This is a genomic window from Nocardia cerradoensis NBRC 101014, assembly GCF_000308535.1.
Classification (GTDB): domain Bacteria; phylum Actinomycetota; class Actinomycetes; order Mycobacteriales; family Mycobacteriaceae; genus Nocardia; species Nocardia cerradoensis.
Window position 1 is genome coordinate 57,296 of record NZ_BAFW01000005.1, and the last position, 48,381, is coordinate 105,676.

The 48,381-nt window shown below is 68.2% G+C and carries 46 protein-coding genes and 1 tRNA gene (1 of these 47 running past the window's edge); 22 read left to right on the plus strand and 25 right to left on the minus strand.

All coding sequences use genetic code 11. The features are described from left to right. Positions 1 to 660 carry the 3' portion of a class I SAM-dependent methyltransferase gene (locus ON23_RS01455; RefSeq protein WP_039775521.1) on the plus strand. Its footprint begins 27 nt before the window's first position, so the window shows 660 of its 687 coding nt (coding positions 28-687); its start codon lies beyond the left edge, outside the window; its stop codon occupies positions 658 to 660. Between the two features lie 56 nt (positions 661 to 716). On the opposite strand, the gene ON23_RS01460 is transcribed toward ON23_RS01455, so the two are convergent. The 7 genes from ON23_RS01460 to ON23_RS01490 form a co-directional block, all read right to left on the minus strand. After that, a complete protein-coding gene (locus ON23_RS01460; protein ID WP_039775523.1) occupies positions 717 to 1,790 on the minus strand; it encodes an alpha-L-rhamnosidase-related protein in 1,074 nt (357 codons plus the stop codon). Beyond that, on the minus strand, positions 1,777 to 2,508 hold the full coding sequence (locus ON23_RS01465; RefSeq protein WP_036497318.1) for a class I SAM-dependent methyltransferase: 732 nt from the start codon (positions 2,506 to 2,508) through the stop codon (positions 1,777 to 1,779). The genes ON23_RS01460 and ON23_RS01465 overlap by 14 nt, the downstream gene beginning before the upstream one ends. Beyond that, complete coding sequence (locus ON23_RS01470) at positions 2,502 to 3,761, minus strand: glycosyltransferase family 4 protein (RefSeq protein ID WP_039775525.1); 1,260 nt, start codon at positions 3,759 to 3,761, stop codon at positions 2,502 to 2,504. The genes ON23_RS01465 and ON23_RS01470 overlap by 7 nt, the downstream gene beginning before the upstream one ends. Before the next feature lie 93 nt (positions 3,762 to 3,854). Then, on the minus strand, positions 3,855 to 4,715 hold the full coding sequence (locus ON23_RS01475; RefSeq protein ID WP_039775607.1) for an LLM class F420-dependent oxidoreductase: 861 nt from the start codon (positions 4,713 to 4,715) through the stop codon (positions 3,855 to 3,857). Positions 4,716 to 4,741: 26 nt separating this feature from the next. Beyond that, a complete protein-coding gene (locus ON23_RS01480; protein ID WP_039775610.1) occupies positions 4,742 to 6,226 on the minus strand; it encodes an FAD-dependent oxidoreductase in 1,485 nt (494 codons plus the stop codon). Between the two features lie 14 nt (positions 6,227 to 6,240). Then, complete coding sequence (locus ON23_RS01485; RefSeq protein ID WP_039775528.1) at positions 6,241 to 6,633, minus strand: carboxymuconolactone decarboxylase family protein; 393 nt, start codon at positions 6,631 to 6,633, stop codon at positions 6,241 to 6,243. Then, complete coding sequence (locus ON23_RS01490) at positions 6,623 to 7,546, minus strand: NAD(P)-dependent oxidoreductase (RefSeq protein WP_051041809.1); 924 nt, start codon at positions 7,544 to 7,546, stop codon at positions 6,623 to 6,625. The genes ON23_RS01485 and ON23_RS01490 overlap by 11 nt, the downstream gene beginning before the upstream one ends. Positions 7,547 to 7,945: 399 nt before the next feature. Here ON23_RS01490 and ON23_RS01495 point away from each other — a divergent pair, with 399 nt between their 5' ends. The 5 genes from ON23_RS01495 (at position 7,946) to ON23_RS01515 (ending at position 12,986) form a co-directional block, all read left to right on the plus strand. Continuing rightward, positions 7,946 to 8,494 carry a nuclear transport factor 2-like protein gene (locus ON23_RS01495; RefSeq protein ID WP_039775529.1) on the plus strand — a complete coding sequence of 183 codons (549 nt, stop codon included), beginning with the start codon at positions 7,946 to 7,948 and terminating at the stop codon, positions 8,492 to 8,494. After that, entirely contained in the window at positions 8,488 to 9,741 is a 1,254-nt protein-coding gene (locus ON23_RS01500) for a hypothetical protein (RefSeq protein ID WP_039775531.1), read from the plus strand. The genes ON23_RS01495 and ON23_RS01500 overlap by 7 nt, the downstream gene beginning before the upstream one ends. A gap of 47 nt (positions 9,742 to 9,788) precedes the next feature. Beyond that, a complete protein-coding gene (locus tag ON23_RS01505; RefSeq protein ID WP_039775533.1) occupies positions 9,789 to 11,402 on the plus strand; it encodes an acyl-CoA synthetase in 1,614 nt (537 codons plus the stop codon). A gap of 133 nt (positions 11,403 to 11,535) precedes the next feature. Continuing rightward, positions 11,536 to 12,222, plus strand: coding sequence for an acetoacetate decarboxylase family protein (locus ON23_RS01510; RefSeq protein WP_039775535.1), 687 nt, complete (start codon positions 11,536 to 11,538; stop codon positions 12,220 to 12,222). Further along, positions 12,219 to 12,986, plus strand: a complete 768-nt coding sequence (locus tag ON23_RS01515; protein ID WP_039775537.1) for an SDR family NAD(P)-dependent oxidoreductase — start codon at positions 12,219 to 12,221, stop codon at positions 12,984 to 12,986. The genes ON23_RS01510 and ON23_RS01515 overlap by 4 nt, the downstream gene beginning before the upstream one ends. Positions 12,987 to 13,101: 115 nt before the next feature. Here ON23_RS01515 and ON23_RS01520 read toward each other — a convergent pair whose 3' ends face one another. Then, positions 13,102 to 13,923: a crotonase/enoyl-CoA hydratase family protein gene (locus tag ON23_RS01520; RefSeq protein WP_039775539.1), complete on the minus strand. Its 822-nt coding sequence runs from the start codon at positions 13,921 to 13,923 to the stop codon at positions 13,102 to 13,104. A gap of 136 nt (positions 13,924 to 14,059) precedes the next feature. Between ON23_RS01520 and ON23_RS01525 the strand changes: the two genes are divergently transcribed. Beyond that, entirely contained in the window at positions 14,060 to 15,685 is a 1,626-nt protein-coding gene (locus tag ON23_RS01525; protein ID WP_051041811.1) for a succinic semialdehyde dehydrogenase, read from the plus strand. A 104-nt stretch (positions 15,686 to 15,789) separates the two neighbouring features. Here the strand turns inward: ON23_RS01525 and ON23_RS01530 are convergent, their stop codons facing one another. Together ON23_RS01530 and nicT are read right to left on the minus strand one after the other, a co-directional pair. Further along, on the minus strand, positions 15,790 to 17,190 hold the full coding sequence (locus ON23_RS01530; RefSeq protein ID WP_051041815.1) for a lipase family protein: 1,401 nt from the start codon (positions 17,188 to 17,190) through the stop codon (positions 15,790 to 15,792). A gap of 104 nt (positions 17,191 to 17,294) precedes the next feature. Next, complete coding sequence (gene nicT, locus ON23_RS01535) at positions 17,295 to 18,401, minus strand: Nickel transporter NicT (RefSeq protein WP_051041816.1); 1,107 nt, start codon at positions 18,399 to 18,401, stop codon at positions 17,295 to 17,297. Between the two features lie 367 nt (positions 18,402 to 18,768). Between nicT and ON23_RS01540 the strand changes: the two genes are divergently transcribed. Continuing rightward, positions 18,769 to 19,602: an SAM-dependent methyltransferase gene (locus ON23_RS01540; protein ID WP_039775541.1), complete on the plus strand. Its 834-nt coding sequence runs from the start codon at positions 18,769 to 18,771 to the stop codon at positions 19,600 to 19,602. Between the two features lies 1 nt (position 19,603). On the opposite strand, the gene ON23_RS01545 is transcribed toward ON23_RS01540, so the two are convergent. Further along, a complete protein-coding gene (locus ON23_RS01545) occupies positions 19,604 to 20,608 on the minus strand; it encodes an isopenicillin N synthase family dioxygenase (protein ID WP_039775543.1) in 1,005 nt (334 codons plus the stop codon). A gap of 236 nt (positions 20,609 to 20,844) precedes the next feature. On the opposite strand from ON23_RS01545, the gene ON23_RS01550 reads away from it, so the two are divergent. Continuing rightward, positions 20,845 to 21,888 carry an ABC transporter substrate-binding protein gene (locus ON23_RS01550; protein ID WP_051041817.1) on the plus strand — a complete coding sequence of 348 codons (1,044 nt, stop codon included), beginning with the start codon at positions 20,845 to 20,847 and terminating at the stop codon, positions 21,886 to 21,888. Positions 21,889 to 21,960: 72 nt separating this feature from the next. Further along, positions 21,961 to 23,229, plus strand: a complete 1,269-nt coding sequence (locus ON23_RS01555; RefSeq protein WP_039775545.1) for a low temperature requirement protein A — start codon at positions 21,961 to 21,963, stop codon at positions 23,227 to 23,229. Positions 23,230 to 23,271: 42 nt separating this feature from the next. On the opposite strand, the gene ON23_RS01560 is transcribed toward ON23_RS01555, so the two are convergent. The 4 genes from ON23_RS01560 to ON23_RS01575 form a co-directional block, all read right to left on the minus strand. Continuing rightward, positions 23,272 to 23,586 (minus strand): hypothetical protein, encoded by a 315-nt coding sequence (locus ON23_RS01560; RefSeq protein WP_157170138.1) that lies wholly within the window; start codon positions 23,584 to 23,586, stop codon positions 23,272 to 23,274. A gap of 177 nt (positions 23,587 to 23,763) precedes the next feature. Then, positions 23,764 to 23,837 (minus strand) — tRNA-Pro (locus tag ON23_RS01565). 56 nt (positions 23,838 to 23,893) lie between these two features. Further along, positions 23,894 to 24,772 (minus strand): DUF8017 domain-containing protein, encoded by an 879-nt coding sequence (locus ON23_RS37675; RefSeq protein WP_157170139.1) that lies wholly within the window; start codon positions 24,770 to 24,772, stop codon positions 23,894 to 23,896. Between the two features lie 780 nt (positions 24,773 to 25,552). Further along, positions 25,553 to 26,539 (minus strand): metallophosphoesterase, encoded by a 987-nt coding sequence (locus ON23_RS01575; RefSeq protein WP_039775551.1) that lies wholly within the window; start codon positions 26,537 to 26,539, stop codon positions 25,553 to 25,555. A gap of 148 nt (positions 26,540 to 26,687) precedes the next feature. On the opposite strand from ON23_RS01575, the gene ON23_RS01580 reads away from it, so the two are divergent. After that, the gene (locus ON23_RS01580) at positions 26,688 to 27,152 is read left to right on the plus strand and encodes a GatB/YqeY domain-containing protein (RefSeq protein WP_039775554.1); all 465 of its coding nucleotides are present in this window, start codon (positions 26,688 to 26,690) and stop codon (positions 27,150 to 27,152) included. A gap of 67 nt (positions 27,153 to 27,219) precedes the next feature. On the opposite strand, the gene ON23_RS01585 is transcribed toward ON23_RS01580, so the two are convergent. After that, positions 27,220 to 29,583, minus strand: coding sequence for a penicillin-binding protein (locus ON23_RS01585; RefSeq protein WP_039775556.1), 2,364 nt, complete (start codon positions 29,581 to 29,583; stop codon positions 27,220 to 27,222). A gap of 281 nt (positions 29,584 to 29,864) precedes the next feature. Between ON23_RS01585 and ON23_RS01590 the strand changes: the two genes are divergently transcribed. Beyond that, complete coding sequence (locus ON23_RS01590; protein ID WP_030516437.1) at positions 29,865 to 30,188, plus strand: WhiB family transcriptional regulator; 324 nt, start codon at positions 29,865 to 29,867, stop codon at positions 30,186 to 30,188. Between the two features lie 100 nt (positions 30,189 to 30,288). On the opposite strand, the gene bagB is transcribed toward ON23_RS01590, so the two are convergent. Beyond that, the gene (gene bagB / locus ON23_RS01595) at positions 30,289 to 31,497 is read right to left on the minus strand and encodes an ATPase BagB (RefSeq protein ID WP_051041819.1); all 1,209 of its coding nucleotides are present in this window, start codon (positions 31,495 to 31,497) and stop codon (positions 30,289 to 30,291) included. After that, the gene (bagA, locus tag ON23_RS01600; protein WP_051041821.1) at positions 31,497 to 32,534 is read right to left on the minus strand and encodes an ATPase BagA; all 1,038 of its coding nucleotides are present in this window, start codon (positions 32,532 to 32,534) and stop codon (positions 31,497 to 31,499) included. The genes bagB and bagA overlap by 1 nt, the downstream gene beginning before the upstream one ends. Before the next feature lie 164 nt (positions 32,535 to 32,698). Between bagA and sp36 the strand changes: the two genes are divergently transcribed. From sp36 to ON23_RS01610, 3 genes are read left to right on the plus strand one after another with little or no spacing between them, the layout of a single operon-like run. Next, positions 32,699 to 32,863 carry a Sp36 family protein gene (sp36, locus tag ON23_RS37365; RefSeq protein ID WP_085997207.1) on the plus strand — a complete coding sequence of 55 codons (165 nt, stop codon included), beginning with the start codon at positions 32,699 to 32,701 and terminating at the stop codon, positions 32,861 to 32,863. Then, complete coding sequence (locus ON23_RS01605; protein WP_039775559.1) at positions 32,860 to 33,327, plus strand: RidA family protein; 468 nt, start codon at positions 32,860 to 32,862, stop codon at positions 33,325 to 33,327. The genes sp36 and ON23_RS01605 overlap by 4 nt, the downstream gene beginning before the upstream one ends. 9 nt (positions 33,328 to 33,336) lie before the next feature. Further along, positions 33,337 to 34,128: an MBL fold metallo-hydrolase gene (locus tag ON23_RS01610; RefSeq protein ID WP_039775561.1), complete on the plus strand. Its 792-nt coding sequence runs from the start codon at positions 33,337 to 33,339 to the stop codon at positions 34,126 to 34,128. A gap of 31 nt (positions 34,129 to 34,159) precedes the next feature. Here the strand turns inward: ON23_RS01610 and ON23_RS01615 are convergent, their stop codons facing one another. Both ON23_RS01615 and ON23_RS01620 read right to left on the minus strand, forming a co-directional pair. Next, the gene (locus tag ON23_RS01615; protein WP_019044571.1) at positions 34,160 to 34,834 is read right to left on the minus strand and encodes a Crp/Fnr family transcriptional regulator; all 675 of its coding nucleotides are present in this window, start codon (positions 34,832 to 34,834) and stop codon (positions 34,160 to 34,162) included. Positions 34,835 to 35,102: 268 nt separating this feature from the next. Further along, positions 35,103 to 35,342: a hypothetical protein gene (locus ON23_RS01620; protein WP_030516432.1), complete on the minus strand. Its 240-nt coding sequence runs from the start codon at positions 35,340 to 35,342 to the stop codon at positions 35,103 to 35,105. A 220-nt stretch (positions 35,343 to 35,562) separates the two neighbouring features. On the opposite strand from ON23_RS01620, the gene nth reads away from it, so the two are divergent. The 4 genes from nth to ON23_RS01640 all read left to right on the plus strand — a co-directional run bounded on the left by nth (position 35,563) and on the right by ON23_RS01640 (position 39,007). Continuing rightward, a complete protein-coding gene (gene nth, locus ON23_RS01625) occupies positions 35,563 to 36,312 on the plus strand; it encodes an endonuclease III (RefSeq protein ID WP_373282143.1) in 750 nt (249 codons plus the stop codon). Next, the gene (locus ON23_RS01630) at positions 36,309 to 36,962 is read left to right on the plus strand and encodes a TlpA family protein disulfide reductase (protein WP_039775566.1); all 654 of its coding nucleotides are present in this window, start codon (positions 36,309 to 36,311) and stop codon (positions 36,960 to 36,962) included. Before nth ends, ON23_RS01630 begins: the two co-directional genes overlap by 4 nt. 105 nt (positions 36,963 to 37,067) lie before the next feature. Next, the gene (locus ON23_RS01635) at positions 37,068 to 37,817 is read left to right on the plus strand and encodes an NUDIX hydrolase (protein WP_051041822.1); all 750 of its coding nucleotides are present in this window, start codon (positions 37,068 to 37,070) and stop codon (positions 37,815 to 37,817) included. Next, entirely contained in the window at positions 37,814 to 39,007 is a 1,194-nt protein-coding gene (locus ON23_RS01640) for a MarP family serine protease (RefSeq protein WP_039775568.1), read from the plus strand. Before ON23_RS01635 ends, ON23_RS01640 begins: the two co-directional genes overlap by 4 nt. 38 nt (positions 39,008 to 39,045) lie before the next feature. On the opposite strand, the gene ON23_RS01645 is transcribed toward ON23_RS01640, so the two are convergent. The 4 genes from ON23_RS01645 to acs all read right to left on the minus strand — a co-directional run bounded on the left by ON23_RS01645 (position 39,046) and on the right by acs (position 43,947). Next, positions 39,046 to 40,017: an alpha/beta fold hydrolase gene (locus ON23_RS01645; RefSeq protein WP_039775570.1), complete on the minus strand. Its 972-nt coding sequence runs from the start codon at positions 40,015 to 40,017 to the stop codon at positions 39,046 to 39,048. 21 nt (positions 40,018 to 40,038) lie between these two features. After that, the gene (locus ON23_RS01650; protein WP_039775573.1) at positions 40,039 to 40,530 is read right to left on the minus strand and encodes a phage holin family protein; all 492 of its coding nucleotides are present in this window, start codon (positions 40,528 to 40,530) and stop codon (positions 40,039 to 40,041) included. A gap of 39 nt (positions 40,531 to 40,569) precedes the next feature. Next, entirely contained in the window at positions 40,570 to 41,781 is a 1,212-nt protein-coding gene (nhaA, locus tag ON23_RS01655) for a Na+/H+ antiporter NhaA (RefSeq protein WP_039775575.1), read from the minus strand. Positions 41,782 to 41,991: 210 nt separating this feature from the next. Then, positions 41,992 to 43,947 (minus strand): acetate--CoA ligase, encoded by a 1,956-nt coding sequence (gene acs / locus ON23_RS01660; protein WP_039775577.1) that lies wholly within the window; start codon positions 43,945 to 43,947, stop codon positions 41,992 to 41,994. A gap of 167 nt (positions 43,948 to 44,114) precedes the next feature. Between acs and ON23_RS01665 the strand changes: the two genes are divergently transcribed. After that, positions 44,115 to 44,858, plus strand: a complete 744-nt coding sequence (locus tag ON23_RS01665; protein WP_039775628.1) for a Fic family protein — start codon at positions 44,115 to 44,117, stop codon at positions 44,856 to 44,858. Between the two features lie 487 nt (positions 44,859 to 45,345). On the opposite strand, the gene ON23_RS01670 is transcribed toward ON23_RS01665, so the two are convergent. Continuing rightward, a complete protein-coding gene (locus ON23_RS01670; RefSeq protein ID WP_039775629.1) occupies positions 45,346 to 46,125 on the minus strand; it encodes an HAD family hydrolase in 780 nt (259 codons plus the stop codon). Between the two features lie 489 nt (positions 46,126 to 46,614). Between ON23_RS01670 and ssd the strand changes: the two genes are divergently transcribed. Both ssd and ON23_RS01680 read left to right on the plus strand, forming a co-directional pair. After that, a complete protein-coding gene (gene ssd, locus ON23_RS01675) occupies positions 46,615 to 47,700 on the plus strand; it encodes a septum site-determining protein Ssd (RefSeq protein ID WP_039775579.1) in 1,086 nt (361 codons plus the stop codon). Beyond that, positions 47,697 to 48,381: ATPase, T2SS/T4P/T4SS family (locus tag ON23_RS01680; RefSeq protein ID WP_039775581.1), on the plus strand; the 685-nt coding region annotated here is incomplete at its 3' end. The genes ssd and ON23_RS01680, both read left to right, overlap by 4 nt.

Consider the following 48,381-nt stretch of genomic DNA (forward strand, 5'->3'; position numbering starts at 1 on the left):
GCGGAATCCGATATCTCCGCGGATACTCGGCGATTGTTCGAGCTGGCCGAGCAAGCGACGGGATTCATGCCGGTCGAGGAGGGACGCGCGCTCTACGAGGCCGCGCGGCGGTACGCGGGCGACGGAATAATCGTGGAAATCGGCACCTACTGCGGTAAGTCGGCGATATATCTCGGCGCGGCGGCCCGCGACACCGGCGCCACCGTCTACACCATCGACCATCATCACGGATCCGAGGAGCATCAGCCCGGCTGGGAATATCACGACACCTCGCTGGTCGACCCCGAAACCGGCCGCTTCGACACCGTGACCACGTTCCGCCGCACCATGGTGCGGGCGGAATTGACCGATACCGTGATCGGCGTGGTGGGCCCTTCGGCAACCGTGGCGAAGCACTGGCGCAGCCCGATCCGGCTGCTGTTCATCGACGGCGGACATACCGAGGCCGCGGCCCAGCGCGATTACGACGGCTGGGCGCATTGGGTGGCGGCCGGGGGCGTGCTGGCCATCCACGACGTCTTCCCGGATCCGGCCGACGGCGGGCAGGCCCCGTACCACATCTATCGAAAGGCGTTGGACAGCGGTAATTTCCGCGAGGTCGCGGCCATCGGATCGCTGCGGCTGCTCGAGCGCGGCACCGGGTGCGGCGGTAAGGGCTGACGCGATAGCGGCGGAGGTGATCGGGGCGGAGGCGATACGGCCGCGTCGCGGCCGGCTCAGCTGGGCGAGCGCACGCAGTCGCAGGTGAGGCCGGTCGCGATATCCGCACTGGGCGCCAGCTCGCGGAAGATGCCGTTGCCGCCGGTGGTGCGGGTCAGCGCGTCGGCGGCCAGCACCACCGCTGCCCCGGTCCAGGTCGTGCGCTCCTCGGGCCAGCGCTTACCGTCGGCGAAAACCAGTCCGGTCCAATAGGATCCGTCGTCCTCGCGTAGGTGCTGGATGCTCGCCAGCAGTCGCAGCGCGCGATCGGAATCGCCGAGAGTGTCCAGTGCCAGTGCCAGTTCGCAGGTTTCGGCGCCGGTCACCCACGGGCGGTCGGAGACGCAGCGAATGCCGATCTCGCCGACCACGAAATCGCTCCAGCGCGAGGCGATCCGGGCATGGCCGGCCTCTCCGCGCAGCGCCCCGCCCAGCACCGGGTAGTACCAGTCCATCGAATACCGGTCCTTCTCGGCGAAGGATTCCGGATGATGGCGCAGCGCGTGGCCGAGGCGCAGGGCCGCGACCTCCCATTCCGGCTGGGCGAGGCCGAGCAGTTCCGCGATCGCCAGCCCGCAGCCGATGCTGTGGAACATACTCGAGCAGCCGGTCAGCAAAGCCTCGGGCAGGATGCCCTGTTCGGTCTGCAGCCAATAGATCTCGCCGTTGCGGCCCTGCTGCATCGAGATGACGTAATCGATGGCCGCGCGCACGGTGGGCCACATCGTGTCCACGAAGCGCCGATCACCGGTGCAGCGGTAGTAGTGCCAGACACCGGTGGCGATGTAGGCGCAGAAATTGGTGTCGGTATCGGCGGTTTCGACGACGTCGCCGCGGAACTGCGAGGGCCAGGAGCCGTCCGCGCGCTGGGTGTCCGCCGACCAGGCGTAGGCGGCGCGCGCGGCGTCGTGCAGACCCGCCACCGTCAGCGCCATCGCCGACTCGACATGGTCCCAGGGATCGGTGTGCCCGCCCCGGAACCACGGGATCGCGCCGTCGCTGTGCTGTTGTCCGGCAATGGATTCCGCGGTGGCCAGGCACTGCCGGGCGGTGAGGACGCCGGGAATCGAGGGCAGCTCAGCGGCGCGCACCGGACACCGCCGGCTTGGTGAAGTACAGGGCGACGCTCTTGCCGATCACCGGGTCCAGGGCCGATTCGGCGACACGGGTCAGCCACGGCCGTTTCATCATGTCCCACACCAGCATCCGGTGATACAGCTGCACCGGCCGCGCGTCGGGCTTGTCCACCCCGACCAGGCATTTCAGCCACCAGTACGGAGCGTGCAGGGCGTGCGCGTGTTCGCTGTGGATGAATCGCATGCCGCGGGCGGTGACCTTGCCGCGCAGCTCGTCGGCGCGGTAGATGCGCACATGCCCGCCCTCGTTGGCGTGGTATTCGTCCGAGAGCAGCCAGCAGATCCGCTCGGGCAGCCAGCGCGGCACCGTGATCGCCAGGGCCCCACCGGGTTTGAGGATACGCACCAGCTCCGCGATGGCGCCGTCGTCGGCCGGGATGTGCTCGAGGATCTCCGAGGCGATGACGACGTCGAATTCGCCGTCCTCGAAGGGCAGGGCCAGCGCGTCGCCCTGGACCGTCTCGGCCTGCGCGTAGTCGGGAGCCTCGTCGGCCTCGGCCAGCGCACCGAACATGACCTTCACATCGGCGAGGTCGTCGGCGTTCTGATCGAAGGCGACGATATCGGCGCCGCGCCGGTACGCCTCGAAGGAATGACGACCCTGCCCGCAACCGACATCGATGACCCGGACGCCCGGCCCGATCCCCAAGCGGTCGAAATCGACGGTCAGCATACGTTCGCCTCCTGCGTATCGGCGGTCAGATCGGTGCCCTGGCGGCGGGCGATGGCGCGTTCGTACACCGAAACGGTCTGGGCTGCCACGGCTTCCCAGCTGAAGACGGTGAGTGCGCGGTGGCGCCCGGCGGCGCCGAGGTCGTCGATGCGACGCGGATTGTCGAGCAGTTTCCCGAGAACGCCGGTCAACTCGTCCACATTGCCCGGCTCGACCAGTTCGGCACAGTCGGCCGCCACCTCCGGCAGCGCGCCGGCCCGGCTGGCGACCAGGGCCGTGCCGCTGGCCAGCGCCTCCACGGCGGGCAGCGAAAAGCCCTCGTACATGGACGGAATGCAGGAGATCCGCGCCGAGGCCAGCAGTTCGGCCAACGCCTCGTCGGACAGTCCGCTCGACACCGTGACGATATCGGAGATGCCCAGTTCGGCGATCAGCTTCTCGGTGGGGCCGTTCGGTTCCAGCTTGGCCACCAACTGCAATTCGACGTCGTGGGTGAGCCGCAATCGCGCGAGCGCCTGCAGCAGGTGCGAGATGCCCTTGAGCGGTTTGTCGGCGCTGGCCACGGCGACGATCCGGCCGGGTACGCGGCGCTCGCGCGGCCGGAACAGCTCGGTGTCGACGCCGAGCGGGACCACCCGCAACTGGGAGGCGTCGACGCCGAAGTCGTCGGCGATATCGGCGGCCGAGGTCGAGGAGACGGTGATCAGATCCGGAATCAACCGGGCGACGCGCTGCTGCATGCCCAGGAATCCGTACCAGCGGTGGACGAACGCCTTGCGCCGCCACGGCGCGGCCGCCAGATCGACGGCCCGGTCGCGGGTGATCGGATGGTGGATCGTGGCCACCAGCGGCACCCGCCGGGCGATGTCGAGCAGTCCCGAACCGAGGCACTGATTGTCGTGCACCACATCGAAATCCGCTGCGCGCGAACGCAACAGCCGGGCCGCGCGCAGGCTGAACGTGCGCGGCTCGGGGAAGCCCGCCGTCCACATCGTGCCCAGTTCGAGCAGGTCGATGCGGTCGCGAATCTCCCCGGGCCGCGGCGTGCGGAACGGGTCGGAATCGCGGTACAGATCCAGGCTCGGCACCTCGGTCAGCCGCACTCGGGGATCGAGCAGTTCCGGGTACGGCTGACCGGAGAAGACCTCGACCTCGTGGCCGAGTTCGGCCAGGCCGTGACTCAACTTCCGGACATACACCCCCTGCCCGCCACAGTGGGTCTTGCTGCGGTAGGACAGCAGGGCGATACGCACGTCTTCGGCTCACTTCCTGTTCGGGCGCCAGGTCGCGTAGTGGTTCAGGCGCTCGCGCGCCGGGGTGTTCAGGCGCTCGCGCGCCGTGGTGTCTCAGGCGCTCGCGCGCAGGGGCGCGAGCTTGCCGGCCAGGCGGTCGAGATAGGCCAGCACCTCGGCTTCGGACTTGTCCGGCAGTCCGTACAGTACGTCGGTCACTCCGGCGGCGCTCCATTCGGTGAGCCGCTGCGTGTCGGGCTTGCCGTCGAGTGCGACCACCCGCGGGGTGTCCTCGCGCCCGGCCTCCTGCCACACCTTGGTCAGCAGTTGCAGGCGTTCCAGCAGCGTGTGGGTCTCGTACGGAGTCGTGATCCAGCCGTCGGCCGACCGTGCGATCCAGCGGAAACCCTGTTCGGTACCCGCGGTGCCGATCAGCACCGGCACCTCGGCCTGCACCGGCTTCGGCCACGCCCAGCTGGGACCGAACTTCACGAAGTCGCCGTCGTAGCTCGCCTCCTCCTCGGTCCACAGCGCTCGCATGGCCTCGAGGTATTCGCGCAGCACCGTGCGGCGCTTGTTGCCCGGCACGCCGTGGTCGGCGAGTTCGTCGGTGTTCCAGCCGAATCCGGCGCCGACACTGACCCGGCCGCCGGACAGATGGTCCAGGGTGGCGATCGTCTTGGCCAGCGTGATGGGGTCGTGTTCGGTGGGAAGCGCCACCGCCGTGGACAATTCGATGCGTTCGGTGACCGCCGCCGCGGTGGCCAGCGCCACCCACGGATCGAGGGTGCGCATGTACCGGTCGTCGGGCAGGCTCTCGTCGCCGGTCAGCGGATGCGCCGCCTCCCGTTTGATCGGGATGTGGGTGTGCTCGGGCACGAAGAACGACTCGAAGCCGCGCTCCTCGGCGGCCTTGGCCGCGACCGCCGGCCGGATGCCCCGGTCGCTGGTGAACAGGACGATGCCGAAACGCATGGTGTTCCTTTCGGTTCGGTCGGGCATCAGCTCGATGCCGGACCGTCGTTGGCGGCGGCGCGGCCCGCGCGGCGGCCGTAGAAGCTGCCGTCGCCGAGGGAGGTGCCGCTGGCATAGCCGCCCGCGCAGACGCCGGAGGTGCAGCGGCCCGCGGCGTACAGGCCGGGGATCGGCTCGCCCGTGACGTGGATGACCCGGGAATCCAGATCGGTGCGCAGACCGCCGAGGGTGAATCCGGCGGTGAAGTTGCGCATATCGAATCCGGCCACCGGCGTGCCGATTGGCTTCACCCACTCCGGCTTCTTACCGAGCAGCGGATCGGCGCCGGATTCGGCGTGCCGGTTGTAGACCTCGACGGTGGCCTGCAGCGAACCCGCGGGCAGGCCCATATCGCTTTCGAGTTCCTCGATGGTCTCCGCCGCCCAGGTGGGGGGCTGGCGGAAGAACGGGCTGCTGGTCTCGGTCTTCAGCGCTTCCTCGAGCGCGGCCTCGTCGATGATCAGGTAGGCCTGGTTGTCCTGCTGGATCAGCGTGGCCTGGCCGATCCGGCCCGGATAGGTGTCCTCGGCGATGTAGCGCTGTCCCCGGCCGTTGACCAGGATGCCGCGCACCATCATCTGCGGATCACCGAAGAAGGCGACCTCGGTGGCGTCCATATGCGCCAGTTCGGCGCCGAGTGCCTGGGCGACCCGGATGCCGATGCCGTCGTGCTCCTCGATCGCGGCGGCGGGCCGGCCGATGAGTCGCGGCGCGTAGCCCTCGATCATCCGCTGCTCGTAGGCGAAGCTGCCGGTGGCCAGCACCACGCCGCGACGGGCGCGCACGGTGATCTCCTTGCCGTAGCGCTTGGCCACCACCCCGACGACGCGATTGTCGTCCGCGACCACGAGCCGCTGGATCCGGATGTCGTATTCGGCTCGCACACCGAGGGATTCGGCGGTGTCGGTGAGCGGCTTCATCAGCATGTAACCGCCGCCCTGCTCGCCGATGCGCTTGTTCTGCATCTGCGGCAGATGGCCGCGCGGGGCCGGGGTGGCGATGTCCTTGAACGGTGCGGCGTTCTCACCGCCGGAATACATCAGGCCCTCGTCGTGCGGGGGTTCCCAGCCCGGCTCGCCCCAGAATTCCTCCTTGAACGGAACACCCTGGGCGACAAGCCAGTTGAAGTGCTCCACGCTGCCCTGGCAGTAGTCGTGGATCTTGGCCTCGTCCACGCCGGGGCCGAGGGCGGCCAGCATGAACTTCTCCATGTTCTCCGGGGTGTCGTCGAAACCGAGCGCCTTCTGCAGCGGCGTGCCGCCACCCAGATAGATGAATCCGCCCGACAGGGAGGCCGCGCCGCCCCAGCCGCCGGTGCGCTCGAGCACCAGCACGTCGGCACCGGCCCGGGCGGCCTCGATCGCCGCGGCGACGCCGGCGATGCCGTACCCCGCGATGACCACATCGGCCTCGTAGTCCCAGTCGGTGATATCGGCGGCGGGCTGTGGTCGCACACCCAGGGTGTCGGACATGGTGGGTTCGTTCCTCACTTCTCGGCGGCTTTTTTCTGGTTGGCCACGACTTTGCCGACGACGCTGTCGAGTTTCGTCCCGGCGGCCCAGCCGGTGTAGTGGCACAGGAAGATCGCGATCTCGCGCAGCTGTTCCTCGGTCAGTTCACCGTTGCGCAGGGCCGCGCTGACCTGGATCTCGGTGACGTCCAGATGTCCCTGCGCGGTCAGCGCGCCGAGCAGCAGCAGGCGGCGATCACGCACGGACAGTTCCGGGCGGCTCCAGATATCGGCGAACAGATGGTCCGCCGTCACGGCGAAATGCGCGCCGGGCCCGTCGGACATCTCCCAGCCGTAGACCTCGCCCATCTTGGCCACCCCGCGCGCGCGACGCTGCTCGGGGGTGAGGCCGTCGGTGTCAGCGCTCATTGCTCTCCTCGGAAGTGTCGGTGCGCGCGGCCCGGGAGACATCGCCGGGCCCGACGCCGAGGCCGTCGCCGAGTCCGCTCAAAGCCATTCGGGCGAAAGGCAATTCGACGCCGAGCCGCTCGCCCAGGGCCAGGGCCAGGGACAGATCCTTCTCGCCGAGGTCGCGCGTGTGGGTGAAGATCGAATGCCAGAAGTCGTCCGCGGCGATCGGCGCGGTGGTGTCGCGCAGCATGATCGCGCCCGCGCCGCCGGTGATGGCATCCGAATGCCGGACCACCTTGCCCAGGTCGACGATGTTCAGCCCGGCCGCCTCGGCCAGTCGCTGGGCTTCCGCGGTGGCCGTGAACGAGACGAAATGCAGCAGGTTGCGGGCCAGTTTCATCCGGGTGCCGGCGCCGACCTCGCCCGCGTGCACCACCAGTTCGGCCCAGTAGCCGAACGGTTCGCGCACCTTCTCGAACGCGGCGGCGCTGCCGCCCACCATGACCGCGAGCGATCCCTTCTTCGCTCCCGCGCCGCCGCCGCTGACCGGGGCGTCGACGAAGTCCACCTCGTGTTCGGCGCAGAGGCCGGCGAGTTCGACGGCGGTCCGGTCGCTGATGGTCGAGTGCACGGCGATCACCGTGCCGGGGCGCGCGGTGCTCAGCAGTCCGTCCGGACCGGTCACCACGGATCTGACCTGCGCGTCATTCAGGACGACCACCGAGATGACCTCGGCGCGCTCGGCGACCTCGGCCGCCGTCTTCGCCGGTTCGGCGCCGCCGTCGACGAACGGCTGCACGGCCTCCGCCCGGGTGTCGCAGACGATGAGGCCGCCGGGGCGGTTCAGCAGCCGCTCGGCCATCGGCGCACCCATGTTGCCGAGGCCGATGAAGCCCGCGGCGCTGGTGCTGTCGTTCGTGGACCCGCTCATGGGTACCTTTCGGAGCTGTCTGGACACGTGTACGGAACTATAGGTTCGACTCTGATCTTGGCGCAAGAACTTGTTTCAATTCCGCGGCTGTGCCGAAGGGGCGGAATTGGCGCCGACCACGGCGTGGACGGCTCGCGGAACCCTGGTCGAACGACCGCTTCGCGGTGGCAAAAATGGTCGATCCATTGTCGGCCCCCGCTTGCGGTGGTACCGTCCAGACACATGTCCAGCGATGTGTCTTTCGCGCCTGTCCGCGGGGGATATCCCGGCCTGAACTCGTTCTCGAAAACGGGCTGACGGACCACGACGTTCGCGGTCGCCGCAGCTCGGTGACCGCCCGGATCAGGCCACGCCGGAGATCGGCGCCGGCCCTCGACACAGAATGTGAAGGAAGCTGCGATGTCCGGTTTTTCCCGGGACGAACTCGACGAGATGGTCCGCCGCTGGGTGGTCGAGAACGAACGCTGTGAGGCGGCGGGCGACTGGCGGCCGCTGGCCGACATGTACACCGAGGACGCCACCTACGGCTGGAACTACGGCCCGACCCAGGAGTTCATGGCGGTGGGCCGCGAGGAGATCCGCGAACTCGCGCTGGGGCAGGAGATGGACGGCCTCGAGGGCTGGACCTACCCGTACCAGGAATTCGTCGTCGACGAACGCAGCGGCACCGTGATCGGACTGTGGAAACAGGTCAACGAGAACACCCGCCCCGACGGCCGCCACTACAGCCCGGAGGGCATCGGCGGCAGCTGGTTCCGCTACGGCGGCAACTTCCAATGGTCCTGGCAGCGTGACTTTTTCGACTTCGGCAACGTCTCCGCGCTGTTCGTGGAGATGATCACCGCGAACGCGCTCTCCGAGGGCATGCAGAAGCGGATCGAGCGCTCGGGTGCCGGACCGCTGCCGGGCTGGTACAAGATCGGCGAGTCGCCGGTCCCGCTGTGGTGAGCTCCGTGAGCGCGAGTCGCTTCGCCGCACTGAGCCGGGAGCAGCTGGCGGCCCTGGTGCCCGAACTGCTGCTGTGCGGGCATCTCATCGATCGCTCGGGGATGGCGCATTCGATCGGCGCCTTCGGGCGCGACGGGATGGCCGAGGTGGCGATCGAGGAATGGCAGGTGGCCAGCCCGATCTACACCCGCCGGATGCGCGCGGCCCTCGACATCCCCGGCGACGGCGTCGTCACCATATTCAAAGGGCTGCAACTGGATATCGGCGCGCCGCCGCAGTTCATGGACTTCCGGTTCCGGGTCGACGACGACCACAACGGTGAATTCTGGCTCGACCACTGCGGTGCGCTCGCCGACGTCGAGCCGATGGGTGAGGACTACGTGGTGGCGATGTGCCACACCATCGAGGACCCCACCTTCGACGCGACCGCGCTGGCCACCAATCCGCACGCGCAGGTGCGCCCGATCCACCGGCCGCCCCGGCAACCGGCCGATCGAGTACCGGTGTGCGCGTGGACGGTTCGCATCGATCCCGCCAACGAACCGCCCGCGCTTCCGCGCAATGCGGCGCGCATGGCCGAATTCGCCGCTGTGGACATCGAATTGGCGCCGATCGAAGCCGGAGGCCCGGGCCGGTCGGACTACCGCGGGCCGCTGCTGAGCGATATCGACTTCGCGAGTTTCTCGCATTCGGCGCTGGTCCGGATGGCCGACGAGGTGTGCCTGCAGCAGCATCTGCTGAACCTCGGATTCCTGATCGCGGTCGGCGAACGGGCGGATGCGCAGACCACCGCCGCGATCGCGCGCAAACAGTTCACCGGGATCGCCGGGCTCACCTCCGAACGGCTGCGCGCGGTACTGGGACTCGGTACCGGCTTCGAAGATCTCGCTCAGGTCCTGCGGCTGCATCCGGCGTGGAATCCGCTGCCCTACGTCGACATGCAGGTCGACGCCTATCACGATTCGGCGATCCTGCGCATCGCGCGCGACAGCCCGGGCGTGCGCGACGGCGGCTGGCCGGCCGCGGTCGACGCCGAACATCTGGAGCCGCTGGCCGCCATGGTGCGCGGAGTGAACCCGCGGTTCGACGTGCATGCCCGCGAGGGTGACGAGCGCGAACTGGTCGTCGAGATCACCGCCGCCGCAACACCTTTCCGGGAAGCGCCGGAGGTGGCGATCACTCGGTTCAGCACCGGGGCGGACTTCCACTTCAGCCCCCGGCAGTCGCTGCCGCTGACGGTCGTCTGACCGCCCTCAGTATCCCGAACCGCCGCAACCGACGAGAGATCTCAGATATGCCGAACAATTTCGCCGACCTGTTCGAGCACGCCGTGGACGCCATGCCGGATCGGGTGGCGCTGATTCAGGGCGAGCGCCAGGTCACCTATCAGGAGCTGGAACGCCGCGCCAACCAGCTCGCCCACCACCTGGCCGCGGTGGGGCTCGGGGAGGGCAGCCACATCGGCTTCCAGATGCACAACAGCATCGAGACGATGGAAACCCTGATCGCCGCCTTCAAGATCCGGGCGGTCCCGATCAACATCAACTACCGCTACGGCGCGGACGAACTGCGCTACGTCTACGACAACGCCGATCTCGAGGCGGTGGTGCACCACCGCTGCTACGCGCAGGTCGTGGATCAGGTGCGTCCGCAGGTGACCACGCTGCGCCACGCCTTCGTCGTCGACGACGACCAGGGCGGTGACGGCCTCCCCAGTGAATCCACTCCGTACGCCGAGGCTTTCGAGAACAGCTCCAGCGCACGCGATTTCGCTGAGCGCAGCGCCGACGACCTGTTCATGATGTACACCGGCGGCACCACCGGCATGCCCAAGGGCGTGATGTGGCGCCAGGAGGACATGTGGCGGGTGCTCGGCGGCGGCATCGACTTCTACACCAATGTGCCGGTGGCCGACGAGTTCGAACAGTCCCGGGTCGGCTCGCAGAACGACCCGCTGCGCTGGCTGATCCTGCCGCCGCTGATCCACGCCGCGGCGCTGATGCCCACGTTCACGGCCCTGTGGTCGGGCAATACCGTCGTCTACGAACCCCGCTTCGATGCCGATCGGGTCTGGCAGGTGGTGGCGACCCGGCGCGCCAACATCGTGGTCATCACCGGTGACGCCATGGCGCGGCCGCTGCTCAACTCCTATCGGCAGTCGCCGGTGGACGCCGCCTCGATGGTCGCCCTGGCCTCCGGCGCGGCGCTGCTGTCGCAACCGGTGAAGAACGAGATGCTGGAGCTGTTCCCGCATGCGGTGATCACCGATTCGATCGGATCCTCCGAGACCGGATTCGGCGGTATCGGCGTGGCGCAGAAGGACGACGACCCGTCCCGCGGGCCGCGCGTGCAGACCGGGCGCGGCGCGGTCGTGGTGAACGAGGAGGGCCGGGAGGTGGCGCCCGGCGAAGAGGGCTGGATGGCCAAGAAGGGGGCGGTCCCGCTCGGCTACTACAAGGACCAGACCAAGTCCGACAAGTTGTTCAAGACCGTCGACGGCGTCCGCATGGTCATCACCGACGACCGCGCGCGGGTGGAGGCCGACGGCACCATCACGCTGATCGGGCGCGGCAACATGGTGATCAACACCGGCGGCGAGAAGGTGTTCGTCGAAGAGGTGGAGGCCGTCGTCAAGGCCCACGAGGGCGTCTACGACGTGGTGGTCATCGGGGTGCCGCACGAACGCTGGGGCCATCAGGTCGCGGCGGTGGTGTCGGTCGCCGGCGCCGATCCGCTGGATTTCGCCGACCTCGAGGCGCATGTCCGCAAACACCTCGCCGGATACAAACTGCCGCGCAGCATCTGGGTGGTCGACGCGGTCGGGCGCACGCCCAGCGGCAAACCGGACTACCGGTGGGCGAAAGGCCACGCCGAATCCCACCCGCCGACCTACACCGTCGGCTCCTGAACCTCGCACGGTCCCTCGCCGGACGTCGCTCTACGCGGCGTCCGGCGCAGCCGTGTCCGGGCGATCCCGGTGAATGGGATTTCCCCGTCCGGAGGGCCTGCCGAATCAGACTGTAACGTGTTCTACTTGGAGGATGACAGCGGTGCATTCCGTACTCGGTGAAAAAGTCAGGATGCCGGTCGAGATCCGCGACGCCGACGCCTGTGCGGCGACCTTTCTCGTCGACGCGGCAGCGGCCCGGGAGATCGTGGCGCCGACCGGACTCGAGCCACTCACGGTCGCCGGACGCGGGGTGTGCTCGCTCGTCTTCGTGCGCTACGTGGACGGCGACCTGGGGCCCTATCACGAATTCGGCCTCACGCTCATGGTGCGCGGGCGGGATCGGGACCTCGGTGTCTACATTCCGTGGCTGCCGGTGAACCAGACCTTCACCTGCGCCGCCGGCCGCGAAATCTGGGGCTTTCCCAAGGAGATCGCCGATATCCGGATCACGCCGGTGCGTCGCGGCAAGCGCTGCGAGGTCCGCATCGACGATCGCCTGGTGGTGGCGATGGAGGTCGGTGGCGGTGTGCCGTCGCCGGGCGGAATGGGCGGCGCGTCGATCGCGGCCTACACCCATATGGACGGCATCCTGCGCCGCACGCCATGGGTGATGAACCCGTCGCAGGTGCGAATGGGCTTGGGCGGCACCACAATCGAGCTCGGTGATCACCCCGTCGCCGAACAGATGCGCGCGCTGGGGTTGCCCAAGCGCGCACTCTTCAGCAGCCGGATCGGTCTGCTGCGCATGACGTTCGAAGACGCGGTGGAGGTTCGATGAGCAAGACGGCAGTGGTGACCGGTGCGGCCAGTGGCATGGGGCGCATGGCGGCCCAGCGGCTGGCGGCCGGGGGCTATCGGGTGGCCGCACTCGACATCAACGAGACCGGCCTGGCCGAGACGGCCCGGCGCTCACCGAATATGAGCACCTACACCTGCGATGTCGCCGACGAGCAGGCGGTGCGGGCAGTGGTCGACAAGGTTCGCTCCGACCTCGGCCCGATCGAGCACGTCGTGCACGCGGCCGCGCTGTGCCGAGTGGGTTCGGCGCTGACGCACGATGTTTCGGATATGCGCCGGGTGATGGACATCAACTACGGCGGCACGATCAACATCTGCCAGGCCGTCGTGCCGGAAATGAAGGAGGCCGGTCGCGGGACCCTGGTGCTGTTCGCCTCGGTGGCGGGCTGGCTGCCCTCGCCCGGCCTGGCGGCCTACTCGGCCTCCAAATTCGCCGTCGTCTGCTATCACGAAGCCCTGGCGCAGGAGCTGAACGGGACCGGGGTACGCGTGATCTCGATCTGCCCGCCGATCGTGGAAACCCCGCTGCTGGACGGCATTCGGGCCGCCAACGAGGCGGTGGTCGCAGGTCAGAAGGGCATCACGCCGGACCGGGTGCTCGATGCCGCCGAACGCGCCGTCGCCGACCCGAAGGCGCCGCTGTTCATCTTCCCCGGACCGGCCAAGCCGCTGTGGCTGGCACGGCGTTTCGCCCCGAACTTCCTGCGCAAGCAGGTCACTCGGATGGTGAAGCCCGAACTGTGACGGTGCTGAACTGATCGTGCAAACCTCGGCGCGAAAACGAGTTTTCTCGCAATCTCGTCGAGGTTTGCACGATGTGTTCACCCTCCCCGCGGCCGGTGGGCGACCGGCGGCGGCGTCACCGGCCCTTGAACTCCGGCTTGCGGCGCTCGGCGAAGGCGCGCGGGCCTTCCTTGGCGTCCTCGCTGCGGAAGACGGTGAGGCCCAGCTGCGCGTCGATCTTGAAGGCCTCGTTCTCGTGCATGCCCTCGGTGTCGCGCATGGTCTTCAGGATCGCCTGCACCGCCAGCGGGCCGTTGGCGTTGATCTTCTCGGCGAGTTCGAGCGCCTTGTCCAGCGCGGTCCCGTCCGGCACCACGTGACCGATCAGGCCGTACTCCTTGGCCTCGGCTGCGGTGATGTGGCGGCCGGTGAGCAGGATGTCGGCGGCGACGGTGTAGGGGATCTGCCGGGGCAGACGCACCGCCGAGCCGCCCATCGGGAACAGGCTCCAGCGTGCTTCGGACACACCGAATTTCGCGCTCTCGCCGGCGACCCGGATGTCGGTGCCCTGCAGGATCTCGGTTCCGCCGGCGATGGCCGCGCCCTCGACGGCGGCGATCAGCGGTTTGGTCAGGCGGCGGCCCTTGAGCAGACCCGGAATGTTGGTCGGGTCGAACGCGCCGCCCGCGCTCATATTCTTGGCCGGATCCTGTTTGGTCATCGCCTTGAGGTCGGCGCCCGCGCAGAACGCGCCGCCCGCGCCGGTGAGGATGCAGGAGCGGATCTCCGGGTCGTTGTCGACGGTGTCCCAGGCCTGCACCATCAGGTCGAGCATCTCGGCCGACAGCGCATTGCGGACGGCCGGGCGGTTCATGGTGACGATCAGGGTGGCACCGCGTCGCTCCAGCAGCGCATGGGGTTCCGTGTTGCTACCTGTTTCAGTTGCTGCCGTCGTCATCGCCGACCCACTTTCCTCATGGTATTACTCGCGTTTTGCGGACGAAGTTACCCCGCAACGTTGTACAGAACAATAACGTGTTCTAGTTTGGATCATGGTGACCGCCGTCACGGGCGGCAAGTTATGGAGATCGCTGATGGAGACAACCACGCACAGCGGCGCCGAGGCGACGTCGCACAGCGGCGCCGCGAGCACGCTGCCGCCGCGGATCACGACGACGCTGATCGACCGCCTCACCGGGCTGATCACCGCGGGCACCGCGGGGGAGAAGCGCGAACCCTACGACATGATCGAGGTGTACACCGGCGCGGTCGTCGGTGAGCTGCCGCAGTCCTCGCCCGAGGACGTCGCCGCGGCGGCCGACAAGGCGCGCGCGGCGCAGCGGGAATGGGCGAACTGGCCGGTCAAGCGCCGGTTGCAGGTCTTCGAGAAGGCCCATGAGCTGATTCTCTCCGACCTCGACACCATCGCGGACCTGATTCAGATCGGCTGCGGCAAGACCCGCCGGATGGCCATCGAGGAATCGTGCGATCCGGTGATGGTGATCAGCCACTACCTCAAACACGCCGAGCGGATCCTGAAACCGATCCGGCGCGGTGGCGCGATGCCCATCATCTCCACCTCCACCGAACAGCATCGGCCCAAGGGCGTCGTCGCGGTGATCGCGCCGTGGAACTTCCCCTTCGCGATCTCGATCTCCGATTCGATCCCGGCCCTCATCGCCGGTAACGGCGTGGTGATCAAGCCGGACAACAAGACCGCGCTGTGCACGCTCTACGGCGTCGAACTGCTGCGCAAGGCGGGGCTGCCGCGTGATCTGATCCAGGTGGTCTGCGGTACCGGACCCGACGTCGGCCCCACCCTGATCGACCACAGCGATTTCGTGATGTTCACCGGTTCCACCGCCACCGGCCGCACCATCGGCGAGCGCGCGGGCCGCAACCTGATCAGCTGCAGTCTCGAACTCGGCGGCAAGAATCCGATGATCGTGCTGGAGGACGCCAATCTCGACGAGGTCATCCCGGGTGCCATCTTCGCGGTGTACGGCAACTCCGGCCAGGCGTGTATGCATATCGAGCGCATCTACGTGCACGATCGGGTCCACGACGAGTTCGTGCGCCGATTCGTCGCCGCGGCAGAGGAATTGGGGTCGAAGGCGGGTGCGTCGTACACCGCCGATCCGGAATTCGGCTCGCTCGTCTCGGTCGATCACCTGCGGCGGGTGGCCGCCCACGTCGACGACGCCGTCGCGAAGGGCGCGACCGTGCTGACCGGCGGCAAGGCCCGCCCGGATATCGGCCCGGCGTTCTACGAGCCGACCGTGCTGACCGGTGTGACCCCCGAGATGGAGCACGCGACCGTCGAAACCTTCGGCCCGGTCGTCACCGTCTACCGCTACACCGACGAGAACGAGGCGGTCCGGCTGGCCAACGCCACCACCTACGGACTCAACGCCAGCATCTGGAGTTCGGATCTCGCTCGCGCCGAGAAGCTCGCCGACCGGCTCGAGGCGGGCAATGTCAACGTCAACGACGGGTTCGTCGCGACCTATTCGGCGAAGATGACGCCCTCGGGTGGCGTGAAGCAGTCCGGCGTCGGCACCCGCCACGGCGATGCGGGTCTGCTCAAGTACACCGACACGGTCAACGTCGGCGTGCAGAGGAAGCAGGTGCTCTCGGCGCGGGCGGGTATGCCGTTCGAGAAGCAGCTCAAGAGCACGCTGCTGACACTGCGTCTGAGCCGGCGGCTGCGCATTCGCTGACCGGAGCACCGGTACCCGAAGGGCCCGTTCGCCCCGTCGAACGTGCCCTTCGGGTGCCCGCACCTCGTTGTGCCGGGCGTCTCGCGCCGATCGTGCGCTCCGGCCTACCTCACGCCGATCGGCTTGCCGAAGAACGACGCGAAGGTCTCACCGAAGGTCGAGGCCAGCATCTGGAAACCGTTGGGGTCCAGCAACAACCATCCGGCATCGGCGGTGTGGCACCCCGGCTGGGCCGGGACACCGTCGAGACGGTCGCGCAACCACAGCATCGCGGCCCCGCCGCCGGAGATCTCGGTGGCGACATGTTCGGCGAAGTGTTCGCGGGTGTATTGCACTGTGGCGGAGGGGTTTCGGCAGTAGGTGTCGACGAGGGTGTTCACCTGGCCGACCGGGATGATCTCGTCCGGATTGCCCTGCCAGATGTACATCGGCATATCCGGCACCGATTTCCCCATGCGGGTCTCGTCGAGCACGGCGGCGACCGCGGGCTGCTGCATCGGATCGCCCGGAACCCGCAGCATCCCTTTCAGATTCAGGAACGGCAGCAACGCGCTGACATATTGCACGCACAGTCCGCTCTGCAGTGTGGTCAGGCCCTTGCCCAGCGGGTCCATATGCTCGGCGACGAAGCGGGCGAACTCCGGATACTCGCGCGTCAGGCCCATCACGGCGGCCAGCACCAGGCCCGAGGTCGCCTGCCCGTCGGCCACGTTCAGTGTCATACCGAGATCCGCGGGCACACCGCCCTCGGCCGCGCCGACGATATCGAGCTCCGGGGCGTAGCCGCTTTTCAGTTCGGCGGCGTGGCCGGTCGCGATCGCGCCGCCGGAGTAGCCGTAGAGACCGATCCTGGTCCGCGGGCTCAACCGCATCGGCTCGAAGTCGCGGGCCGCGCGAATGCCGTCGAGGGTGATCCGGCCGGCGAGCGGACCCGCCGCGTAGGCGTTGTTCGGTCCCTCGTGATCGGGAATCACCACCGCCCAGCCCTGCTGCAACGCCCCCTGGGCGATGACGAATTCGGCCGGGGCGACGATCTGGCCCAGGAACGGACCGGCCGAGAAGTGCTGGATCGCGTAGGAGGGTGCGCAGTAACCGGCCAGGGAGTCCTCGGCGATCTGCATGGAGACCAGCTTGTCCGGCGCCGAACCGCGTGGTTTCAGAACTGTCGCCACCGCCGGGATCGGTTGATCGCGGCTGTCGTTGGACCGGTAGGAGATCTGCCATGCGTCGACGTTGACCGGGATCAGCCCCAGATTGGCCACCCGCACCTGCCGCGCGGCGATGATCTCGCCGGGTTGTTTCGCCGCGACGATCTCTGCTGCCGGGTGGTAGAAGCCCGGATCCAGCTCGGGCGGTAACGGGATCGGGGCCGCGGGTGCGACCGGCGCGGGTTCGGCGGTGGCGCTGGGCGGATGGGCCACCACCGCGGCCAGGACGGTCAACGCCGTCGCCGCGGCGAGTACGCAGGTCGTCCGGCGGATGCGGCGCGTCCAGGGTTCGGTCACACTCGGCTCCTTCGCTAATGCGAGACTGCTCCGTCTCACATATGCAGCGAACTATGGCACAGGTGTGATCGCCGTCGCAAGAATTTCGAGGTGCGGTTCGCCGGTCAGGCCGATTCTTCGGTCGGCGCGGGCGTCCAGCGCTCGTCCACCTTCGCCAGCCGCCAGTAGGCGACCGCGACAACCCAGGCGACGACGAACAATCCGACGATCGCGAATCCCGCGTTGTTGAGGTCGATACCGGAGATCCACTCCGCCACCGGACCGCCGAATCCGGTGTCGTCGTGCAGCACCTTGATCAGCTCGATCGAGCCGATGAACAGTGCCACCGCGATCGACAGGCCGGTGATGGCCAGGTTGTAGAAGATCTTGCGCACCGGATCGGAGAACGCCCAGTCGTAGGCGACGTTCATGAACAGGCCGTCGATCGTGTCCATCACACTCATCCCGGCCGCGAACAGCAGCGGCAGCACCACGATCGCGTACCAGGGCAGACCGGCCGCCGCGCCGGATCCGGCCAGTGCGAGCAGCGCCACCTCGGTCGCGGTGTCGAAACCCAGGCCGAACAGCACGCCGACCGGATAGACGTGCACCGGCCGCCCCACCATCCGCATCACCGGCGCCAGCAGGCGTGCCAGGAATCCGCGCGAATCGAGCGCCGCCTCCAGCTCCGCGCGATCGTAGTGCCCGCTGTCGCGCAGCCGGCGGAACACGCGCCAGATCCCGATCAACGCAACCACATTGAGCAAACCGATCAGATACAGGAACGAGCCGGAGGCCACGGTCGAGATGGTGCCGAGTGTCCTGCGGGTCGGCGAGTCCTCGTCGACCAGCGTGCCCACCACGTGCGCACCCGCCACCACCAGCGCGGCGAGGACGAACACGATCGTGGAATGGCCCATCGCGAACCAGAATCCGACCGATTTGGGGCGTTTGCCGTCGCTCATCAGCTTGCGCGTGGTGTTGTCGATGGCGGCGATGTGGTCGGCGTCGAAGGCGTGGCGCAGCCCGAAGGTGTAGGCGGTGATGCCCAGCCCGATACCGAAGACCTCGGTGCCGATGCGATAACCGTGCGGAGCGATCGCGCCGAACAGCAGGCCGAATCCGATCAGATGCATCAGCGCGACCACGCCGAGCAGCACCCCGGCCTCCAGCCAGTCGCGCCGGGACCAGTCCCGCAGGACATCGCGAAGTAGACGGCGACGAGAGGACATGGGCCCCAACCCTTCTGGGGAACCCGCGTCCCCGTCCGTGCGCAGCGACGAAAGGGGTCTGGCTGACAGCATGGGCTGAACACAGTGGCGCGACCGCACCGGATTGACACCGGTTTCCCGTTCCCATCGCGAGAACTCTGCGGACTATACCAACGAACGGCACCCGTGCGGCCACGGTCATCGCAGGTCGCGGCGACGGGGCGAGAGGATTTACGGGCGATGAAATGTCGGGTATGCGCCCGTAAGCCCAGGAAATAGGGGAGACTCGGCGTAACACAGTCTGTAGTGCGACGGCTGTGTGCCGGGTACCAGTTCCACAGGGTCAGCGTTTCAGCAATGCCGTTTCAGCAATGCCAGGGGAGCCTTCATGTCGCAGTCTTCTGCCGCGTACCCGAGTGTGGTGCCGGTCGGGGTGGATACCGCTCGTGCCAGTATCGCGCGCGTCTACGATGCCGCGCTGAACGGCAAGGACAACTTCGAAATCGACCGTGAAGTGCTCGCCCAGGTGCGTGCCGTGGCCCCGCAGGTGAACGATCTGGCCTGGGCCAACCGTGACTTCCTGATCAGAGCGTGCCGATTCCTGGCCGCGCAGGCCGGGATCGACCAGTATCTCGACCTGGGTTCGGGGCTGCCGACCGCGGAGAACACTCATCAGGTGGTGCAGCGGATCCGGCCCGAGGCCCGGGTGGTCTACGTCGACAACGATCCGATGGTGCTGGCTTACGCCCGGGCGCTGCTCGAGGCGAATGCGCAGACCAGCATCGTCGCCTGCGACATCTTCCGCCCGCACGAGGTGCTCACCGACCCGACCGTGCGCGACGATCTGGACTTCTCCCGGCCGCTGGCGCTCTTCCAGATCGGGACCCTGCAGCACTATCTCGACGACGACGCCCCGGCCCTCATGCAGACCTACATCGACGCGCTGCCGTCCGGTTCGTATGTGGCGATCGCGCATTTCTACGATCCGGAGGACTCCGGTCCGGGCGAACTGGCTCGCAAGATGGAGGACAGGTTCGTCCACAGTCCGATGGGCAGCGGGCGATTCCGCACCCGCGAGGAGATTCAGGGCCTGTTCGACGGGCTGGAGATGATCGAACCGGGGCTCGTGCTGTGCGACGACTGGTGGCCGGACGGCCCGCGACTCACACCGCTGTCGGATGTGCGGCAGTGCATCCTGGGCGGCGTCGGTCGCAAGCCCTGAGTCAGTACGCCCACGCGGGTGCGCCCGGGGCGATGCCGTGATGCAGTTCGGCGACGTCCGGATGGGCCCGGATGCGTGATTTCCAGGCGTTCTGCCCGTAGGTGTCGAAAATCGGATTGTCCGGGTCGGTCGTGACTCCGCGTGCGGCCGCGGCCAATTCGGGCGGCAGCGGGAGCAGCGGTATGCGGGCGTCCAGCGCCGGATTCAGGAAATATGGGATCGAGATGCGGTCGGTGCCCGGTTCGGGGGCGAGTACGCGGTGCCGGGTGGCTCGCAGATAGCCGCCGGTGGCCACCTCGAGCAATTCGCCGATATTCACGATGAAGGCGCCCGGAAGCGGCGGCGCGTCCACCCACTCCCCGGACGACAGTTCCACCTGCAGACCGTGCGAATCCGGTTCCACCAGCAGGAGCGTGAGTACCCCGGAATCCTTGTGCGCGCCGACGCCCTGGGGATTGTCCGGGTTGCCGGGATAGCGGACCACCTTGATCAGGGTGGCCGGGCGGTCCGCGAACGCGGGATCGAAGAAGTCTTCCGACGCACCCAGTGCCGCGGCCCAGTGCCGCAGCAGGGCACGCCCGACCCGAGCGAGGGATTCGTCCCAAACACGGAGTGCGGGACGAAGTTCCGGAAGCGCCGTCGGCCAGAGATTGGGACCCTGCAGTCGCCAGTACCCCTCCGCCCCGGCGATCGCCTCGGCCTCCGGCCCGATATCGATCTGCTCGCGCCAGTCGACCCGGCCGTTGGTCAGCTCGCCGCCGAGTCGCGAATAGCCACGAAACTGCGGGCTGCGCAACTGACTGATCTCCTGCTTGGCCGCCTCCGGCAGCGCGAAGAACCGCCGGGCCAACGCCAGCAGTTCGGCGCCGCGCTCGGGTGCGACGCCGTGACCGACCAGATAGAAGAATCCGAATTCGTGTGTGGCCGCGCGCAATTCGGTGCGGAACCGCTGGGGATCGGAATCCGCGGTCGTCAGATCGAGTACCGGGAGTACGCGCTCGGTCATCGCACATCCTTATCCTCGTTCGCGGGCGGCAATCCCCAGATCTACCGCATTCGCGCGGGTATCCGAAAGGGTTCGACTCGGCCGGAATGCAATCGCCGCAGCCGAATCGTCGTGATTCAGCCGCAACCGAATCGTCGTGATTCAAAGGGGAGGCTTCGCAATTCACACCCCCTAGGCTCGGCCGGGCCGACGCGCACCGCCGTGCCGTCGTGCGCAGTGTCGAGAGGAACTACCTGATGTCCGGACGTATCCGCACCGCATTATCCGTATTCGCAGCCGGTACGGCTGCCGCTGTGCTGCTCACCGCCTGCGGCAGCGGAGGGTCCGCCCATACCGAGAACGGGGTGACCTCGCTGCGGTATCTCGGCTGGACCGATCAGGTCACCATTCCGGAACTCGCGGAGAACCTCGGATTCTTCGACGGCAAGATCAAACTAGACTACGTCGGCAACACCATCAGCGGACCGCAGGAAATCCAGACCGCCGCGACCGGGCAGATCGACTTCGGCGGGGCCTTCGCCGGTGCGGTCGCCAAGCTGGCCGGCGCCGGGGCGCCCATCACCGCGGTGGTCAACTACTACGGGTCGGACGAAAAGTCCTTCCAGGGCTATTACACGCTCGACAACAGCCCGATTCGTACGGCCGCCGATCTGGTCGGCAAGAAGGTCGGCGTGAATACGCTCGGCGGCCAGAACGAGGCCGATATCCACGATGCGTTGAAAAAGGCCGGACTGAGCATCGACCAGATCAAATCGGTGCAATTGGTGGCGCTGCCGCCGCCGAATATCGAACAGGCGCTGCGACAGGGACAGATCGACGCCGCGGCATTGAACGGCCAGTTCCAGCAGCGTGCGGTGGCCAACGGCGGGGTGCGTCCGATCTTCACCGAACTCGACGAATACGGCGGTCCCATCAACGGCGGCCCCTACGTCTTCCGCAACGACTTCATCGCGAAGAACCCCGACGTGGTCCGCGCCTTCACCACCGGCGTCGCGAAGGCGATCGAGTGGGAGCGCAGTACGCCGCGCGAACAGGTGATCGCGAAATTCACCGAGATCATCAACGCCCGCCACCGCGCCGGTGAGGACACCTCGACGCTGAAATACTGGCTGTCCGTGGGTGTTCCGGCCCGCTACGGCCAGCTGTCGGACGGGGACTTCACCCGCTGGCAGAGCTGGCTCGAGGACACCGGGGCCATCGATCACAAGCTGGATCCGAGCAAGTTCTACACGAACAAGTTCAACTCGCTGCTGCAGTCCTCGGACGCGTCCGGGAAGTAGCGCGCACGCACGTCGTGCCCCGGCGGGTCGGTAGCGGCGAGCCGACCCGCCGGTACGGCATCATCGGTGCCCATGAGCGACTCCGTGACCACCGGCGGCGCGCGCGGACCGGCGCACCGCCGCATCCCGATGACCGGCCGCGATCCCGACGAACCCGGCCGCGTGTCCTCACCGCTGGAGCTGCTGTTCGATCTGACCTTCGTGGTCGCGGTCGGCACCTCGGCGTCGTATTTCGCCGAGATGGTGGCCGACGGGCATGCGGGCAAGGCGCTGGTCGCTTTCGTGCTGGCGATGTTCGCGATCGTCAACGCCTGGATCAATTTCAGCTGGTTCGCCTCCGCGTTCGACACCGACGACTGGCTGTACCGCGTGCTCACCATGGTGGTGATGATCGGCGTCGTGGTCTTCGCGCTCGGCCTGCCCGCGATGTTCCATTCGGTCGACGTGGGCGAGCACCTCGACGTGCGGGTGATGGTCGTCGGCTACATCGTGATGCGGATCGCGATGGTGCTGCAGTGGTGGCGCGCCGGGCGGGAGTCGCCCTCCTTCCGGCACGTCGGTTACGGGAGTATCCGCTGGACGATCATCGCCCAAATCGGTTGGGTGATCATCGCATTCGTGCACATGCCGCTGCTCGTGGCCGGTGTGGGATGCGTACTGCTCGGCGTGCTGGAACTGCTCGTACCGGTGCTGACCCAGGGCCGCGCGAGCGGCACTCCGTGGCATCCGCACCACGTCGCCGAACGCTACAGCCTGTTCGCCATCATCGCGCTCGGTGAGGGCGTGGTCGGCACGGTCGCGTCCTCGGGCGGGCTGCTCGGCGGCCGCGACGGTGGAAGCTGGAGTCTCGACGCGATCGCGATCGTGGTCGCCGGCGTAGGCCTGACCTTCGGCATGTGGTGGGTGTACTTCACCACCCCGTTCGGCGAGATCCTCGTGCACCGCCGCAACCGCGGCTACCTGTTCGGATACGGCCACATCCCGCTCTACATGGGTATCGCCGGCGCCGGCGCGGGCCTGCACGTGGCGGGCCTGTCACTCGAGCACCACTCCCATATCGGCCCGGCCGCGGTGGTCCTGGCCCTGGCGCTGCCGGTCGGCGTCTACCTGCTGATGGTCTACCTGCTGCACACGCTGCTGCTGTCGGCGCCCGACCCGTTCCACATCCTGCTGCTGACCCTCACGGCCGTGGTCCTGGCCCTCGCGGTGGTCCTGGCCGCGTTCGGCGTCTCGATCTCCGTCTGCCTGCTGGTCGTGATGCTCTCCCCGTTCATCACGGTGGTCGGCTACGAAACCATCGGCTACCGGCACCAGCGCGAGATGCTGGCGAATCTGGAGTGAGCAGGATACGGTACCGGCCCACGCCTCGGGCCCGTCGCCGGTCTATCGCGGTCCGGGCGACCAATACGGCGTCTGCGACTGCTGGGCCGAACTCTGCTGGGCCGAATTCTGCTGGGCCGAACTCTGCTGCGGCGGGCTCCACAGCGGGACGTCCTGCCGCTGCGGCGGCGTCCACAGCGGGACATCCCGGTTCTGCGGGGGCGTCCACATCGGCAGGTCCTGGTTCTGCGACGCGACCGGCGCCGCACCACCCTGCCTTCGCCCGGACGTCTTGACCACACTGACGACCAGAAGAACCGCTCCCGCAATGAGGATGATGATCCCCAGAATCGCCACCAAGCCGATGAGTGCCGCCACGAACAAAGTTGTAGCACAGGCAATTCCGATGGTCCCGGAAATGGGAAGCGAGCTCGTCCAAGGGATCGGGCCGTGGATGGTGAAATCTCCCGAACCCGACCCCGATACGCATCCGGCAAAGCAAGAGGCCCTGACCAGTGGATTGGTCAGGGCCTCTGCCGTGTCTCCACACACGAGTCGGGGTGACAGGATTTGAACCTGCGACCTCTTCGTCCCGAACGAAGCGCGCTACCAAGCTGCGCCACACCCCGTGAGTTGAGCCTGTCGTAGCTTACAGCAGGGGGGAGCGGATCATTAAATCCGCTGGTCAGCGGGCAGGCAAGGGGCGGATGGTGGAGAGGATGCGCTTGGCGGTTTCCTTGTCCACGGACTTGTCCACGCCGGTGTCGGCGGCGACGGTCATGACGAAGTTCCCGTTCTCGCTGGGGAAGGCGAAGGTGTAGACCGCGAAGGTCGTGGCGCAGCCGGGGGCCGGCGGGGGCGCGCTGCCGGTGGTCTCCACGAAGGCGCCGTGCAACTGCCCGTCCAGCGACACCATCGGCTGGGCGGGGGCCGGGGCGGCGACGGTGGCGTTCGACCAGCCGAACTTGGCCATCCGGGCCCCGATATCGGCCGCGGCCGCGGCCGGGTCCGCCTGCGGAGACATGGTGAGGAAGGCGTTGGTCCGGGTGTAGTTCGGGCAGTAGTTCTTGCCGTCCTGCGCCAGGCCGGCGATTTCCAGCGGATTCGATCCCGAACCCCAGGCGGCGGTCCCGATCGGATCGACCTTCCACTCCGCGGGGGCGTCGTAGGCCGCACCGCGATCGAGGATCTGAACGACCTGATAGCCCGGAACCATCGGCGGGGGCGCGGCACCGGGCTGTGGCTTCGGCGCAGACTGCTGCGGCGCCGTCTGTTGCGGCCGCGACGGCGGTGGGGGCGGCTGGTTTCCGCTACTGAGCGCACTGACCATGGACGGCTTACCGGACCCCGCGGCGGCCGGCGAGCCGGAATGCCGGCTCGCGACCACCGCCACGGTCACGCCGATCGCCACGACGACCAGCACTCCGATTCCGCTGAGCAGCAGAGCTTTTCGTCGCCGCGGCTGCTGTTCGGCCGGTACCTGCGGCAGCGCGGTGTGCGGATGCTGGGCCGTCGGCGGTCCCCAGGACGCCTGCTGCGGCGCGGGGTGCGATCCGACCCCCAAGTGCCAATCCGGCTCGGGGCGACCGTTACCGTGCGGTGCCGAGAACTGTTGCTGGGAGGCGCTATTCGCGCCCGGCATCGCGCTGCCCGGCCACTGCGGCAGCCCGGATCGGGCCCCGAAGGCGGTGGTGGGCGCATCGGTTCCGCCCGGCCCCGGCGGTGCGCCCGGTGCACCGGAATTCCACTGCCCGCCGAAGGGATTCGAGTGGTGTGGCCCGCCGGGCCCGCCGAAACCCTGCGGCGACGGCGCGAATCCGGGCGGCGTGCCCGGCGAGGACGCAGGAGCGTCGGGATAGTAGGGCGCCGACCCCTCCGGGCCGATAGGAGGCGCCTGGAAAGCCGTAGGGGCACCGGAATTCGGCTGACCGTTGCCGGAACCGGGGGCGGCATTCGGGCCGCGAGAGGCGTCTCCGGCGGCGCTGCTCTGCGGCGACCACGGATGGGGCGGCGAGGATTGTCCTCCGGCAGCGTCGTTCCCGTCGAACGGCGATCCGGGCGACCGGCCCGCGTCCGGCGCCGCGGGCTTCGCGGGCTCGGCCGGTGAGCCGGACCGTGCGGGTTCGGCAGCGCCGCCGGGAGCGGTAGGGGCCGAACCCGGCCGGGCCCACGGAGACCCTTGCGACACAGGGAAATTCGCGCCCGGCACCCGCCGGATCGCCAGTGTCGGCGGGGTCTCGTTCGAGTCGGGAGTGGGTTCTCGTCGCGCGGTCGGATCGTCGTTCCGCTCGAACCCACTGTTCACCGTGTACCCCTGCCTGATGTCGTGCCTCGGCACGCCACCCTAGCGCGCCACGGCCTCCGATTCCGAGACGCCATGGCCACTGTCGGCGATGGGGCCTTTCGGCGGGGCGGCCACCAGCGTCAGCAAGGTCGCCTCGGGGCGGCAGCAGAAGCGGTACGGCGCCCACGGCGAGGTGCCCAGACCCGCGGACACGTGCAGCCGCGTGTGCGCGCCCCAGCGCGACGGCCCCTTCACCCGGGATCGATCGATACCGCAGTTGGTGACCAGCGCGCCGAATCCCGGCAGGCACAGCTGCCCGCCGTGGGTGTGACCGGCCAGCACGAGGTCGTACCCGTCACCGGCGAACCGATCGAGCACCCGCGGTTCGGGCGAATGGGTGAGTCCGATGCTCAGATCGGCCAGGGGGTTCGGCGAGCCGGCGACCGTGTCGTAGCGATCGCGAGCCAGATGCGGGTCGTCGACGCCGGCCGTGGAGATCTTGATTCCGGCGACCTCGAGATCGCGCCGCACATGAGTCAGATCCAGCCAGCCGCGCTCGGTGAACGCCGCGCGCAGATCCTGCCAGGGCAGCGGATCGCCGTGCACGCGCTTGTGGTTCTTGTCGAAGTACTTGAGCGGGTTCTTCGGCACGGGCGCGAAGTAGTCGTTACTGCCGAACACGAAGATGCCCGGACGGGAGAGCAGCGCCGTCAGCGACTGCACCACCGCGGGCACCGCCTTCGGATGCGCGAGATTGTCACCGGTGTTGACGATCAGGTCAGGTTCCAAGGCGGCGAGTTCGCGCACCCAGGCTTGTTTGAGTTTCTGGCCGGGCGTCATGTGCAGGTCGCTGATGTGCAGCACACGCAGGCTCGACGAGCCCGGCTGCAGCACCGGCATCGTGGCCTCGCGCAGGACGAAGGCATTGCGTTCGATCAGCGAGGCATAGCCGATTCCGGCCACTGCGGTACCGGCGGCCGCGGCGGCGACCTTAGCTCCGGAGCCCAGCGCTGCTCGTCGAAGTGCGGGGGACGAGAATACGGGCATCAGCCCAGAATAGGCGACCACTGTGACGAATACCGAGTGTGATTCCGCACAGGCATCCGGTTTGTCGGGGGCTGTCGTGCCCGTCCACCCGGCTCGACACGCGGAAATGCGGTGGGAGGGTCCGCGCGCAACGGCTAGCGTGTGGCGCATGTCGGAACTCAAATCGAAGTTGCGCGCCGATCTGACCGCGGCGATGAAGGCGAAGGACACATTGCGCCTCAGCACGCTGCGCATGCTGCTGGCAGCCGTGCAGAACGCCGAGGTCGCCGGATCCGAGGCGAAGGAGCTCTCCGATGCCGAGGTGATCGCGGTCCTCGGCAAGGAGGCCAAGAAGCGCAATGAGGCGGCCGTCGTCTACGAACAGAACGGTCGCGGCGAGCTGGCCGCCAACGAGCGTGCCGAGCAGGAGATCATCGACGAATATCTGCCGACCCCGCTCACCGAAGGCGAGGTCGCCGACATCGCCGACACCGCCATCGCCGATGTGGCCGAGCAGCTCGGTGAGCGCCCCAGCATGAAGCAGATGGGCCAGGTCATGAAGGTCGCGACGGCGCTGGCCGCGGGCCGGGCCGACGGTTCGCGGATCTCGGCCGCGGTCAAGGCCCGGTTGTAGGGCGGCTGCCCGGACAAAGCGAGAGGCCGGCGAATGTGACGCACATTCGCCGGCCTCTCGTGTATCGCTACCGGGGGATCGGAATCGGAATCGGTGGCAGCCTCGGTATCTGCGGCAGACCCGGGAGCGCCGGCGGCGCGGGCGGCGGTCCGGGCCGCGGAATCTCTCGCTGGGTGCCGTCGCTGACGAGCACCGTGATCACCGATCCGGGAATGGCCGAGCCGTTCGGCGTCGTCGCGGTGACCGTTCCCTTCGCCGCCGAACCGGGTGTGGTGACCGTCGACACCTGGAAGCCGGCGCCGATGAGCACCGAACGCGCCTCGGACTCCGACATACCGTTCACATCCGGAATCTGCGCGTTGTTCGAGCCGCGCACGTATTTGTCGTCCAGCGGCGGCAGCGCGGGCGGCGGGAATTTGTCCAATACCGGCTTGATACCGCCGAACCAGCTGCGAGCCGGTTCGTTACCGCCGAAGAGGTTGCCGTCGCCGCAGGTGCGCAGCGGGAACGAGCAGATCTCGCCGGGCGTCGGGGAGTCGCCGTAGATGTAGGCGGAGCCGGCCATCGAATTGGTGAAGCCGAGGAACGCCGAGGACCGGTGGGTTTCGGTGGTTCCCGTCTTGGCCGACACCGGAGCGTTCCAGCCCACCGCGTGCGCGGAACCGGCCGCGGTACCGCCCACGGCGTCCTGGCTCAGCGCATTGGCCAGCGTATTCGCCAACCCGGGTTCGACGACCTGTTCACAGGCCTGCTGGGTGAGCGGCACCTGCTTACCGTCGCGGTCGATCACCTCGGCGATCGGCGAGGGTGGGCACCACTTTCCGCCCGAGGCCAGCGTCGCGGCGACATTGGACAATTCCAGCGGATTGATCGCGACCGGGCCCAGGGTGAACGAGCCCAGATTCTGCTGTTTGATCATGTCCGCCAGGCTCTGATTGCCGTGACCGGAGGTGCCCGCTTCGGTGTAGGAGCGCATCCCGAGCCGTACCGCCATATCGACCGTCGGGGTCACGCCGACATCCTGAATGAGCTTGACGAAGGCGGTATTCGGCGACTGCGCCAACGCCTCGGTCACCGACTCCGGCGATCTGTAATTGCCGACGTTCTTCACGCAATAGGTGGCGGGCGGACAGCCCGGGGCGCCACCGTTACCCATACCCTTCGCGGCGAAGAACGAGGGTACATCCAGCTGAGCGCTGGTGCCCAGGCCCTTTTCCATCGCGGCGGCCGTGGTGAAGATCTTGAAAATCGATCCGGCGCCGTCACCGACCATCGAATACGGCTGCGGCTGGACGGTTTGATGGGCGCCCTGATCCAGGCCGTAGGTGCGGCTCGAGGTCATCGCCAGGATGTGGTGGGAGTCCTGGCCGGGAGCGATGATGCTCATGACCTCGGCGATATTCTCCAGATTCGGATCGGTGTTCGCCGTGACGGCGGCCTTGACCGAATTCTGCACCGCCGGATCCAGGGTGGTGCGGATCAGATATCCGCCCTTGTCCATCTGATCCTTGCTGATTCCCGCATTGGCCAGATACTGCAGCGCGTAATCGCAGAAATAACCGCGGTCACCTGCGGCGATGCATCCGCGCGGCAGGCCCTTGGGCTCCGGCAGTACACCCAGCGGCTGCTCCTTGGCGGCCCGGAATTCGTCGGCCCGGCTCGGAATGTTCTGGATCAGGGTGTCCAGCACGGTATTACGCCGCTCCAGCACGCCCTTGGGGTTGGTGTACGGGTTGAGTTTGGAGCTGGACTGGACCATACCGGCGAGCATGGCGGCCTGCGCGACCTTCAAATCCTTGGCGTCGACGCCGAAATAGGTCTGCGCTGCGTCCTGAATGCCGTAGGAGCCGTTGCCGAACGGCACCAGATTCAGATAGCGGGTGAGGATCTCGTCCTTGGTGAGTTCTTTCTCCAAGGTCAGCGCCATTCGGATTTCGCGCAGTTTACGGGCCGGCGTGGTTTCGATGGCGGCACGGCGTTCGGCGTCGGTTTTCGCGACCACCAGCAGCTGGAAGTTCTTCACGTACTGCTGGTCGATGGTCGAGGCGCCCTGCTGGACTTCACCGCTCGAGGTGTTGGTCAGGAATGCGCGCAGCGTGCCCTGCCAGTCGACGCCGCCGTGTTCGGCGAAGCGTTTGTCCTCGATCGAGACGATCGCCAACTTCATATCGTTGGAGATCTTGTCGCTGGGAACCTCGAAACGTCTCTGCTCGTACAGCCACGCGATGGGGGCTCCGGTCGCATCGACCATCGTCGACACCGCCGGTGCGGTGCCCGCCACCAATTCCGCGGAAACGTTGTCCACGGCGTCGGCTGCGCGGTTCGACAGGTACCCGAAGCCGCCGGCGAGCGGGAACAGCAATCCGGCGACGAGTACGGCCGCTAGGACGCAGGCGCCGGCGAGCCTCGCGAGCGTTTGTGAGATCGGCACGCGCCCCAGCCTAATTGGCCCGCCGTCACACGCGCGGTGCGCGGTCGGCGGCGCGCCATGACCCCTGGTCGCGCGCCCTTCGCAGGGACGGGCGTACCAGAAATTACGGGCACGGTCTTGCGCTGGGCCCATACCTTTACCTAGATTGAGAACCCAGTGTGATAGAGCTAACACTCAAAGTGGAATGTGGTGCGGAGCGCAGCGGGGTTGGGTTGCTGTGGGCTGCACGCGATTCCGGAGCGCCGTTGACCCGGTGTTCGGACTGCAAAGGGGCACACCAAATGCACATGACTACCCCCATCGCTCGATTGGACGTGGAGCAGGCCGAAGCGAGAATCGCCTGGGTGTCCCAGGCCCGATGCAAGGAAGTGGATCCCGACCAGTTGTTCGTGCGTGGTGCCGCCCAGCGCAAGGCGGCCACCATCTGTCGGCACTGCCCGGTGCTCATGGAGTGCGGTGCCGACGCCCTCGACAATCGAGTGGAATTCGGTGTGTGGGGTGGGATGACCGAGCGGCAGCGGCGTGCGCTGCTCAAGCAGCATCCCGAGGTGACCTCCTGGGCGGACTTCTTCCGCGCCCAGCGTCAGCAGAAGGTCGCGATGTAGTCGAGTAACCGTACGGTCCGAGCCCGCGTGTCCGGGCTCGGACCGTTTTTCGCCCGGTGACGTGCGGAATCGGGGCCGCACGTCAGCACCACTGGAGAAGTCAGGCCGCGCCGGATCCGGCGAGCTGTTCGCCGACCGCGCGCAACGCGTCCAGATCGGACACTTCGAACGGCAGCGCGGTCACCGTCACGATCGGCACCCGCGGATGGGCGCCGGTGAAGCGGTGCAGCAGATGCTGTTCGCGTTTGGCGGTGACCGCGCGATGGGCGTGGATGCGCAGGATGTCGGCGGTCAGCGTCGCGGGATCGGTGGCGGCGTCCGCGGCGGCCACGGCCTCCTCGGCGGTGCCGTCGGAGGCGCTGCCCGGGCCGGGGCTCAGCCGGTCCGCGGCGGCGGTCGCCTGAGCCGACGAGAGGGTGCACAGCACCGGATGGGTGCGATTGAGAACCAGCCCGGCCAGCGGCATTCCGTCGGTGGAGAGACGGTCCACGAAGAACGACGCCTCGCGCAGCGCGTCCGGCTCGGCCGCGGCGACCACCACGAAATGGGTTCCGGGCCGCGAGAGCATGGCGTAGGTGCGCTCGGCGCGGTCCTGGAAGCCGCCGAACATCGACTCCAGCGACTGCAGGAACAGCGACGCGTCCTTGAGCATCTGCCCGCCCACGACCGTGGACACCCCGCGCACGGCGAGGCTCATCGCGCCGGTGACGAAGCGGCCCACGCCGCGGCCCGGCGCCATGATGACGCGGATCATCCGGCCGTTGAGGAAGTTGCCGAGCCGCTTGGGCGCGTCGAGGAAGTCCAGGGCGTTGCGCGAGGGCGGGGTGTCGACGACGACGAGATCCCATTCGCGCTTGGCGACCAGCTGGCCCAGCTTTTCCATCGCCATGTACTCCTGCGTTCCGCCGAAGGAGGACGCGACCGTCTGATAGAAGGGGTTGGCGAAGATCTGCTCGGCCTTGTCCGGGCTGGTGTGCTCGAGCACCATGTCGTCGAAGGTGCGGCGCATGTTGAGCATCATCGCGTACAGCTCGCCCTCGGCCGTCTCGGGCAGCTGGACGCGCTGGGGAGCGTTGCCGAGGTCGCTGACGCCCAGGGACTGGGCCAGCCGCCGCGCCGGATCGATGGTCAGCACCACGACCTTGCGGCCCTGTTCGGCCGCGCGCAGGGCGATCGCCGCGGCGGTGGTGGTCTTGCCGACGCCGCCGGAACCACAGCACACCACCACCCGGGCGGTCGGGTCGGCGATGACGGCCTCGACGTCCAGCAGCGGGGTCGCCGGCGGGATCAGGGGGCTCGGATGGCTCATCAGCGGACTCCCTGCGCGCTCAGATGTTCGGCCAGTTCGTACAGTCCGCCCAGGTCCATACCGTCGGGCAGCGCCGGGAGATACAAGCGGCTGATATCCACCTTCGCCAGTTCGGCGGAGCTGTCGTCCTGGGCCTGCAGGGTGGCCGAATGTTCCACGGCTTCCTGGATCAGGCCCTGGAAGTCGTTGTCGTCCACCGTGATTCCGGCCTCGGCCAGCCCCGCGCGGACGGCGTCCAGATCGAGGTCACCGCTCGCGACACGGGCGCGCACCGGGGCGGGGAGAAAGCCCTCGGTGGCCCGATTGACGATGACCGTGCCGATCCGGAAATCCGATTCGGTCAACTCGGCGATCGCGTCCGCGGTCTCCTGCACCGGCAGTGCCTCGAGCAGCGTCACCAGGTGGACGACGGTCTGCTCGGAATGCAGCAGCGCGGCCACGCCCTCGGCCTGCCCGGCGATCGGCCCACCCTTGGCGACCTCGGCCATGGCCTTGGTGACGTCGAGGAATCCTGCGATGCGACCGGTCGGCGGGGCGTCGACCACGATCTCGTCGTAGACGCGCTTACCGGATTTGTCGGTGCGGACCGCGCATTCCTTGATCTTGCCGGTCAGTATCACGTCGCGCAGACCCGGCGCGATGGTCGTGACGAATTCGATGGCGCCCATCCGGCGCATCGCCCGGCCCGCGAAGCCGAGGTTGTAGAACATGTCGAGATATTCGAGGAAGGCGTGTTCGATATCGAGGGCCAGCGCCATCACCTCACCGCCACCGTCGGCGGTGGCGATCTTGGTTTCGGTGGGCGGCAGCGGCGGCAGATCGAACAATTGCGCAATCGACTGGCGGCCCTCCACCTCGACCAGCAGCACCCGCCGCCCGCCGGCGGCCAATGCGAGCGCCAAAGCGCCTGCGACCGTAGATTTTCCGGTCCCGCCCTTGCCGGACACGTAATGCAGCCGCGCTTTGTCGGCTCGGTCCGGCCACCCTAATTTCAGTCCCGGCTCTTGCGAAACGGGTACTGCTGTCGGTACTCCCACGCTCGCGAGCCTATAACCCGTTACGAAACAGCGACCAGAGGATCGCCCTACTGTCTCGTAGGCCACAGCGCACTTCCGTGCGAGCCGGAAATGTGCTGATCGGTCCGCGACGAGTCGCTCGGCCGGACAATTCACCGCCGGTTCACCCAGTACGCTTCTGCGACATGAGCGATGTGACGGTCTGGGAATACGCGACGGTGCCGCTGTTGACGCATGCGACCAAACAGATTCTGGATCAGTGGGGCGCCGACGGCTGGGAACTGGTCACCGTGCTGCCGGGGCCGACCGGTGAACAGCACGTGGCCTATCTGAAGCGGCCCAAGCAGTGACGGCCGGCACCGACTGGCGGGCCAACCTCGAACGGCTCGGTCTCGCCCTGCCGCCGGTGGCGGCTCCGGCGGGCGCCTACATTCCGGCCGTGCGCAGCGGTTCGCTGGTCTACACCGCCGGCCAGTTGCCCTTCGTCGACGGCGCGCTGTCGGCGACCGGCAAGGTCGGCGCCGACGTGACCGTCGAGGACGCCGCACGCGCCGCCGGCCTGTGCGCGCTGAACGCGCTGGCCGCGGTCCACGATCTGGTCGGTCTGGACGCGGTCGTGCGGATCGTGAAGGTGGTGGGATTCGTCGCCTCGGCGCCGGGTTTCACCGATCAGCCGCTGGTGATCAACGGCGCGTCCGAGCTGCTGGGCGAGCTCTTCGGCGCGGCGGGAGTGCACGCCCGGTCCGCGGTCGGCGTTTTCGAGTTGCCCAAGAACACTCCGGTTGAGGTGGAGCTGATCGCCGAAGTGCGGTAGGCAAGGTAGATGACCCTCACTCATCCCGCGTACGGGCAACTGCGGCCGGTCACCGGGACCGCTTCGGTGCTGTTGGCCGACAATCCGAACCAGATGACCCTGGAGGGTACGAACACCTGGATTCTGCGGGCGCCGGATCGATCCGACTGTGTGGTGATCGATCCGGGGCCCAAGGACAAGGCGCACAGCGAGGCGATCGCCCGCGCCACCGACGGCAATATCGCGCTGACGCTGATCACCCATCACCATCACGACCACACCGGCGGCATCGATCGGCTGGTGAAGCTGACCGGAACGCCGGTACGGGCGATGGATCCGAAATATCTGTCCGGCTCCTCGGCGCCGCTCACCGACGGCGAGGTCGTCGAGGCGGCCGGACTGCGCCTGACGGTGCTGGGCACCCCGGGGCACACCCAGGATTCGGTCAGCCTGCTGCTCGACGACGCGCTGATCACCGGCGACACCGTGCTCGGCAGCGGTACGACGGTGCTGGAATCGCGGGACGGCGCACTCGGCGACTATCTCGACTCACTCGCGCTGCTCGCCCGGCACGCCCCCGGCCGTGCGCTGCTCCCTGCGCACGGCCCCGACCACCCGCAGGCCGAGCCGGTGATCGGTTACTACATCGAACATCGGCATCAGCGCCTGGACCAGGTGCGGGCGGCATTGCGCGAACTGGGTGAGAACGCGACACCGCTGCAGATCGTGGCGAAGGTCTACGCCGATGTGGACAAACGGCTGTGGCCGGCCGCGCGCAGCTCGGTCAAGGCCCAGCTCGCCTATCTGCGCGGCCGGAACTGAGCCGGATGCGCCGGAGCGCGGTGGGAAATCCCTACCGCGCCCGGCGAGCCAGCCGCTCCGAATCGGAGATCAGCACGCTCTTACCCTCGAGCCGCAGCCACCCGCGGTGGGCGAAGTCGGCCAGGGCCTTGTTCACCGTCTCGCGCGAGGCGCCGACCAGCTGGGCGATCTCTTCCTGGGTGAGGTCGTGGGTGACCCGCAGGGCACCGGCCTCCTGAGTGCCGAACCGCTGCGCGAGCTGCAGCAGCGCCTTGGCGACTCGACCCGGGACATCGGTGAAGATCAGGTCGGCCAGGTTGTTGTTGGTACGCCGCAGGCGACGGGCGAGCACCCGCAGCAACTGTTCGGCGATCTCCGGCCGCTGGTCGATCCAGGCCTTGAGCGCATCGCGATCCATGGTCACCGCGCGCACCTCGGTCACCGTGGTGGCCGTCGAGGTACGCGGGCCCGGGTCGAAGATGGACAGCTCGCCGAACATGTCCGACGGGCCCATGATGGTCAGCAGGTTCTCGCGCCCGTCCGGGGAACGGCGGCCGATCTTCACCTTGCCCGACGTGATGATGTACAGCCGATCGCCGGGCTCGCCCTCATTGAAAATGACATGGCCGCGTGGAAAATCCACAGGCTGAAGCTGTTTGGCGAGAGCAGCCACCGCGGTGGGCTCGACGCCTTGGAAGATGCCTGCTCTGGCGAGGGCCTCGTCCACGAATGTGCTCCTTATGGGAATTGACGGTGCTTACTGCGGCGTCAGCGGGTCCCTACGTGGTACGCAGGCTGCCGCCTGGCTCGGCGTCGCTCGCCACAGTGCTGGACCGAAGCGTTCGGCCGACAGTGCAGTCTACTTGCCATCCACGCAGCGTAGTGACAGACACCACGTAACGTGCGGTTTGTGAACGGGCGCGGCGTCGCGGAAAGTTCCCGGGCTCGGGTATTCGCGGGTCGGGGCGGCGGTATCGCCGGACGGCGAAATCTGGTCAGCTGGCCTGGGCGACGTCCAATTCGTCGCGATTACGGCGGCGGCCCCCGGAGCCGGCGTGTGCGGGCACGCCCAACTTGGCCAGCTCGTTGACCTCGGCATTGCTGGCCCTGTCCAGATATTGCTGGACCTCTTCACCCGGTTCGAGCAGCTTGCGCAGGCGGTTTTCGACACGTTCCATGAACAGTGCGAAAAGCATCAACACCACCGGGAAGAGCACCACAGCGAGTCCTTGCATACGGGTGAGTAAACACGGAGAAGGTCTCAGATGGAACACGGGGATTGTTCGCGATCGCGCTCACGTCGGTGCGGTTCCGTATGGTGGACGAGTGCGTGAACCCAGATCCACCGCCGTGAACGGGCACGAGACGGCCGCGACGGCCACCGATGCGGCGTCGGTCACATCGATCGAATCGAGTTCTGCGGCTCGAAAAAAATCTCCGCGGAAATCCGCGCGCGTGAACGTGAAACCGGCCGCGCGATTCGCCGACGAAACCCGGCTGGGTCTGGTACGCCGTGCGCGGCGGATGAATCGCACGCTGGCGCTGGCATTTCCCGATGCGCACTGCGAACTGGATTTCACCACCCCACTCGAATTGGCCGTTGCCACAATCCTTTCCGCGCAATGCACCGACGTCCGGGTGAATCAGACGACGCCGGCATTGTTCGCCCGGTACCGCGACGCCGAGGCCTATGCCGCGGCCGACCGCACGGAACTCGAGGAATACATCCGGCCCACCGGCTTCTACCGCAACAAGACGAGTTCGCTGATCGGGCTGGGACAGGCGCTAGTGGAACAACACGACGGCGTGCTCCCGCACACGATGTCCGAATTGGTCAAATTGCCGGGAATCGGGCGCAAGACCGCCAATGTCATCCTCGGCAATGCCTTCGATGTGCCGGGAATCACTGTCGATACCCATTTCTCGCGGCTGGTGCAGCGGTGGAAATGGACCACCGAGGACGATCCGGTAAAGATCGAACACGCCGTCGGCGAACTGATCGAGCGCAAGGAATGGACGATGCTCTCGCATCGGGTGATCTTCCACGGCCGTCGCGTCTGCCACTCCCGTAAACCGGCGTGCGGCGCCTGCCTGCTGGCCAAGGATTGCCCCTCGTTCGGAATCGGCCCGACCGACCCCGTGACGGCCGCCGCACTGGTGAAGGGACCCGAGGCCGAGCATCTGCTCGAATTGGTGGGCCGGTGAAATCGGTTCCCACGGCGTGGCGATGGGCGTTCGTCATTCTCATAGCGGTGGTGGCACTCGCGGTCGCGGTCTGGCCGCGCGGCGACGACCACACTCCGTCCGTGACCACCACCGCGGTGCGGGGCGGTCCCGCCTCCCCCTCCGACGGTCAGCGTGCCGCGGCGGCGTTGGCCGAGTGTCCGCGCCCGGGAGATCCGTCGGGCCGGCCGCCGACGCCGGCCGCCGGCCCGCTGGCCGGAATCACTCTCGACTGTCTGGCCGACGGGCGTCCGGTCGACCTCGGCGAGGCGCTGGCCGGACGTCCGGCCCTGGTGAATCTGTGGGCCTACTGGTGTGAGCCGTGCGCGCGGGAACTGCCCGCGCTGCAGCAATTCTCGGCCCGCGCCGGTAGCGCGCTGACGGTGCTGACCGTGCACAGCGATCCCGACGAGAGCAAGGCACTGGCCCGCCTGCGTGATCTCGACGTGCATCTGCCGGGTACGCAGGACGGCGCCGGAAAGGTGCGCACGGCGGTGCGGGCGCCGGCCGTGCTGCCGGTCTCGGTACTGGTCCGCGCCGACGGTTCGATCGCGAAGGTGGTGGTCCGGCCGTTCGATACCGCCGACGACGTCGCCGCCACCGTCGCGCAGGAATTGGGAGTGCGGGTGTGAACGGGCAGGACTCGAGAACGGGCGAGGGATTGATCCGGTACCGACCGGCAGCGGAGGCAGTACGCACGACCGTGGAGGGCCTCGTCCGTGCCCGATAGATCCGATATGAACGACAATTCGACAGCGGAGCACCGGCCGCACCTGCTCGCCACCGACATCCCGGGCTGGTTGCGCGGAGTCGCCGAACATGAACCGGCCGATCCGACGGGCGTGAATCAGGTGCTCAATCGCACCGCGGGCAAGCTGGTATCGGCCGCGTTGCGACCTCGGGAGGCCGCGGTGCTCGTGTTGTTCGGCGGTTCGCCGGACGCCGATCCGGGAGCTCGTGGCGGCCTGCCCGCCGACGCGGACGTATTGCTGACTCAGCGCGCGGCCACCCTGCGCCAACATCGCGGGCAGGTCGCCTTCCCCGGCGGCGGAGTGGAGCCGGGTGACGACGGTCCGGTCGGCACCGCACTGCGCGAGGCACGCGAGGAGACCGGCCTGGACCCCGTGGGCGTGGAGCCGTTCGCCGTCCTGCCCAAGATCTTCGTCCCGCCGTCCCGGTTCGACGTCACGCCCGTCGTCGCGTACTGGCGCACGCCCGGTGAGGTGGGGGTGGTCAGCGAAACCGAGGCCGCTCGCGTGGTGCGGGTGCCACTGGCGGATCTGATCGACCCGGCGAACCGGTTCGTCGTTCGCCATCCCCTGGGGTACATGGGGCCGGCCTTCGCGGTCGATGGCATGCTCGTCTGGGGTTTCACCGCCGGCGTGCTCGCCGGTCTGCTTGCGGTATCGGGATGGGAGCGGGACTGGGATCACCACGACGTGCGTGATCTGCAGGCTTCGCTCGCGGCAGTGGGGATGACGTTATGAGTAGTTCCGGGTGGCTCGACCTCGCGGTCGTCATCATCGCGCTGCTGGCCGCCACCTCGGGGTGGAGACAGGGCGCGGTGGCCTCGGCGCTCGGATTTCTCGGCGTGGTGCTCGGCGCGGTGGCCGGCATCCTGATCGCGCCGCACATCCTGCAGCACATCAGCGAGGGCCGTAAGCGCGTCCTGGTGGGCGTCGTCCTCATCGTCGCGCTGGTGATCGTCGGCGAAGTGGCCGGCATGGTGCTCGGCCGCGCGGCGCGCAGCGGTATGCGGCATCCGTTCACCCGCAGCATCGACAGCGTGGTGGGTGCGGCGCTGCAGTGTGTGGCCGTAATGGTCACCGCCTGGCTGCTGGCGTTGCCGCTGGCGTCGTCGTCCCAGCCGGGTATCGCGGCCGCGGTCAACGGCTCCCGGGTGCTCGCCGACGTGAATCAGGTCGCGCCGAACTGGCTGCGCCGCGTGCCGAACGAATTCTCCAAACTGCTCAACACCTCGGGTCTGCCGGAGGTGATCGGCCCGTTCGGCCGCGCGCCGATCGCCGCGGTCGAACCGCCGGATCCGAGCGTTCTCGACACGCCCGTCGCGCTGAACCTTCAGCACAGCGTGTTGCGGGTGAACGGTGTCGCGCCGAGTTGCCAGCGCGCGCTGGAGGGTTCCGGATTCGTCGTGGCGCCCGAGCGCATCATGACCAATGCGCACGTGGTCGCGGGCACCTCCACCGTGCAGGTCGACACCGCGCGCGGTCGCTTGGACGCGACGGTCGTGTTGTTCGACCCGTCCAAGGACGTCGCCATCCTGGCCGTTCCCGGCCTCAACGCGCCGGTGATCCCGCTCGCGCCCTCGCCCGGAAAATCCGGCCAGAGTTCGATCGTCCTCGGCTACCCCGGCGGCGGCCCCTACACCGCCAGCGCGGCCCGGGTGCGCGAGACACTCGAGTTGACCGGTCCCGACATCTACAAGAGCAACACCGTCGAACGCCAGGTCTACACGGTGCGCGGGCGGGTCCGCGCCGGCAATTCCGGTGGCCCGCTGGTCGACACCGACGGTGAGGTGCTGGGCGTGGTCTTCGGCGCGGCGGTCACCGACGACGACACCGGCTATGTGCTCACCTTGAAGGAGGTCGAATCCGATCTGGAGGCCGCGTCGAATTCGACCGCGCCCGTCGGCACCGGTGACTGCGTCCTGAGCTGACCCGCTGACGGCACGCGTGGACGGGGGCCCGCCATGCGTTAGACGTACTGCGCGGTCGCCTGATCCCCCAGCAGTTTCGACAGTTCCGTCGTGACGGCGTCCGGATTCTCCTGGTGAGCGAAGTGCCCGGCCTGCGGGATCGTGACCACCCGGCGATCCGGTGAGAGTTTGCCCGCGCCGCGCACGGTGGATTCGAGCATGTAATGGTCGGCGTCGCCGCGCAGGATCAGCGTGGGCACGCGGACCGGTTCGCGCATCGCCGCCAGGAAGCGGCGGCCGTCGGGACGCCATTGACTGCGGAAGGCCCAGCGCTGATATTCCAGGGCACAGTGCGCCGCGCCGGGAATCCGGATCGCCGAGCGCATGCGCTGGGCGGTGTCGACGAACTCCGTAGTGCCCGCCCACCGCGGCGCGACCCGCTCGCGCACGAGACGTTCGATTTCGAATCCGTCCTGGCGGGTCAGCCGGCGCTCGCCGTACCGCGGCAGCTGATATCGCAGAAAATTCGGGAGATAGGCCGCACGCTGGCGACGATCGCGCAGCACGGCCCGTTTCAACGCCACCGGATGCGGTGAGGCGATCAGCGCGATCGACCGCACCACCCGCGGATGCAGCACCGCGGTCGCCCAGCACACCAGCCCGCCCTCGGCATGGCCGACGAGGGTGGCGTCGGTATGCCCGAGCGCCCGCACCAGGCCGGCGATATCACCGGCCAGCGTCCAGCCGTCGTAGCCGCGCGGAGGTTTGTCGGAATCGCCGTATCCGCGCAGATCGACCGCGACCGCGCGATAGCCGGCCTGGGTGAGACCGGTCAGCTGGTGCCGCCACGACCACCAGAAATCGCCGAAGCCGTGCAGCAGGACGACCAGCGGCCGCCCGGGATCGCCCACCGCATCGTCCGCGCCGCCCTCGGCGATGTGGAATCGGATGCCGTTGGCGTGCACGTCGCGATGCGTCCACGGGCCGTCGAAGCGGACGCTGGACGGATCGGGAAGCGGATTCGACGACACGCCGAAAGCGTAATCGCCGGACTATGCCGTCGGCTTGCCGGCCGGGCTCTCGGCGTGTGAGCCGAAGCCGTGCGGCAGCACCGTCCGGGTTTCCTTGAGCGATTCGATCGTCTTCTCCGGCGCTCGCAGTTTGCGGACCTTCCGGTAGCCGAGCAGGGCCAGCACCGCCACCACCACGATCATCAGCACGAAGACGATCAGGAACGCCGCCCACCGGTACAGCCACACGTCCAGCAACTCGGCGAGGAAGAAGAAAAAGAAGAACGACGAGAACAGCAGCACCGTCAGCGCGCCGATGAAGAAGACGCTGCCCTGCAGGCCCTTCTTGATCTCGCCGGTCACCTCGGCCTTGGCCAGCTCCACCTCGGCGCGGACCAGGGTCGACATCTGCTCGGCGGCGTCGCGCACCAGATCCCCGACGCTGGCATTCGCGGTGGTATCGACCTCGGACAGCGGAATCGAGGTGATGGTCCGGTTTCGGCCCGCGTCGTTACCGCCGTTTGTGAAGCTCAATTGCTCGACCCTTCTCCATGTCCCGGTGCTGTCCGGCCTTCACTCGTATTCGGTGGCCGCACTCGCGTCTCGCCGCGCCTGATGCGCCCGCCCACGCCGCAACAGTAGCGCCGAACCGAGCAGAGAGGCCGCCAAGGACGTCATCAACACGGCGGCTTTCGCCAGTTCGGTCGCGGCCCGGTCGGGCAACGCGAGTTCTGCCACCAAGAGGCTAACGGTGAAACCGATCCCGCCCAGTACCGACAGGGCCGACATATCCCGATTGCCGAGACCGGCGGGCCGCCTGGCGATTCCGAACCGGATCGCCAGCCAGCTCGAGCCGAAGATGCCCACGGTCTTGCCGATCAGCAGTCCGGCGATGATCGCCAGCGACAGCCGCGAGGTGAACATCTCGCCGAACACCTTGGTGGACAACGGAACTCCGGAGGCGAACAGTGCGAACAGCGGGACGCACACGCCCGCGGAGATCGGCTGGAACAGATGCTCGAGCCGGGTCGCCGGCGCCTCGTCCTCCTCCGGATCCGGTCGTACCCGGGTCAGCAGCCCGCAGATCACTCCCGCCAGCGTGGGATGAATCCCCGCCTCGTGCAGGGCGTACCACGAGAGCAGCGCCAGCGGCGCATACACCAGCGGGGACCGAATCCGCAGCCGCTGCGCGACGGCCCAGCCCGCGAAGCAGGCGGCCGCGCCCGCGAGCCAGCCGACGGCCACCGTGGTCGTGAACAGCACCGCGATCATGACGATCGCCATCAGATCGTCGACGACGGCCAGGCTGAGCAGAAACACCCTCGCCCCGGCCGGAATTCGCGAGCCGGTCATGGCCAGCACCGCCAGCGCGAAGGCGATATCGGTCGCCACCGGAATCGCCCAGCCGCGGTCCATCCCCGGCACACCCCAGCCGATGGTGAAGGCGATCACCGCGGGGGTGATCACACCGCCCACCGCGGCCACCACCGGCAGCGTGGCCCGTTTGCGATCGGCCAGCTCACCGACGACGAGTTCGCGTTTGAGTTCGAGCCCGGCGACGAAGAAGAACACCGCGAGCAGACCGTCCTCGGTCCAATCGCCCAGAGTGAGGTCCAGATGCAGCGGCGGGATCGCGAGGGGCGTGTCCACCATCGCGAAATAGCTGTCGCGCCGCGGAGAATTGGCCCACAGCAGCGCCACCGCCGCGGCGACGAGCAGCAATGCGCCGCCCACGGTTTCGGTACGGAGATAACGAGCGAGCTCGGAGCGCAGCGCGACGATCACGGAGATCCTTTCGGGAGCGGACGGCGACTGCGGCGGGCACTCCCGCAACGGGCTCACCAACCACACGCCGACCAGACTTCCCGGCACTCCTCGACGAAATTTTACCGGTCCCGAGGTGTCCTTTTACGGCCGCCTTCCGGTTCCATCGGCGCGAACGGGCGAGCCCACGCCCGGTGCGGCACCGGACGTGGGCTCGAAAAGCGCGGTCGATCAGGCGTTGGAGGCGCGGATGGCTTCGAAGACGTTGGGGTCGACCAGGGTGGAGGTGTCGCCGAGTTCGCGGCCCTCGGCGACGTCGCGCAGCAGGCGCCGCATGATCTTGCCGGAGCGGGTCTTGGGCAGTTCGGGCACGATGTGGATCTCGCGGGGGCGCGCGATCGGGCTGATCTCGCGGGAGACCTCGGCCTTGAGCTCGTCGACCAGCTGCTGTCCGGAGTTGTTCGAGCCGCCGGTGAGGATGACGAAGGCGACGATGCCCTGGCCGGTGGTGGCGTCGCTGGCGCCGACGACCGCGGCCTCGGCGACGCTGTGGTGGCCGACGAGCGCGGATTCGACTTCGGCGGTGGAGATGCGGTGGCCGGAGACGTTCATGACGTCGTCGACGCGGCCGAGGACCCATAGCGCGCCGTCGGCGTCGATCTTGGCGCCGTCGCCGGCGAAGTACCAGCCCTGGGCGGCGAAGCGTTCCCAGTAGGTGGCCTTGTAGCGTTCGTCGTCGCCCCAGATGCCGCGCAGCATCGACGGCCACGGCTGGTCGAGGACCAGATATCCGTTGGCTTCCGTTGATCCGCGTTCCACCGGATTGCCTTCCTCGTCAACGACTTTCGCGGTGATGCCGGGCAGCGGGGCCATGGCGGCGCCGGGTTTGGCGGCGGTGACGCCGGGCAGCGGGGAGATCATGATGGCGCCGGTTTCGGTCTGCCACCAGGTGTCCACGATGGGTGCGGTGCCCGCGCCGATGACTTCGCGGTACCAGCGCCAGGCCTCGGGGTTGATCGGTTCGCCGACCGAGCCGAGCACGCGCAGCGAGGACAGATCGTGGGCGTCGGGGATCTCGCGGCCCCACTTCATGAAGGTGCGGATCAGCGTGGGTGCGGTGTAATAGATTGTGACACCGTACTTCTCGATGATCTGCCAGTGCCGGTGCTCGTCGGGGAAGTTGGGGGTGCCCTCGTAGACGACCTGGGTGGCACGGTTGGCCAGCGGGCCGTACACGATGTAGGAGTGCCCGGTGACCCAGCCGATGTCGGCGGTGCACCAGTACACGTCCGCGCCGGGTTTGTGGTCGAACACGTAGTGGTGGGTGTAGGCGACCTGGGTCAGGTAGCCGCCCGAGGTGTGCAGGATGCCCTTGGGTTTTCCGGTGGTGCCGGAGGTGTAGAGGATGTAGAGCGGGTGCTCGGCGTCGAAAGGCTGGGCCTCGTGCTCGGGACTGGCCTGGGCGACGGTGTCGTGCCACCACAGGTCGCGGCCCTCGGTCCACGGGATCTCGATGTTCGTGCGCCGCACCACCAGGACGTGTTCGACGCTGTGCGGGACGTCGCCGTGGGCGTAGAGCGCTTCGTCGACGGCTTCCTTCAGCGGTGCGGCCTTGCCGCGGCGCCATTGGCCGTCGGTGGTGATCACCAGGCGGGCCTCGGCGTCGTCGACGCGCTGGCGCAGGGCACTGGGGGAGAAACCGGCGAAGACCACCGAATGGGTCAGGCCCAGCCGCGCACAGGCCAGCATCGAGACGATGGCCTCGGGGACCATCGGCATGTAGATCGCGACCCGGTCGCCGGCGACCAGGCCCAGTTCGGTGAAGTAATTGGCGGCCTGGCTCACCTCGGCCTGCAGCTGGGCGTAGGTGATCGAGCGCGAATCGCCGGGCTCACCCTCCCAGTGGATGGCGACCTGGTCGCCGTGGCCGTCGGCGACGTGGCGGTCCACGCAGTTGTAGGCCACGTTGAGCTTGCCGCCGGTGAACCAGCGCGCGAACGGGGCGTCGTCCCAGTCCAGCACGCGATCCCACGGTTGATGCCAGTGCAGCCGCTGCGCCTGCTCGGCCCAGAACCCGTCGCGATCCGCCGTCGCCCGCTCGTAGATGGACGCATCGGCATTGGCTGCCGCGGCGAATTCGGCGGTAGGCGGGTACACGTCTCGGTGCTCAGCGGTGGTGTCGGTCATCTCGCCTCCATCGGGCCTGTCCATCGGATACGCGTCGGCCGCAGCGTGACCGCGGCCACGATGTGACCCTAACGGACTGTGACCTGCGCCGCGTACCGGTCCCGAACGGCGGGCCCGGGACGCGGACCCCGGTCGGCCCTGTGATGCGCTCGGCTAGCGTGTGGGTCGTGACCGACGTGCTGCAACCCCTGGTCGAGCTGCCCGGTGTCCGCGATGCGGCCGACCGCGCCCGCGATGCGCTCGCCGAAGTCCACCGGCACAAGGCGAACCGGCGGGGCTGGCCGACGACGGCGGCCGAGGCGGCGGTCCGTGCGGCGCGGTCCTCGGCGGCGATCGACGGCGGGGCCACCGAACTGCCCGCCGACGGCCGGGTCGCCGACCCGATTCTCGCGGGAGCGCTGCGGGTCGGGCAGGCCCTCGACGGTGACGCGCTGCGCAATCTGGTCGGTGTGTGGCAGCGGGCGCCGCTGCAGGCGCTGGCTCGTCTGCATCTGCTCGCCGCGGCCGATCTGGTCGACGACGAAATCGGTCTCGGCCGCCCGCGACCCGAACCGGGTGTCGCCGAACGACTCGATCTGCTGGCTCAGACCGTGCTGACCTCGACTGCGCCGGCCCCCGTGCTGGCCGCGGTGGTGCACGGCGAGTTGATGTCGTTGCGCCCCTTCGGTTCCGCCGACGGTGTCGTGGCGCGTGCGGCGTCACGACTGGTGGCCGTCGCGAGCGGCCTGGATCCGCACAGCCTCGGCGTGCCCGAGGTCTTCTGGTTGCGGCGCCGCCAGGCCTACGTCGACGCCGCGGCGGGCTTCGCCGGGGGGACGGCCGAGGGCGTGGGCGGTTGGGTGGTGTTCTGCTGCGGCGCGCTGGAGGACGGTGCCCGCGAGGCGCGATCGATCGCCGATGCGGCGGGATAGCGCGGGGGATGAGCGCTGATCACAGCGAGGGCGAAACGGGTCTGCACATCGAAGCGGGCGGCGTAGCCGTCGTCGGCCTCACCGCCCGCTAGCACGGACTACCCGGTTACCAAGCGTGCTTGTCGGGTTGTGTTCTGCGGCCTCGGCGATCATCCGCACCCCGCCGGTTCATCCCCGCAACCTGTGCGAGGCCATTGCCGACGTGAATTCGAATTTCGCAGGCCCACAACGCTTCTGCCCTTGTCGCGGCGCGCTCCGCGTGGGTGCCTGGCGTCCGTGCTGGGAAGTGCGGATGGGAGATCGAACCTTCTCTTCCGTTTCGATCTTGGCCTTCCGCCCCTCCGTGCGTCCATTGTTACTCTGTGAGACCCCTCACATCAAGGGTCGAGAGGACATTACTCATAATCGGCGTGTGGCCCCTCGAATCGTGGTTACATCGATGGGTTGCGCGTCGTTGACCAGCCGCGATGCCGCCGAAGCGCCGCCCTCAGCGGCGCCGGCGCAGCAGCCGGTAACTGAGCGCGCCGGCCAGTACCGCACTCACTCCGACCACCGCCGTGGCGGCCACCGTCGTGGTCGACGGCGCGGGAATGCGCGACCACAGTGACACCGGATTCGAGAAGGTCAGGATCGGCCATTCCCGGGCCATCGCCTCGCGTCGCAGATTCCGGTCGGGATTGACCGCGGTGGGATGTCCGACCGCCGACAGCATCGGCAGATCGGTGATCGAATCGGAGTAGGCGTAGCAGCGCGAGAGGTCGTAGCGTTCGGTCGCGGCCAGCTTCTCGATCGCCTCGACCTTGCCCTCGCCGTAGCAATAGAACTCGACTTCGCCTGTGTACTTACCGTTTTCGACCACCATGCGCGTGGCCGCGGTGTGGGTGGCACCCAGCGCGGCGGCGATCGGGGCGACGATCTCCTCGCCCGACGCCGAGACGATCACGACGTCGTGGCCGCGGATCTTGTGGTCGGCGATCAGATCCGAGGCCTCGGCGTAGATCAGCGGATCCACCAGTTCGTGCAGTGTTTCGGCGACGATCGAGCGCACCTGCGACACATCCCAGCCGGCGGTCATCTTCGTCAGGTGTTCGCGCATCCGCTCCATCTGGTCGTGGTCGGCGCCGGAGAGCAGGAACAGGAAGTGCGCGTAACTGGATTCCAGTACGGTGCGCCGATCGATCAGTCCCTGGGCGAAGAACGGCCGGCTGAAGACGAACGCACTCGACTTCGCGATGACCGTCTTGTCCAGGTCGAAGAAGGCGGCGATCCGGGGTGCGGACGGCGCATCCCTCGTCTCGTGCGCGCGGTTCGCTGCTGTGTCGTTGCGGTGTCGCGGGTGCCCGGTATCCCCGGCGGCCCGATCGTTCGTAGCTGTTTGGTCGCCCTCGGCCGTCACGGCTCCAGAATAGGGAGCTTTCCCGCCGACGCGGCGTTCAGCCCGGCCACACGCCCCGCTCGATGCCCTGGGAGCCGCCCCGCTGCGGCCGAAACTTCGTCTCGCGATGGACTTGCATTGCGGCCGGTTTCTGGGTGTAGTATTGCTGGCACCTGGACATGGTCCAGGCGCGTTCAGCCCGACCCCCCGGGGCTGAACCCCGACGGCCCCAGCCTCCTCCCCCCCCGGCTGGGGCCGTCCTCTATTTCCGGACCGTTCAGCTGTTACTCGGCGTGCACTGTTTATCCACAGCCCGCGAGTTGTCCACATTCGGCGTTCGGGCTCTGGTTCGCACGGTGGATCCGGGTGAGGCTGGCGGACATGAATTCCGTTGCAGCAGTTCCCCCTCCGGCACTGGTGCTGGTCGGTGACCGCCGGTTGCGCGACGAAGTGCGTCGCATCGCGGCCGCCGCCGACCGCGGCCTGAACGAACGCTCGATGCCCGTCGGCAGGCATGCCTGGGCCGCGGCCGCGCTGGTGATCATCGACCTCGCGGCGGCGCGTACCTGTGCCGACGCCGGATACCCGCGCCGCTCGGGCGTGGTGCTGGTCGGCGGCGGTGAACCGGATCTCGACCACTGGCAGGCCGCCGCGGCGGTCGGCGCCGAGCAGGTCATCGCGCTGCCGGGCAATACCGAGACGCTGATCGAGGCCTTCGCCGCCTATGCCTGGCGCGATCCCGGCGACGGACTCGTCCTGGCCGTCGTCGGCGCCGGGGGCGGTGCCGGAGCCTCGGTCTTCGCCGCGACACTGGCCTTGACGGCCGCGGCTCAGCGGTTCCGGCCGCAGATCCTGCTCGTCGACGGCGACCCGCTCGGCGGCGGCATCGATCTGCTGCTGGGTATCGAGTCGGTGCCGGGACTGCGCTGGCCCGACCTCTCCGTCGAGGACGGCCGAGTGGCCGCGCAAGCCCTGCACGACGCACTACCCGCCGCGGCGCCGGGACTCGGTGTCCTGGCATGCAGCAGACCGGCCGGTTCCGGACCGGACGATATCGGCACCGGTGCGGCCCGCGCGGTCGTCGAGGCCGGCCGCGGCGCCGGCGATCTGGTGGTGTGCGATATCTCCGGCAACCGGGGGCCGCATACCGATCATCTCCTCGATGCCGCCGATCTCGTCGTCTTCGTGGTGCCCGCCCGGTTGCGCGCGGTGGCTGCCGCGGGAGCCGTCGTGGCGGATGTCCGTCATCGAAATCCCAACCAGGCCTTGGTCGTCCGGGGCCCGGCGCCCGGCGGGCTGCGCGGACGAGAGATCGCGGAGGCATTGGGGCTGCCGCTGCTGGCCGCCATGCGCCCTCAACCCGGGCTCGCGGGCACTCTGGAACGCGGCGGCCTGACACTCGGCCGCGGCCCGCTGTTCGCCGGGGCGGAGTCGGTGCTGTCCGCACTGCCGGACGGTGCCCGATGAGCGGCGTCGTGAGCGCCGAACTCCTCGACCGGGTGCGGGAGCGACTGGCCGCCCAGCCGGGTGAACACGATCCGGCACGCCTGGCCGCCGCCATCCGTGCCGAAGCCGGCCGCGTCCTCGGCGATACGGACCTGCTGCGCGCACTACGCCTGCTGCAGACGGAGATGACCGGCGCCGGCGCGCTGGAACCGCTGCTGCACGATGCCCGGGTCTCCGATGTGCTGGTGACCGCACCCGATGCGGTGTGGATCGACCGCGGCAGCGGTCTGGAACGCACCTCGATCCGCTTCCCGGACGAGGCGGCGGTGCGGCGGCTGGCACAGCGCCTGGCCCTCGCCGCCGGTCGCAGGCTCGACGACGCGCAGCCATGGGTGGACGGGCGGCTGCCGGAATACGAGCGAGCACCCGGCGAGAGCTTCGGAGTCCGGTTGCACGCGGTCCTCGCGCCCATCGCACAGGGCGGAACATGTATCTCGCTGCGCGTCCTGCGTCCGGTCGGCCACAGCCTGCGCGGGCTGACCGCCTCCGGCACGCTCACGCCGGAGTCGGAACTGCTGTTGGAGAAGATCATTCGCGCACGGCTCGCATTCCTCGTGGTCGGCGGCACCGGCGCCGGGAAGACCACGCTGCTGTCGGCTCTGCTGGCGCATGTCGACCCCACCGAACGGATCGTGTGCGTCG

Excerpts from the sequence above, each read along its gene's own strand:
- ON23_RS01465 (WP_036497318.1), bottom strand. The coding sequence starts at position 2,508 with ATGCTGACCGTCGATTTCGACCGCTTGGGGATCGGGCCGGGCGTCCGG.
- ON23_RS01475 (WP_039775607.1), bottom strand. The coding sequence starts at position 4,715 with ATGCGTTTCGGCATCGTCCTGTTCACCAGCGACCGGGGCATCCGGCCG.
- ON23_RS01480 (WP_039775610.1), bottom strand. The coding sequence starts at position 6,226 with ATGTCCGACACCCTGGGTGTGCGACCACAGCCCGCCGCCGATATCACC.
- ON23_RS01485 (WP_039775528.1), bottom strand. The coding sequence starts at position 6,633 with ATGAGCGCTGACACCGACGGCCTCACCCCCGAGCAGCGTCGCGCGCGC.
- ON23_RS01490 (WP_051041809.1), bottom strand. The coding sequence starts at position 7,546 with ATGAGCGGGTCCACGAACGACAGCACCAGCGCCGCGGGCTTCATCGGC.
- ON23_RS01495 (WP_039775529.1), top strand. The coding sequence starts at position 7,946 with ATGTCCGGTTTTTCCCGGGACGAACTCGACGAGATGGTCCGCCGCTGG.
- ON23_RS01505 (WP_039775533.1), top strand. The coding sequence starts at position 9,789 with ATGCCGAACAATTTCGCCGACCTGTTCGAGCACGCCGTGGACGCCATG.
- ON23_RS01510 (WP_039775535.1), top strand. The coding sequence starts at position 11,536 with ATGACAGCGGTGCATTCCGTACTCGGTGAAAAAGTCAGGATGCCGGTC.
- ON23_RS01515 (WP_039775537.1), top strand. The coding sequence starts at position 12,219 with ATGAGCAAGACGGCAGTGGTGACCGGTGCGGCCAGTGGCATGGGGCGC.
- ON23_RS01520 (WP_039775539.1), bottom strand. The coding sequence starts at position 13,923 with ATGACGACGGCAGCAACTGAAACAGGTAGCAACACGGAACCCCATGCG.
- ON23_RS01525 (WP_051041811.1), top strand. The coding sequence starts at position 14,060 with ATGGAGACAACCACGCACAGCGGCGCCGAGGCGACGTCGCACAGCGGC.
- nicT (WP_051041816.1), bottom strand. The coding sequence starts at position 18,401 with ATGTCCTCTCGTCGCCGTCTACTTCGCGATGTCCTGCGGGACTGGTCC.
- ON23_RS01540 (WP_039775541.1), top strand. The coding sequence starts at position 18,769 with ATGTCGCAGTCTTCTGCCGCGTACCCGAGTGTGGTGCCGGTCGGGGTG.
- ON23_RS01545 (WP_039775543.1), bottom strand. The coding sequence starts at position 20,608 with ATGACCGAGCGCGTACTCCCGGTACTCGATCTGACGACCGCGGATTCC.
- ON23_RS01550 (WP_051041817.1), top strand. The coding sequence starts at position 20,845 with ATGTCCGGACGTATCCGCACCGCATTATCCGTATTCGCAGCCGGTACG.
- ON23_RS01555 (WP_039775545.1), top strand. The coding sequence starts at position 21,961 with ATGAGCGACTCCGTGACCACCGGCGGCGCGCGCGGACCGGCGCACCGC.
- ON23_RS01575 (WP_039775551.1), bottom strand. The coding sequence starts at position 26,539 with ATGCCCGTATTCTCGTCCCCCGCACTTCGACGAGCAGCGCTGGGCTCC.
- ON23_RS01580 (WP_039775554.1), top strand. The coding sequence starts at position 26,688 with ATGTCGGAACTCAAATCGAAGTTGCGCGCCGATCTGACCGCGGCGATG.
- ON23_RS01590 (WP_030516437.1), top strand. The coding sequence starts at position 29,865 with ATGCACATGACTACCCCCATCGCTCGATTGGACGTGGAGCAGGCCGAA.
- bagB (WP_051041819.1), bottom strand. The coding sequence starts at position 31,497 with ATGAGCCATCCGAGCCCCCTGATCCCGCCGGCGACCCCGCTGCTGGAC.
- sp36 (WP_085997207.1), top strand. The coding sequence starts at position 32,699 with ATGAGCGATGTGACGGTCTGGGAATACGCGACGGTGCCGCTGTTGACG.
- ON23_RS01610 (WP_039775561.1), top strand. The coding sequence starts at position 33,337 with ATGACCCTCACTCATCCCGCGTACGGGCAACTGCGGCCGGTCACCGGG.
- ON23_RS01620 (WP_030516432.1), bottom strand. The coding sequence starts at position 35,342 with ATGCAAGGACTCGCTGTGGTGCTCTTCCCGGTGGTGTTGATGCTTTTC.
- ON23_RS01635 (WP_051041822.1), top strand. The coding sequence starts at position 37,068 with ATGAACGACAATTCGACAGCGGAGCACCGGCCGCACCTGCTCGCCACC.
- ON23_RS01640 (WP_039775568.1), top strand. The coding sequence starts at position 37,814 with ATGAGTAGTTCCGGGTGGCTCGACCTCGCGGTCGTCATCATCGCGCTG.
- acs (WP_039775577.1), bottom strand. The coding sequence starts at position 43,947 with ATGACCGACACCACCGCTGAGCACCGAGACGTGTACCCGCCTACCGCC.
- ssd (WP_039775579.1), top strand. The coding sequence starts at position 46,615 with ATGAATTCCGTTGCAGCAGTTCCCCCTCCGGCACTGGTGCTGGTCGGT.